Below are 40575 nucleotides of genomic sequence, written 5' to 3' on the forward strand. Positions count from 1 at the left end.
CTGACCACCAACCCGTTCGAGTCCATCGACCAAACCGGTGTGGGCAGGTTGATGAAGTTGGCCGTCCAGGAGGGCCGCGCCACTCGCGACGGTCTGAAGTGCGGCATCTGCGGTGAGCACGGCGGCGACCCTGAGTCGATCTACTTCTGCCACTCGATCGGCTTGGACTACGTGAGTTGCTCCCCGTTCCGCGTGCCCATCGCGCGGCTTTCGGCGGCGCAGGCGGCGATCCGCGAGCGGGTCAAGGTCAGCCTGGACAAGTAGTCGTCTCACGGTCGGACTTGACATAACGAGAACCGGCGCCCGTCGGCAAGACGGGGCGCCGGACTTTGTTTGGCCCGCCGGGCTACCGGCCGGTGGCGGACCCGGACGCCTTGTTCTCGGCCTTCGGCGTGCGCGGCGAGATGATCCAGGTCTTGCCGTCGCGGCGCAAGACGCCGTTGGCAGCCCTGACGATGAATGACAAGGCCTCCTCCGCCTTCAGCCCTCGGGAGAACAGGGTCACCCGTCGGTAGTCGCCAGGTTCGATCAAGACGGAGACGTCGGATTGGAGGACAAGGTCGTGGACAGCCTGGCTGATGGAGACTCCGTCAGCCATCAGAGTGATCCGTGGATCGCCTTCTTCGGCCTGCGTCGGGCTCCCGGCGACAGCCACATACCGGGCTTCGGGTGCCGGCGCGTAGGGGACACTTGCCGACGCCGCGACCGCGCTTGAAGTGTTGCTTGCTTTGGCGGCCCTCGCCCGGGGTGCCTTGGCGGGTCGTGCCTTTGCGGGGACGGCTTGGACTTCGGCAACCGGGGCGGTCGTTGCCGCTCCGGGCACCAGCACAAAGTTGGCCCGGGGCACGAAAATGTCGTCGGGAAGGGGAGCCGGAGTCCCCGGTACGACCCGGGCCGTCCGCTTTCCCTTCACGGTCGCCGCCCTTGTGGCCCGGGGTGCCAGGGGGGAGCCGTCGGGTACACCCTCAAATTGGACGGTGCCACCAGTGGGACTTGGTGAGAGTGAGGGACGAAGGATCAGAGTCGATCCGTCGGAGGAGAGCTCGACGGCGAAGTGCACGAGCGACCCTGCGTCCAACTCTTCTTTAGACTCCAATAGGGCGCCTGGAAGCGACAGAGAGTATGAGTCGCCGTGCGGATCGTTTGGTATGGCGGTCACGACAAGGGTCTTGTCGCCATCAGGACTGACCAGCCGTCCATCGAGGAAGACAATCGCTGACTTGCCGTCATCGCCTGAGACATATGACAGCTCAATGGCTTGGCCCTTGACCGTGCCTGGTTTGCGGACGACAAGGTCCGGAGACAGTGCGACCTTGACGACCGGAACGGGCTTTCCGGTGTAGTCTGACTCCTTTACCGTCCGGCCGATCGAGCCGATGTCGCCGACCGGGGCGGCGAGGGCGAAAAGGTCGCCCGGCACATCCTTGGTGACCTTGGTGTCTGGCCCGTGGTCGGTGGTCGTCCGATGGGTCTGGGGGTTGGCCAGGACAGTCGCGGCCAAAGCCATCATGGCGACGGTGACGACAAGGGCGGCCGGGCGGGCGGCGGGGGCCGGATCGGCCGGGGCGTTGATGTTGAGGATGCGTCGGATGCGTTTCATGAGGTGGCCTCCTGAGGCTGGGACGGCGAGCGCCATGACGCGGCGCTCTTCGAGCATGGTCAAGGCCCGGGCGTAGCTGGCGCTGTCGCCCGTGGCTCCAACGGCGATGTCGTCGCAGCAGTTCTCACGTTCGGCGCGGACCACGTGCGACACCCACCAGACGGCGGGATGGTAGAAGAGGACGGTCTCGACGACCGTCTGGACGATGTTGAGAAGGTAGTCGTGACGGCGGATGTGGGCCAGCTCGTGGAGGAGCAGGGCCTCGACCGCGTCCTCGGGCATCTTGGAAAGGAAGCTGCACGGCACGAGCACGACGGCCCTCCAGACGCCGACCGTGGCTGGTGCTTCAACGGCCTCCGAGGCGAGGATGCGGACAGGGCGGGTGATCCCCAACTCTTCGGCGAGGACAGCAAGTCGTTCTTGCCAATCAAAGGAGACTTCGCACGTCCGCCGGCGCGTGACTTGGCGGGCACGGAGCACCCCAGCGGCTAGCCGGAGCCCCAACACGACGACACCTGCCGCCCAAACGAAGGTCGCCGTGGTGGGCAAGTCGAAAGAGGCCGTCGTTGTCAGCGTCCCAGGTTGTCGGGTGAAAGCCAGTGCTTCTCGCTGGACCGCCGCCACTGCCCCCGTGAGCATGCCGCTTGGACGGACGGCCGCGCCCCGCATCCAGGCAAATGTCGCGACGGGGAGCAGACAGAGCATGGCCATGGCCCCCAGGGCCAAAGCATAGCGGACGTCCGCCCGGCGCACCGGCACGACGCACAGCACGGCCCACAGACAGACGGCGACTGCCGCCCCCTGCCACAGAAAGTGGAGCAGCGTCAAGCCAGTCTGGTGGAGTAATCCGGGGTTCATTTCCCCTCCTCCAGCGAACGGATAAGCGCCTTGATCTCGGCAAGTTCTTGGGTCGTGGCCCTTTGGCCGCCCAGGGCGTGCAGGACGAGGTCGGCAGCCGACCCGTCGAACACCCGTTCGATCACGTCGGCGAGGATCGCCGTTTTTGCGACTTTGGTCGACTCGGCGGGAGAGTAGACGTGGGCTTTGCCTGACTCGTCACGCCTCAGACTCTCCTTGTCGACCATGATCTGCATGACCTTGAGGGTCGTCGTGTATCCGACGTTGCGCGTCTTGGCGATCTCGTCGTTCACTTCCCGGACGGTCGACGGGCCGTGCTTCCACAAGACCTGGAGGACTTCCATCTCGGCGTTGGTGGGCCGGTGGCTCTTGTCCCTGGTGTCCATACAGGGAGTATATACGAAGAGTATCGTAGATTACGATCTTTTTCGTAGATTTCTTCTTGTACGGCGCTTCTTCAGCCGAGTCCTTGGAGGACAGACTCCAGTTGGATGTTGCTGGACCTCAGCCGGTCGCAAAGGGTCCGCCCCAGGTTCCTCAGGATGACGACGCCGATAGCGGGCCGGCTGTCCATGAGGGCGTTAAGCGACTTGGCGCTAATGCGGGCCAAGTGACCCTCGCCCCGGCCGATCACCTGGGCCGAACGCCGGCCTCCCTCAAAGAGGGCGATCTCGCCGAACAGTTCGCCGGTCTTCAGGCGGGCGATCAGTTCTCCCGTCATCGTCGTCACCTCGACGCGCCCGGACAGAAGGACGTACATCGACTCGGCCGAGTCGTCGTCCTCCAGAACCGTCTCCATGTCGGTGAAGGGGACGAGCTCGGCAAGGGACGCGACGGCCCCGACTTCTTCGTCCGAGAGACCGGCGGCAAAATAGCTGTCCCGAATACCGGCAAACACGTCCATGGCTTGTAGTCTACTTGTGGCCGGGATCAGGCCCGGTCATTTGACGAAGCTTCGGAGGATAAACAGGAGGTTGGCGGGCCGCTCGGCCAGGCGCCGGGTGAAGTAGGGGTACCACGCCGACCCGAACGGCACGTAGATCCGGACGTTATGGCCCATGTCGCGGAGCTTGGCCTGCAAGTCTCTTCGGATGCCATACAACATCTGCCACTCGAAACGGCCGGGATGGACACCGTTGTCAGCGGCAAAGGCAAGGAGTTCGTTGATGACCGCCTCGTCGTGGGTGGCGATGGCGGGGTAGCGTCCACGGAGCAAGAGCTTTTTGGCGCACTCCAGATAGTTGGCGTCGACGTCGGCTTTACTTTGGTAGGCGACTGATTCGGGCTCCAAATAAGCCCCTTTGACCAACCTGACCCGGCTGCCGAGGCGGACAAGCCGGTCAACATGCGAGCCACAACTGTAGAGGTAGCTCTGCAGGACCGTGCCGGTGTTGTCCAAGTCGGGGAAGACCCGCTCGATCATCTGTACGGTCCGCTCCGTGTATTCCGAGGCCTCCATGTCGGCCCGGACAAAGGTGTCGCTGGCCTGCGCGGCGGCGAGGAGCCGGCGGAAGTTCGCCTCGGCGACATCGTCGCCTTGGTCGAGCCCCAGGGCGGTCAGCTTGATCGAGATGTTGATCTGGGACCGGCGGCTTGATTGGGAGATCTGGTCGACAAGGCGGACATAGGACTCCAACTCCCGTGTCGCTGCTTCGACGTCGGCGACGTTTTCGCCGAGTTGGTCGAGGGTGACGAAGAACCCTTCGTCGGCCAATCGTTCGGCGACCTGAATAGCTTCCTCGACGGTGTCCCCGGCGATGAACCGGGTGACGACAGGGCGGAAGAGGGGGGTGTTCTTGACCGCCGCCTTCACCGGAGGCAGGGAAGCAGTGCGGAGGATTGTCGTCCGAAACATCGTCGTCGTCGGTAGCGGAGTCTAGCCCTATCAACCGTTTCGGCTAGGTATTGTGCTGTCCCGAGGGACGATGCGCATCATTTTGGTCGGACAAGGCAGTCTTCCGATCCCGCCAAAAGGATGGGGGGCGGTCGAGCATATCATCTGGGAATATGCCGTCCGGCTACGTGCCAAGGGACATGACGTCCAGATCGTCAACTCGAAGTGGAGGCTGGCCGCCCTGCGCTGTGCCGTCCTGGTCCGGCTCCGGCCCGTCGATGTGGTCCATGTCCACCAGGCCCGGGCCCTCCGCTGGGTGGTGCCCCTGGTCGGGAAGCGGAGCCAGGTGGTGGCCACATGCCATGAACCGGTGGACATTGAGCGCGACGCCCAGACCGAGGCCGACCTCGCCCGGGCGCGCCATCATCTGGTGCTCAACGACGGGGTAGGGCGGCTGGTCAAGTCGTTGCGTCCCGACGCGTCGGTCGCGGTCTTGCGAAATGGTACGGAAACCAATGAGTTCGGTGACCATAGAGACGGCGACGGCCGGGCGGTCTGTGTGGGCAAAGTGCAGCGCAGGAAGCGGCAGCGGGAACTCGCCCGAGTCTTGTGGGACGCCGGTGTCCCCTGCGATTTTGTCGGGCCGAGAGGCGACGACACCCTTGAGGAGGGGACGTACGAGCTCTGGACTGAGTTTGACCGCGAGACGCTGCGGCGAGAACTCGGGAGATGGTCGTGTCTCGTCCTTGTCAGCCACGCCGAGGGCCAGGCGCTCGTCGTCGCCGAGGGGTTGGCCGCGGGGCTGTGCGTCGTCGTCTCACCCGAGGCTAGCCAGAACCTGGACACGTCGCGACCGTTTGTTTTCGTGGTCGACAGGCCCGAGCAGTGGCCCGGTGCGGTGCGGCAGGCGATCGAGGCGAACCCAGGCCTCCGCGACCAAGCGCGGGCGTATGCGCGGGCCAACTTCGACATGGACGCGGTCGTCGACGGCTATGTGAGACAGTTGCAAGAATGGCGTGAAGCCCAAGCATAGAGCCGCCGGGGTTGTCAGGTCCGGCCTGCGTCAGCCTCCCGTAGGCCCGTCCTGAGGTCAGAGAAGCAGTGACCGACATAATACGTCGGTTGCGTGGGCGCCGTGTGCCGCGCAAACTCCAAGAAAGACGAGTCAAATATGCCCCGTTCTCACCCACTAGAGCTCATCCGCAACATCGGGATCGCCGCGCACATCGACGCGGGTAAGACGACGACGACCGAGCGCATCCTCTACTACACGGGCAAGACCCACAAGATCGGCGAGGTCCACGACGGGGCCGCGACGATGGACTGGATGGAGCAGGAGCAGGAGCGCGGCATCACCATCACCTCGGCCGCCACATCGGCATTTTGGCGCGGCACCTTGGGCGACAAGCCCGAGCACAAGATCAACATCATCGACACGCCCGGCCACGTGGACTTCACCGTCGAAGTCGAGCGTTCGCTGCGTGTCCTGGACGGCCTATGCGCCGTCTACTGTGCGGTGGGCGGTGTCCAGCCCCAGTCCGAGACGGTCTGGCGCCAGGCCAACAAATATAAAGTCCCGCGCATCGCCTACATCAACAAGATGGACCGGCTCGGGGCCGACTTTTTCACCGTCGTCCAGCGCATGCGCGACCGGTTGGGGGCCAACGCGGCTCCGATCAGCATTCCGATCGGTGCGGAGAGCAACTTCCAGGGTTACGTCGACCTTCTGAAGATGGAGGCCACCGTCTACACCAGTGACGACGGCAAAAAGTTTGAGTACCGGGCGATCCCGGACGACATGAAGGCCTTGGCCGACGAGTGGCGCGAAAAGCTGATCGAAGCGATCAGCGAGTGCGACGACTCGATCATGGAGCGGTTCTTGGAGGGTGAGGACATTCCCGTGGAAGACCTCAAGAAAGCCCTTCGGATCGGCACCATCTCCGGCAAAGTCGTCCCCGTCCTGTGCGGCAGTTCGTTCAAGAACAAGGGCGTCCAGTTCCTCTGCGACGCGGTCGTCGACTACCTCCCGTCGCCGCTCGACGTCGAGGCCGTGGCCGGGATCGACCCCGACGACGAATCGCCGATGACCCGGAAGCCCGACGACAAGGAGCCGTTCAGCTCTCTGGCGTTCAAAATCATGACCGACAAGTATGTCGGCCGCCTGACTTTCATGCGCGTATACAGCGGCGTCCTCAAGAAGGGCACGCCGATTTCGGTGACCTACCGCGACCCGCAGACCAACGAGATCCGCACGCGGAACGAGCGCATCGGGCGCATCCTGGAGATGCACGCCAACAACCGGCAGGACATTGACGAGGTGTACGCCGGCGAGATCGTCGGTGTCATCGGTCTCGGCGACGTCCGCACCGGATACACGATCTGCGACAACGACAAGCCGGTCGTCCTTGAGTCGATCAAGTTCCCCGAGCCGGTCATCCAGATCGCCATCGAACCCAAGAGCCGCGCCGACCAAGAGAAGCTGGGCACCAGTCTGCAGCGGTTGGCCGAGGAAGACCCCACGTTCCGCGTCCAGACCGACCCCGAGTCGGGCCAGACCATCATCAGCGGCATGGGTGAACTCCACCTGGAGATCATCGTCGACCGCCTGAACCGGGAGTTTGGCGTCCAGGCGAACCAGGGCAAGCCGCAGGTCGCCTACCGCGAGACGGTCAGCACCCAAGCGAAGGCGGAAGGAAAGTTCATCAAGCAGACGGGCGGCTCGGGCCAGTACGGCCACTGCATCCTCGAGATCGAACCGCTCGAAGCCGGCAAGGGCTTTGTGTTCGAGAACAAGGTCGTCGGCGGTTCGGTCCCGAAGGAGTACATCCCGCCGATCGAGAAGGGCGTCAAGGAAGCCCTGCTCAACGGCGTCATGGCCGGGTATCCGGTCGTCGACGTCAAGGTGACGGTGACGGGCGGCAGCTACCACGAGGTCGACTCGAACGAAAACGCGTTCAAGCAGGCCGGCATCATCGGGTTCCGCGAGGCGATGAAGAAGGCCAAGCCGATCCTCAAGGAGCCGATCATGCACGTCGAGATCACCACGCCGGAGCAGAACGTCGGCGACGTCGTTGGCGACCTCAACTCGCGCCGGGGCCGGATCGAGAACATGGACTCGGCGCCGGGCGGCGTCACCATCGTGAACAGCCACGTGCCGTTGGCCGAGATGTTCGGCTACGTCACCACGCTCCGGTCGCTGACCCAAGGCCGGGCTACTCCCAACGTGACGCCGAGTCACTACGAGGAAGTGCCCAACAACATCGCCAAGGAAATCATCGACAAGTCGGGCAACAGCTAGGTTCGTGGTGCGGCTCTTGAGGCCCGTGGGCCGTGGTTCAAGAGCCGTAGAATCTTGTCGATGAGCGTCGACTGGAAGGGCCTGGGCGCCGCGGCGGCATGGACGGCCGTCGCGTCGTTCGTCTCCGAGTTCTTCTATCGAAGAGTCGGACTCCCTGACGTCTCGATCCTCTATCTGCCAGGTATCGCCTACGTCTCCAGCCGGTTCAGCCGTTCGGCAGGGATTGTCTCCTCACTCCTGTCGGTGCTCGTAGTCGAGTACCTGTTCGAACTTCCGCGGTACTCGCTGGAGGTCAGCAGTGTCCAGGACGGCGTCTCCTTTTTCGTCTTTATCACCGTCAGTCTGCTCATCAACTCCCTTGCCGTCCAACTCAAGAAGAACGCCGAGGAAGCGAGCCGGGCCGCGGTGATGGTGGAACGGGAAAAGGCCCGGGGCGACCTCCTCAGCGCGGTCTCCCACGACCTGCGCACGCCTCTCGCCACGATCGAAGGCTCGGCGAGCGCCTTGGTCGGGCAAGAGGAGCTCTCAGACCAGAGCCGGCAACTGGCCGCCTCGATCCAAAACGACTCCCAACGCCTGGCCCGATTGGTCGGCAACCTGCTCGACATGACCCGGATGCAAGGCCAGATCGTCCTGGACCTGGACTGGTACGCCCTTGACGAACTGGTCGCCAACGCCGTGATGCGCACGGAGTTCTTGATGGACAAGCCGGTGCATATGGACGTCGACCCGGACGTGCCACTGGTCCGGTGCGACGGCGCGCTGGTGGAGCAAATCTTTGTCAATTTGCTGGAAAATGCGGCCCGGCACGCCGGAAAGTCAGCCCAAGTCGCGGTAGAAATCGGCCCAGGAGACGGCGTGGTTTGGGCCAACGTGGTGGACGACGGGCCGGGCATCCCGGCAGAGGCGCAGAGTCGCTTGTTCGACCGTTTTTGGGGGTCGCCGGGCAAGGGCGCCGGGCTTGGCTTGGCGATCTGCCGCTCCGCGATGCTCGCCCACAGCGGCACCGTCTCGGCTTCTAACCGGCCGTCTGGTGGCGCCTGTTTCCGTCTAGAGTTTCCTGTACCCAAGGAGTCTGATGCCTGACAAACTGACTGTCGTCGTGATCGAGGACGAGGCCCCGATCCGCCGCTTCCTCAAGGCCAGTGTCCCGGAAGGGAGCCACGATTGGCATGAGTGCGACACCGGGGCCGACGGCCTCAAGGCGGTGGCCAAGGCCCAGCCCGACCTCGTGTTGCTCGATTTAGGCTTGCCCGATATGAGCGGCCTGGACGTCCTGAAGTCTCTCCGCGAGTGGACGCAGGTGCCCGTGATCGTGCTGACCGCCCGGGGCCAAGAGCGGGACAAGGTCTCTTCATTGGACGGCGGCGCCGACGACTACATGACCAAGCCGTTCTCGGTGAACGAACTTTGGGCGCGGGTCCGCGTCGTCTTGCGCCGGGTGCGGCGGAGCCAGGTGCCCGAGCTGCCGGTGTACGAACGAAAAGGGCTCGTGCTGGACTTTGAGGCGCACCGCGTGACCTTGAACGGGGAAGAGGTCCGCCTCACACCGATCGAGTACAAGCTTCTTGGACTCCTCTGTCGCAACGCGGGCAAGGTGCTGACCCACAAGGTCATCCTCGCCGAAGTCTGGGGACAAGGGTACGAAGACTCGACCCACACCTTACGAGTGCACATGGGGGCCCTCCGCGCCAAGATCGAACGCGATCCTGGGCACCCGACGTTCATCCGCACCGAGACCGGCGTCGGCTACCGGTTCCTCGACGACTGAGGCGGAAGACCGGGTTTCGCGGCCGAGACGCCCAATCCGGTGGTGTGACCGGCCAGAACCGCCAAAAAGTCCCTGGGAGGTGGTGGGTTGGCCCTAGGCCGTCCCTGGCAAGACTGCCGCCGACATGGCATCATCTCCAAGCTCGCGCGTGGGCCTAGCGAACCCAATCTATGCGCGCGACGATCGTTCTCCGGCCTCGGGAAATGCCTGAGGTGGCTCTGCGAAGGCGGCTTGCTGTAGCGGTAAAAACCGGACGAGAAAGGAAACAAAAATGGCAAGAGCTAAATTTGAAAGGACGAAGCCGCACGTCAACATCGGCACCATCGGCCACGTCGACCACGGCAAGACGACCCTCACCGCGGCCATCACCGGCGTCCTCGCCGAGAAGGGCCTCGCCCAAAAGCGCGGTTATGACGAGATCGACTCGGCGCCCGAAGAGAAGGCCCGCGGCATCACGATCAACATCTCGCACCAGGAGTATGAGACGGACTCGCGGCACTATGCCCACGTCGACTGCCCTGGCCACGCCGACTTCATCAAGAACATGATCACGGGCGCCGCCCAGATGGACGGCGCGATCCTCGTGGTCGCCGGCACCGACGGCCCGATGCAGCAGACCCGCGAGCACATCCTGCTTGCCCGTCAGGTCGGCGTGCCGCACATCGTCGTCTACATCAACAAGGTCGACCAGGTCGACGACGAAGAGCTCATCGAGCTCGTCGAGATGGAAGTCCGCGAGTTGCTGACCAAGAACGGCTTTGATGGCGACAACGCCCCGATCATCAAGGGTTCGGCCCGCAAGGCCCTGGACCAGGTCGAGGCCGGCAAGGTTGATTTCGAGGACAGGCACGTCAAGTCGATCCTCGACCTGATGAACGCCGTCGACACCTACATCCCGACGCCCGAGCGCGACACGGACAAGCCGTTCCTCTGCGCCGTCGAAGACGTCTTCACGATCACCGGTCGCGGCACCGTCGCCACCGGCCGTGTCGAGCGCGGCACGCTGAACGTCAACACCGAGGTCGAGATCGTCGGCATCCACGAGGCCCGCAAGACGACCTGCACCGGTATCGAGATGTTCCGCAAGCTCCTGGACAGCTGCCAGGCCGGCGACAACGTCGGCTTGCTGCTCCGCGGCGTCGACCGCAACCAGATCGAGCGCGGCATGGTCATCTGCAAGCCGGGTTCGATCAAGCCGCACACGAAGTTCGACGCCCAGGTCTACGTCCTCTCCAAGGAAGAGGGTGGTCGCCACACGCCGTTCACGAACGGCTACCGGCCCCAGTTCTACTTCCGCACGACCGACGTCACCGGTACGCTGAACCTGCCGGAAGGCGTCGCCATGGTCATGCCTGGTGAGAACGTCGTCATGTCGGTCGAGCTGATCGCTCCGATCGCCATGGAAGAAGGCTCGAAGTTCGCCATCCGCGAAGGCGGTCGCACCGTCGGAGCCGGCAACATCGTCAAGGTCAAGGAGTAAGCTCTCCCTGGCAGGCGGCCCCGCGCTCCTCCGAGCGCGGGGCCGCTTTGTTTTTGACCATGCCCATGGTCCCGTAACATTGCGGTGTTTGCCGTTACGAGGTGTTACGGCCGGCGCATGTGGCGCGAATGGCAGATATATTGCATGTGGAGGGGGATGCCCCGCGAAGCCCGCTAGGGGAGGAAAGAAAATGAAGAAATGGATTCTGCCCGTGGCCGCCTTGGCCCTGTGCTCTCAATCGCTAGCCGTCAACTATTTCAACGACTTTGAGTCAGCCGTGGGAGCCGAATGGTCGAACACGACGACCTCGTCGTTCAACGGCACGACCATCTTGGGCCGGTTCAGCAACGACACCGTCACCCTCACCCTGAACGGCCTGACCGCCGGCGAGGTCGTCAATGTCGGGTTCCACGCCTACATCCTGGACAGTTGGGACGGCAACCAAAGCGGGGTCGGACCAGACCGGTACACGTTCAAGATCGACGGGGCGGACAAGTTGGACACCACGTTCTCCAATGTCAACGGGTACATGCAGTCCTACCCCGACCCATACTTGGGGGGGAGCCATGCGCGGTACACGGGGGCCGACGACACCGACCAGGGCACCCTGCCGGCCGGCTACTACGGTAACTCCCTCTACATCTTTGGCGGTGCCAACAACCCCTCGTTCACCGGGGTCGCCACGGGTAGCTCGATGACCTTCACTTGGGTCGGCAGCAACCTGCAAGGCGTCGGCGACGAGTCTTGGGGTCTTGACAACGTCTGGGTAAAGACCGAGTCGGTGCCTGAGCCGGCCACGATGACCGTGCTCGCCTTGGGTGGCCTCGCCGCCCTCCGACGCCGCAAGGCCTGACGTTAAGCAAATGACTGTGGCCCGTGCATCCGAATGGGTGCACGGGCCACGAAGCTTAGTTCGGCACCCAGACAAGGGTAAAGCCGTCGTACCCCTTCTTCCCGACCGTCTGGATCGATGTCGCGACCAGGTCGGTCCGGCTGGCGAGGTCGCGGTGAGCTTGACGTACTCCCTCGACGTCCGGTGAACCAGACTCTGCCTCGACCACTTGACCGCCTCTCACGACATTGTCGATGACGATGAGACCACCCGGTCGGGTGAGCTTGGCAGTAGCCTCAAGGTAGGTCGGGATGTTTCGTTTGTCCGCGTCGATGAACACAAGGTCGAAGGGTCCGGTCAAGGCAGGCAGGCTGTCCAGCGCGGCGCCCACCTTGATCGTGACCTTGTCGCCGACTCCCGCCGCGTCCAGATTGGCCCGGGCGACCTCGGCGTGGTGGGGATCGTGCTCCAGGGTGATGAGCTCGCCGTCCTCAGGAAGCGCCGAAGCCATCCATGTCGAGCTGTACCCGCCCAGAGTCCCGATCTCAAGGATCCTGCGGGCACCGACGAGCTTGGCGAAGATGTAGAGCTGTTTGCCCTGGCATGCCGAGACGGCGATCGGCGGGAGACCGCCGGCCTCGGTCGCGGCGTTGATGGCGTCGTACTTCCGATCCGCTTTCACGACCGTGCTCTCAAAGTATGCGTCGACGGCGTCCCAGGTCTGCTTGTCCATGTGCAGCAGATTCTATTCCAGCAGGAGAAGTCACCTGGACGCGGAATAGCAGACCAGGCCAGGAATGTCGAAAAACCGGTCGGTCACGCCTTCGTGACGCATCCCGATCTTCCCCATGATCCGAATCGAAGCTTCGTTCTGGGGGAAGGCGACCGCCACGACCCTTTCATGCCACTCCAAGCCGAGCCGGAGCATCGCCTCGCCGACCTCGGTCCCGTAGCCCTGGCCCCAGTGCGCCCGACCAAGGTGCCAGCCGATCTCATACTCCTCAGGCAGGGCCTCGTGCCCCGCCGAGTGCTTCGTCCTCAGGCAGAGTCCGGTGCCGATCGGGTCGGCAATACCCGGAGCCAGGACGGCCAGGTAGGCAAAGTGAGGTTCGGTCATCGATCGGGCCCCGATCCTTTCGATCCGCTCGCGCGTGGCCTCGATGGAGTTGTCCGCCGGCCCGCCGCCCAGGTACTTCGTCACCTCGGCGTCGCCATAGACCGTCCGGTACGCCTCGAGGTCGGCAAGCGTCCATTCCCTCAGCACGATCCGCTTGTGTTCGATTCTCATGTCACTTGGGAGTACATTTTTAAGAATCAGAAAGATTCCTCCGGCCGGGGCCTTCTTGACAACATTCGTACTGGCCTAAGACCCGGCGACCGACGACCGTCGGCCGCGAAGGTGGAACAATCATATCCGTGGCAGACCTTCAAGTCGGATTAGTCGGTTTGGGCAAGATGGGAGCGAACATGGCCCGACGTTGGGCGGGTGGCGGCGTGCGCGTCGTCGCGGGAGATCCCTCGGAAGCGGCCCGTCAGTCCGTCGCCGACGTGGCGGAAGTCCACGCGACTCTGCCCGAACTTGTCGCGTCAATGGCTCAGCCCCGCGTCCTTTGGTCAATGGTCCCCGCGGGCGACCCGACCCAGGCCGTGCTCGACCACTTGGCCGACCTCGCCGCGCCGGGTGACGTCCTTGTCGACGGGGGTAACAGCGACTTCCGCGACACGATGAAGCGGGCCTGGGTGTATGGCGAAAAGGGCCTTCCCCTGGTGGACGTCGGCGTCAGCGGTGGCGTCTGGGGGCTTGAGAACGGCTATTGCATGATGGCCGGGGGAACCGGTGAGGCGGTCGAGAAGGTCCGACCCCTGCTCGAAGTCCTCGCCCCGGCTCCCGACACCGGCTGGGGCCACGTCGGTCCCTCGGGGTCGGGCCACTTCAGCAAGATGGTGCACAACGGCGTCGAATACGGGATCATGCAGGCCCTTGGCGAAGGGTTCGCGATCCTCCAGGCCAAGAAGGAGTTCGGCTATGACCTCGCCCAAGTGGCCAAGGTCTGGCAGGTGGGTAGCGTCGTCCGGTCGTGGCTTCTCGATTTGACCGCCGAGGCCCTGGCCGAGGACCAAAAGCTGGACAACGTCGCCCCCGTCGTGGCCGACTCGGGAGAAGGGCGGTGGACGCTGCGCGAGGCGATCGACCTGGGTGTGCCCGCCCCGGTCGTCGCCGCCGCCCTGATGGTCCGCCAGGCCTCCCAGGGCCATGGCGACTACAGCAACAAACTCCTTGCCCAGATGCGCCACGCCTTCGGCGGCCATGCCGTCACCCACGAATGAGGGTCGTCGTCTGCGGAGTCTCGGGGGCGGGGAAGACGGTCGTCGGCAAGAAGTTGGCCGTCGCATTGGATTGCCCGTTTGTCGACGCGGACGACTACCACTCCGCGGCCAACAAGGCCAAGATGGCGGGCCACGTCCCCCTGACCGACGAGGACCGCTGGCCTTGGCTCGACGCCCTTAACCAGGTGCTGAGGGAACGTGCCGACGTCGTCCTTGCCTGCTCGGCGCTCAAGCAGGTGTACCGTGACCGCCTGGAGGCCGGGGTAGGCGACGTGCGCTGGGTCGCCCTGGTCGGGAGCCGTGAGGTGATCCAGCGACGGGTCGACGCCCGGGTCGGCCACTTCATGCCCGCCGACATGCTGGCGTCGCAGCTGGCGACGTGGGAGCCACTGACGAGTGGCGTGTCGGTGAACGTGGCGGGCACGGTCGACGAGACCGTCCAGAAGGCTCTCGCCGGACTCCGTCATTGAGGCTTTGAGGCGAAAAAATTCCGGCTGAGTGGAGAGGACAGACCTCAGCCGGCATCCGCTCGTTGCTCTCTTGCTTGCGCCCCGCGGAGCGGGGCTTGGCATGCCAGCCGCCTAGCGATTCCGGCGACTGGTCTCGGCTTCTGTGTCCGAAGCCGTCACCAGTTAAGATGATGTCAAGCCTTGAAACGTTCCCTATATGGGCATGTTGCCTGGTTTTTGACCTGGACTCTAGCCTGACAGGCTTGTACAATCTGGCGAATGGCCGTCGCCGCCCGCGGATGGAAGGCCCTCCAGGTCTACCTGGAGATGATCAAGTTCGAACACTCCGTGTTCGCGCTGCCCTTCGCCCTGACCGGCATGGTCTGGGGTTCGGTCGCCTCCGGGACGGGCGGTTGGCCGGGCTGGCGCGTCTTCCTGTGGATCGTCGTCGCGATGGTCAGTTGCCGTTCGGCGGCGATGGCCTACAACCGCATCGTCGACCGGGACGTTGACGCCCAGAACGCCCGCACCAAGTCGAGGGCGATCCCGGCGGGGCTTCTGACACTGCGTCAGTCGAGCCTCTTCTTCTACGGGTCGTGCGCGGTTTTCTTCCTGTCTGCCGCGATGCTCAACCCGCTGGCGCTCCTGCTGTCACCGGTCGCCCTTGGGGTCACCCTTTTCTATTCGGTGACCAAGCGGTTCACCCCGTTGTGCCACTTTGTCTTGGGCCTGTCGCTGGGGATCGCGCCTTCGGCGGCATGGATCGCCACGACGGGGTCGTTGGCTCTCGCTCCGTTCGTCCTCACCCTGGCCGTCCTGTTTTGGACGGCGGGCTTCGATATCATTTACGCCCTTCAGGACGACGACTTCGACCGCGACGCTGGCCTCCGTTCGTTGCCCCAGACGCTGGGCCGTCGGCGGGCCCTCGCGGTCAGCCGGACCTGCCATGTGCTGGCGGTCGGTCTGCTGGCGTGGGCTGCGTCCCTGGCCGGTGCGTCTTGGCCCTTGTGGGCCGGCGTCGCGTTTGCCGCGGCGCTCCTGGGTTACGAGCAGTCGCTGGTGAAGCCCACCGACCTCAGCCGGGTCAACATGGCCTTCTTCACGCTCAACGGTTTTGTGTCCATGGGCTTCTTCGGGTTCGTCTTGCTCGACCGGTGGGTCGGGCGTTGACGGCCGTCCTCGGGCGGACGAACTGGGTCGCGCCGCCCGTCTGGTTCGCCCCCGTGTGCGACCGGCTGGAGGATGCCGCCGTCCTGCTTGACGCGTTGCCGAAGGGAAGCGTCGTCGCCCTGAACGGGCCGGTGGTCGCCCATGCCTGCCGCGGCCGAGACATCGTGCGCCTTGTCGACTTGGGCTTTGCCTATGAGACGGCCGCCAACGCGAGCCACGCCGCCGACTTGGTGTCGGCCGACCTGTTGCGGGTGATGGCCTTGGCCGGGACGCCGACGGGCCTTCTGGTCACTTTGCCGGTCCGCACGCCCCTTTGGGGAGGTCAGGTGGAGGGGGCGTTGCGCGCCCTGGAGGGGGCCCGTGACGACGGCATCGTCAGACACCTCGGCGTCCGGGTCGCCGGACCGTGGGCGATGGTCGAGCCGACCTGGCGGCGGCACGACGGCTTTGAGTTCGCCGTCTGCCCACCGGAGACGGCAGAAGAAGTCCTCTCGTTCGCCTCCGGGCGGCGGGTCGGGGTGGTCGTCTCCGGGACTCGTCCGGGGGCATACCGACTCGTCAGAATATCCTCGTTGGCCGAGATGTCCCCATTTCTCGCCCCGGAGCAGGATGGTCCTTAACCCCTTCAACGCGATGGCGGCGGTGGCCGGACTGTTTCTGCTCCTGTGGGTTTATCGCCTGGTCAAGGAAGGGGCCAAGGCCCTGCCCATGACCGTCGCCTTCGTCGCCATGACCCTTCTGTTGCTGACTTTGGGCCAGGACGGTCCCGTCTGGGCGCGTTGGGCGCTTGGCGTGCCGCTCGTGCTCTGCCTGGGCTGGGACGCCGCTTCCCGGAGGAAGAAGCCGTGAGGGTCGCCGTGGTCGGGGCCGGGTTCGCGGGGCTCCGCGCCGCCATGTTGCTGGAGTCGACTGGCCACGAAGTCGTCGTGCTGGAGGCTCGGGGTCGTGTCGGGGGGCGGGCCAGCACGGTGCGCGTCGGCGGTGGGTTCTATGAGGCCGGTGGCGAATGGATCGACGCCGACCACCATCGGGTCGCCGGGTTGCTGGCGGAGTTTGGCCAGGAGCCGGAGCCCTGCGACCAGTGGCCGGGGCGGGTCGTGTACCAAGGCGAGGCGGCACCGGAGGACGCCCCGTGGTCCGACGCGGCGACTGATCTCGACGCCGTCGAGGAGGCGGCCGTCGCCCTGTGCCGGCGGATGCCCGCCGAACCCGCCGACGACCAGGCGTGGGCCCACGTCGACCAAAAGTCTCTTGGCGCCTGGCTCGACCAGCACTGTGCCAGCCGACGCGGCCGCTGGCTGGCCGAGGGCGTCTTTCGGAGCGACGAAGGGGAAGACACCGGGCGCGTCGGCTTGCTGGGCTGGTTGGAGGGCTACCGGCACTACCTCGACCGGGAGGAAGGGGTGATGAGCGCGTTCCGGTTTCCCGAGGGTGCGGAAGGGCTCTGCGAACGCATGGCGGCTAGCCTGGACCAACCCGTCTCGTTCGGCTGGCGTCTCCGTTCGGTCGAGCAGGGAGAAGACTGTGTCGCCCTTTGGTCGGACAACGAGGTCGTCGTGGCCGACCGTGCCGTCATCACCTTGCCGCCTTCCGTCCTACGGGACATCGATTTCGGCCCGGAACCGGTGCCCCAGCAGGAGGCCTGGGCCGCCGTCACAGGGGCCCGGACCGTCAAGGTCGCCCTGCGGTTTGAGCACCGGTTTTGGGAAGGGTCGCCGCGCACGTTGGCCGACCTGCCGTTCCAGCAGGTGTGGGACGGGGGCCGAGGCGACTTGCCTCTCCTGTGCACCTACATCTGCGGCGACGGGGCCGACGCGGTGCGCCGGGCCGACGACCCTGTCCAACACGTCCTCCGGTGGGTCGGCGAGGTGTTCCCCGGGGCGGCGGCTGCCTTCGTCGAGGGCTGGCTGCACGATTGGGTCGGAGACGACCACGCCCGCGGCGGTTACACGTGCCTGACCCCCGGGTCGTCGCGCCTCCGCCGGTGGTTGCGTGAACCGGTCGGCCGGGCCCACCTGGCCGGGGAAGGCACCTCCGACTGGATCGGCTTTTACGAAGGCGCGTTGGAAAGCGCGGAGCGGGTGACCCGCGAGGTACTGGATGCAAACTGACTACACACTCAACGACGGAAGGGCCGTCTTGGCCGTCCGCGACGGGATCTTCGTCACTCCCGGCGGCGGTCGGCCCGAACCGCTTCCCGGCGCCTATGTCGGCCCCGCGTTCGTCGACTGCCATTGCCATGTCCTTCCCGCCGGCCTGCACCTGCACAGCCTGGACTTGCGCGGCACGACCTCCCATGAGGAGGTGCTGGACCGGGTCGCCCAGAGACACCGCGACCAGCCGGACGGTTGGCTGCTCGCCGTCCAGTACGACCAGAACCGTTTTGCCGACGGGCGGCACCTGACCGCCGCCCAACTCGACGCGATCACCAAGGAGAGGCCGGTCGTCCTCCGCCACTTCAACGGTCACGCCGGTGTGGCGAACTCGGCCGCGCTGGCCGCTGCCGGAGTCGGGCCCGACACGCCAGACCCCAGCGGCGGGGTCTACCGTCGCGGCCCCGACGGCCGACCCGACGGCGTCCTGCTGGAGCACGCCCTCGACCACGTGATGGCGTCCAGCCCGGCCCCCGACCTGGAGCAAATGGTCGCCGCCATCCTCGCCGCCGGCGAGTCCATGGCCAGCATGGGCGTCGGCACGGCGACGGACATGATGACCGGGTACGTCGACCTTGAGACCGAACTGACCGCCTATCGCCTGGCCAGCGAACGGGGCTGCGCCGTCCGGCTACGGCTCTTCGTCCAGTGGCGTGACCTGTTCGGCCGTCGCGCCATGCCCCAGGAGCGCTTGCGCGAGCACCTCGCGGCGATGGACCCCGCCCGGTGCCGGGTGGAGGGGGCGAAGATCTTCTCCGACGGGGCGATCGCCTCGGGCACTGCGGCGATCCACGGCGAGTTCAAGACCGGCGGCAGCGGTCAGCTCATTTACTCGCCTGAGCGTCTCCACGAGATGGTACGCGTCGCCGACGAGGCCGGCTGGCGGATCGCGGTCCACTCCATTGGCGACCGGGCCACCGACCACGTGGCCGACGCGTTCAGCCAGACCCAAGACCCCACCCGCCACCGGATCGAGCACGCCATGATCCTCAGCGACGCCCAAATCGACCGCTTGGCCAAGCTCGGCGCCCATGTGGCGATGCAACCCGAGTTTCTCGTCCAGAACGGCGTGGCCTATCGCAAGCAGTTGGCCGACCACGTCTCCCCGCTCCTCAATCGGACGCGCAGCGTTCTCGACGCGGGTATCAGCCTGTCGCTCAGCTCCGACCGGCCTGTCGTGGCGGGCGACCCGCTTGTCGGCGTCCGGGCCGCGGTCGACCGGCCCGAAGGATTCGACCCGAGGGAGGACTTGACGTGGGACGAAGCCCTGTCCCTTTACACTGCTGGGGCGTCCGACGCGAACGGGGACACAGGGCAGGGACGGCTGGACGAAGGGTGCCGGGCCGACTTCGCCGTCTTCGACCGGGATGTCCGGGACGGCGGGACCTGCCAGGCCCTGTGGGTGGCAGGCAAGCCCGTATGGCGACGCCGGTTGGACTGATGGTCTATCCTGGTCCTACCCAGGGATTAGGACCACGGATACCCGAGGGCCCGCCGCGCGTTGGAATGGGTGACGCGCGATCCTCCTCCCACCGCGTCAGGGCAAGTATCCCAGGCTTGTCCCATCCAACCCAAGAGCCCCCGCCTCGTGCGGGGGTCTCTTTGTGTCTGGGACTAGGAGCGGGCCATGGTCCGCAAGCCGCCGAGCGGCTCGCTGAACCGGACACGGACGATCCGCCCGACCGCCGAGCCCCATGCGCCAGGAATAGACTCCAGAGCCCAGCCGTCGCAGACGCCCCGGCCGTCCGGCAGGACAAGCCGCACCGATTCACCGGCGGTGATGTCGCACTGGGTGACGAGTTTGGCCCCGTTGGCGGAGAGGTCGCACAGGACGGCAGGTTCGTCGTTGATCTGGGCCTCGATGCCGTCAAAGACGGTCTCGCGGAGTTCGGCACGGCGTTCCACCCGGCGCACGGCGGAGGGATGGGCCACCGTGAACTGGTGGGTCACTGGGTCGCGGGAGACGACCTCGGTGCGGAAGGTGAGGACGCCGTCTGTCGTGGGGACTTGGGCCATGTACGGCTCGCCGACCTGGACGGGGACGTAGTGGTCGCGCTGGAGAGGGGCGCTGAACACCAGGCCTTCACGCTCGGTGGCGACGTAGTAGCACCGGTACACCCCTTTAGGGCCGACAAGGCGGGCCTTCGTGTGGGGGGCCAGCTCCAGGACATGGTGCTTGCTTCTTCGGCGCATAGAGAAAATTGTGCCGATAACCGCGCCGATCACCAGAGCAATCGCGAACAGTCCGATAACTTCAAGTATTTCCCGCATCGGGTCCTCAGATCAAAGACAAGAGTGTTCAGTGATCGTGGTCTCGACGCTCTTCTTGGTACAACGCCCGGACGTAAGGCACAAGCTCAAGGACTTCGCTCAAGCTCATCGTCGCTTCGTCGGCCAGGTCGTCGTCGCCAGTCGTCGCCAGATCCAAGATCTCTTGACCACATTGGGCGAGCAACTTCTGTGCCAGATCACGCTCGGCTTGCGACTTTTTGTAACGTTGAGGTGTAGGCAACAACGCGACCAGGTTGGAGAGGGCGAGGGTCTGCCGCTGCAGCGCCATCGCGCGGGCGACGACCTCAGGAGTTTTGGGGGCGTGGCGCGCCACGGGGATCAGTTCGCGGCACGAGGAACCGACCACGTCGACAGCCTGGCTGACCAACTCGACGGCCCGGACGTAGGTTTGCTCCAGTGACGCGGGGCTGGCGTCGTTAACCGCCTTGAGATCGGCCTGACATCCTTCCACGTCGCCAAGAAGGCCGCGTGCCACCGCTCGGCCGACGACGGCCTCGGGGGTCGGGCCCGCCGTGATCGAGGCAGAGTAAGCGTTCATCGCGTCGACCAGGCGGTTTTGCACCAGCAAGATGTCGCCGAGCACCGCCATCGAGGCGACCGCTTTGGCGTTGTGGTGGGTGGCGACGTCCAAGTCGGCCTGCGCCTCCTTCGGTTTGCCGGCCGCCAACCAGTGCCGGGCCGATTTGAGCCAGGGGCCCGGGTCGCCCGTAGTCAGCCGGGCCGCCCGGCGGGCCTCCATGGCGGCCTCGAAGGCCATGCCCTGCGCCGAGAGCAGGTCGATGAGCCATTGGCGGGGCCCGATGTCGTAAGGGGCTTGGTCGACGGCCTCGCGGAGGGTGAGAATGGCCATCGCCGGCTTGCCTTCCGCGACAAGGGCGTCGACCTGCTTCTTGAGCGCCGCCCCGGCAGCGGGGTCGAGGGTGACGGCGACGGTGCCGCCGAGCTCCGTTTTCCGGTCGTGGGGGGTGGAAAGCCGGGGTCGCTTGGGCAGGTCATGGAAGGCGGTGTCGGCCAACAGTTCCGACCATGTCCGCGTCAAGGAGAGGGCGGTGCTGTCCCAGTCGGGCCTGCCGTCGACATAGGCCACCATAGACTCGAACATCTTGTCGATGTCGGTGAACTGGCCGACCGCCTTGCGAGACTTCTCGTCGACGAAGAGGCGGGGACGATAGCGGCTTTGCCGGTCGTACTCACCGAACCGCCATATCGGCCGGCTGTCGCGGCCCCGGTAGAGAAAGGCAAGGGGGCGGAGACCGTTGTTCTCCTTGAAGACGGTGACGAAGAGGACGTACGGGACACGCAGCTTCTCGGCGGCCTCGCGGATCTTTTGCTGGCTGGCCTGGGCGTCAAACTGGATCGTCCCCTCGTCGTTGGCGGCCCGGATGTAAGGGTCGGTCATCGACCAGAAGACGGGGACGACCTGGCCGATCTCGTCGAGGGCTTGGGCCATCCGAGAGCCGACGAGCAGGTTACGGTCGACGCCCTCGACAGGCGGGGCCATGAGTTGGGCGACCAAAACCGTGGGCGGGACGGAGCGCGCCGGGGCGGACACCGCGAGGGCAAGGAGCACGGCGGGGCCCGGCAACCTGGCTTAGCCTCCCAAGATGGACAACGCCTTCTTGCACGCGGCCAAGGCCCGCTCAGTGCGCTGGTCGGGTTCCTTCTTCAGTTGGGCTTCGAACGCTTCGATGGCGCGGCGATAGGCGGCCACGGCGTCCTCGTTCTTGCGCAGCTTCTCGTAGCACTGGGCCAGACGCTGGTTCGTGCTCCCTTTGTCCGCGCCCAGTTTCAGGGCCTTTTGATAGGCGTCGGCGGCACGGTCGAACTTCCCTTGGAGGTAGAGGTCACGGGCCACCCGGATCATATTGGTGACGGCGACTTCGGGGTTGACCTGGTTGGTCCCGCCCGGGCTGGCGGTGATCTCGACCACAGCCGGAGGGGCTTTCCGAGGAGGTTCGGCGGGCGGCTCGGGCGTCTTGGCGGATTCGGCCGGCGCGGTGGCGGGGGCCGAGGTGTTGGGGGGCGTCGTCGGGTTGATGGCGATCCGCGTCGGGTCAAATCCCGGGCCGGGATTGACCGACAGGGGAGGGACGTTGGGGAAACTCAGGGCGCGGGACCCGGCACCGACGCCCGACGGGGTCGGGGTGCCGACATTGTAGTTGGCCAGCGGCTGGTCTTCCGTCCGGGGTGCCTGGGTGTCGGCGGCTTTGCGCGCGTCGGGGCCGGGCGCGTCCGGGACCGGCGCTTGGGTCTCAAAGGCGTTGATCCCGCTGTCGGCGTTGGAGACAAGAAGCTGCTCCTGGTCGTCACCGGTTTTCGGCGGGTTGTTGGGCAGGGTCAGGGCGATCCCCACCGAGACGAGGACGAGGGCGACGGCCCCGCTCAGGTAGAGCACCTGCCGCTTGTTGCGCGGCTCGGCGACCTGGATCTCCTTCTGGAGGGCCAGCTTGCGCAAGTGGCCCAGGCGGATGCGGTCAAGCGGTGAGTCGGGCCGCAACTCCAGGATCCGCTCGTAGCTCTCGACCGCCTCCGAAAATCGCTCTTGCCGCTCGCGGCAGTCGCCATACAGGGCCAGGCCCTCGATCAAGTCGTGGTCGAACTCAAGGGCCGACTCGGCGATCATCAATGCTTCGGGGACCCGTCCGTCGGCAAGGAGGCGGCGTCCGTCGCCGACAAGCGCCAACATTTCCTCCCGGGCGGCGTCCACGGCACCTTCGGGCATGGGCTGGCCACACTGGCGGCAGAACTTGCTGTCCAGGGTGTTCGTGGTCTTGCAAGCCTCACATTCGATCGTGGGCATAGGACGTCCTTGCGCGGTCATTGTACCAAGAGCCCTCGGGTTCTGGACGCTTTGAATCACCGGGTTCGTTCAACGTCCCATCGGAATCCCTCGGGTCGTCTCTTCTTCGTACACCGAGGGCAGCCCTCGGAACGGGTAGTCGACCCACGCCTTGGCCAGCTTCTTCGCGCCCTGGAAGAAGACTCGGGCGGCCCCCTGTTTCGTGGTGCCGAACCGGTCGCCGATCTGCTCGAACGTGTGCCCCTCCAGACGAAGGGTGACCACCTCCAGCTGGCGTTTGGTCAGGGACGACCGTTCAGTGATCTCGGCCCATTCCTGTCGGTAGAGGTAGAGCGCGCCGGGCCGCACCCGGGGTAGGGCCATCTGGGCTTCGCGTCGGCCCGCCTCCTCTAGCTTCCGGCGGAACGAGTCTTCCGCATAGTGCGGGGCTTCGGGGTCGCGCGGCACGGCGCGCAGGAGGTCGTCGGCGATCTGGGACAAGGGTGGCTTGTACATCTCAGGCCAAAGCCAGAAATAGTATAATAATGTCTACTAGTCATTTCGCGGGCCCGCCGTCAACCAGCACCTGTGGGCAACCTGGTGAAAGGTCCCGGTAAGGTCCCGGGCGACCGGGCACAGATATACTCGCCGCCATGTCATCCCAGGTCACGCCGCTTCATGCCGCCCACGTGGCGACGGGGGCCCGCATGGTCGAGTTCGCCGGCTACGACATGCCGGTCCAGTACACGTCGGTCATCGCGGAGGCGAAGGCGGTGCGCGACAGCGCCGGCATGTTCGACGTCAGCCATATGGCGCGGCTGAGCTTCCGCGGGGCGGGCACCCTGGAGTTCCTGGAGCACATCACGACCAACGACGTCGCCAAGCTGGCCGACGGCCACGGTCAGTATTCGATCCTGCCCAACGCGCAGGGTGGGGCGGTGGACGACATCATCGTCTATCGGGACGGGCCGGAGGCGTTCCGCATGGTCGTCAACGCCAGCAACCACGAGAAGGACGTGGACCACATGCGTCAGTTGCTGCCTGCCGGTGTCGAAATGGCCGACCACACGGGCGAAACGGCGATGATCGCCGTCCAGGGCCCGACGGCGACCGCGAAACTGGCCGCGCTCTCCAACGACCCCGACGGCCTGACCGGTAAACCGTTCTTCGGCACCATGGACGTGTCCGTCGCCGGAGTCCACTGCTTCGCCGCCCGGAGCGGCTACACCGGCGAAGACGGCTATGAGTTGGTCTGCTCGGCGGCCCTTGCCGAGAAGCTGTGGTACGAGCTGGCCGGGGCCGGCGTCATGCCGTGCGGGCTCGGTGCGCGAGACGTTCTGCGGGTCGAGGCCGGTCTGCCCCTCTATGGCCACGAGTTGGGCGACGATATGTCGCCCTTGTGGGCCGGGCTTGGTTGGGTGGTCAGCAAGGACAAAGGGTTTGTCGGCTCCGCGCACTACGCCGCCGAACGGGAGCGTGGCCCCGCCAAAAAGCTCCTCGGGATCAAAATGGACGGGAAGCGCATTCCCCCTGCAGGCGCGGATGTGACCGTGGACGGCCAGGTGGCCGGGGTGGTGACCAGCGGGGTCTTCTCCCCCATGCTGAACTGTGGGATCGGTTTCGCCTTGGTCGGCCCAGGGTTCAAGGTCGGTGACGCTTGCTCGGTAGACGTGCGGGGTCAAGCCGAAACGGCACAATTTGCGAACAAACGGTTCTTCAAACGCGCCTAACAAATGACCATGGCGAATCGGGCGGGAAGTCATTCACTTTTCAGTCCGGATAGCCGAAATAAATGGTGTCGCTGATGAACCAACTACTGGACTGTCCGGTACTGGGGCTCGAAGATACGTTTCCTGAGACGCTCTTCGTCCTCAAGCATCCGCCGACAGGAAAATACGGTTGCTACTGCCACGACGGGGTCCACGGCCTCGCGTGCTTTTCAACCATGGCTCTCGCCCTGTCATTCGCCCGGGAGATCGACCTGAGCGGGATGTCGTGCGAAGAAGTCGCCTTCGACGAAGCGAGGCAGATCGCCAAGGACCGGCCCATGCCGGTCGTGTCGCTCATGCTCCTCGACGACCTGAACGAGCCTGTCATCCACTTCGTGCGCTGACAGCCACTCCCCGACCGCCACAAGCAATCCATAACACGCGGGGCCGTCTCACCACTACGGGGACGGCCCCATTCTTTTGCCCCGCCCGCCGTCCAGCAGGCACAATAGGCTATGGCCTACTGGCTGATGAAGTCTGAGCCCGACTGCTACAGCATCGACGACCTCAGGGCCAAAGGTGGCCCCGACGTGTGGGAGGGTTGCCGCAACTACACGGTGCGCAACTTCTTCCGCGACGCGATGAGCGACGGCGACCTCGCGTTCTTCTATCACTCTGTCGCCGACCCGACCGGCGTCGTCGGGACCATGCGCGTCGTCGGGGACGCCTACCCCGACCCCACCCAGTTCGACCCCCAGAGCGAGTACTACGACCCTAAGGCCCCCGCCGACGGGACGCGGTGGGTCACCCGTGACGTGGTGTTCGTCGAGAAGTTTCCGCGCTGCGTGACCTTGGCCGAGATGAGGACGGTGTCCGGGCTCGAAGAGATGCTCGTGCTGCGTAAGGGCCAGCGCCTGAGCGTCATGCCCGTCACCGAGGCCGAGTGGAACATCGTCTGTGACCTGGCCCGCAGAACACCGTGAGGACTATTCCGTACTTGGGGCCGCGGTAGGCCCCCGCCGCCGGCCATGGGTCAGGTCCCCTTGGGGCGATAGACAAATCAGCCAGATATTTGGTGTACGATAAGTAACTGACTAGATCAAATGTTTGGTCATCGGGCCGCAGGTGTCAGTTTGGGGTTCTTCCGGCTTTTCAAGCGGCTCCGGTACGGGAACAATGATCTGTTCAGGTTCATCAACGCGAGTGATAGGCATCAGATTCTGGTGACGCCTCGCCATTGAGGAGTGCAAGCTCAAACGATATCACATGATGATATGGCGCTAGTCCCATAGTCGGTTTCCATGGCGGACCAGTGCCCGGAAACGCTTCTGGTAATGAAAGGACATCGGTTGATTGGCGAACCTGGAAGCCGGTGTTTGAATGCTCTAAGCGGGACGATTCCGAACAAATGCGGTACAACCCAGACTAGCGGCCCGGCCAGGCGGAGTCGGGTTGTAAATCCGTGCCCTTCTCGTGCGCCATCACCCAGTCCCTCAACGTACGGACAGGGTGCGCTTGTCTAGCCACCTCGTCAAGGTCGGCCCGTACCCAGTCGGCCGGGCAGACGCCAAGACAAAAACGCCGGGTCTCAAAGGGTCGCCGGAACATCCCGTCGGGGTCAGGAGCGCTGATGAAACGGACACGGCCTTCGAGAAGGTGGGCGAAGGGTGAAGTCAGGCCGACACCCCACCAGGCGTGACCGGTGCCGTGGATCAGGGCTTCGGCTTCGTCCATGGCCTCTGGCCATGCCGACGGCGGACCTGTGTGGAGCCAGTCGAGGTCGTGGCCGTCGCCCAGGACCGCGTCCACCAGGCCCGGCGACGCGCGCAGGGCCCGCGACGACGCGAAGACGTGGAACTTGATCCCCGTCCTGCGGGCGTCGTCAAAAAGGGCGACCAGCCGGGACTGCTCGACCCCGTAGCCCGACGAGTGGTCCCACGGGGTCGAGTCCAAGTCGAGGCGGAAGCAGACCGGCGTCACTTGTCCTGAAGGGCGGCGATCCCCGGCAGCTCGATGCCCTCCAGGAACTCCAGGCTCGCACCGCCCCCGGTGCTGACATGGCTCATCTTGTCCGCCAGACCGAACTTCTCGACGGCGGCCGCGCTGTCACCGCCACCGACGATCGTGGTGGCCGACGACGCGGCGAGGGCCTCCGCGACCGCCTTCGTGCCCCCGGAGAAAGCGTCGAACTCGAAGACCCCCATCGGCCCGTTCCAAATCACGGTGCCGGCACCCTTGACCGCGTCGGCGAAGAGGGCCCTCGTCTTCGGGCCGATGTCCAGGCCCTGTTGGTCGGACGGCATCTTGTCAGCGTCCACCACTGTCGGCGTGGCGTCGGCGGCAAAGGCCGCGGCGACCACCGTGTCGACGGGCAACAGCAGCTTGTCGCCCTGGGTGTCCATGAGGCCCTTGACAAAGTCGATGCTCTCGCTGTCCAGCTTGGACGTGCCGATCTCCCATCCCTTTGCCTTGAAAAACGTGTAGCTCATCGCCCCGCCGATGATGAGCTTGTCCACCTTGGGCAAAAGGTTGTTGATGACCGGGATCTTGTCCGCCACCTTGACGCCACCCATGATGCCGACAAACGGCCGCTTGGGATTCTCGACCGCCTTGCCCAGGTAGTCGATCTCCTTCTCGATCAGGAAACCGGCGACGCCCGGGACGATGTGGGCGACGCCTTCGGTGCTCGCATGGGCACGGTGGGCGGTGCCGAAGGCGTCGTTGACGTAGAGGTCGGCCAGGGACGCCAACTGGGCGGCGAATGCAGGGTCGTTCTTCTCCTCCTCCGGATGGAAGCGGACGTTCTCCAAGAGGATGGCCTCGCCGTCGCCCAAACGGGACACCAAGCCTTCGACCTCCGGGCCGACGCAGTCCGGCGCGAGGCGGACAGGCTGGCCAAGCAGCTCGCTCAGCCGCGCTGCGACCGGGGCCAAGGTGAACTCGGGCGTCACCCCCTTGGGCCGGCCCAAGTGACTGCACAAGACGACGCGGCCGCCTTCGGCCAACAGGTGTTTGATCGTGGGCAGGGAAGCGGTGATCCGGTTGTCGTCGGTGATCTTGCCGTCTTGGAGCGGCACATTGAAGTCGCAGCGGACAAGCACGCGCTTGCCCTTCACGGCGATGTCACGGACAGTCTTCTTAGCGAGGGCCATGGTACGGCCCGAGTCTACCGGTAGGTTTGGAGGCGGTACGCCAATGGCCGGTCGTCTGGTCTCAGACCGGCCGGGCGCCGGTGAAGAACCACGTGACCCAGACGACCATATAGACGCACGAGCCGGCCAGGGCGGTGGCCCGGACAAACTTGAGGTTGACCTTGGCGTGGCGTGCCATCACGAACCAGGCTCCGAACAAGGTCAGGGCCTTGACCAGGGCGAACAGCCATTCGCTCCGCTCGATTAGAGGACGCATCAGGGGGTTGAGCTCGACGATCATGCCGTTGGCATGAAGGACGGCGGTGGCGGTCAGGTCGAGGAATCCGATGCCGAGCAGGAGGGCCAGCGCCCGGGTGGGGAACAGGTTCCCGACGATCTGTTTCGCGGCGAGGGTCATTTTTTCGTCCTGGCAAGAAGCAGAGCGGTGACGATCTTGTCTTGGGCCGCACGGACCTTGGCGGGGGACGCCACCGTGTGGTTGCACACGATGGAGAACGTCCAAGGCTCGTCGGAGTCTGTGCCCAGGTAGCCGGAAAGAGATATCACCCCGTCAAGGGAACCGGTTTTGGCGGCGACCGGTTGCCCCTTGAGTCTGTTGGACAGTGTTCCTTCTCCTGCTTTGGGCAAAGCGTCCAAGAAGACCTTCGCGTACTTCTTGCTTCGGACTTGTTGCAAGACGCGTGCCAAGAACCGGGGCGTCACGAGATTGTGGCGGCTGAGGCCGCTACCGTCGACCATGTGGAGGTCGTCGCTGGTCGCGCCGGCGTAACCGGCAAAGAAGGTCGCCGCCAGTTCGTCGGCCGGTCCGTACCCGAACTGGCCGTTGCGGGGCCCGGGGTTGGTCGCCCACATGTGGCCGGTCGCCGACAACATGAGATGCTCGGCTATGTGGTTGTCGCTTGGCTTGAGGCAAGACGGCAAAACCTGGCCCAGCGGCTTGCTTTCCAGGGTCACGTCGGGGGCGCGGTCGGGCACATTGTCGGTGCGGCCGGCATAGACGCCGCCGATCATCGCGCAGGCCGACCCGATCGGGTCCGGTTGGGCCAAGGTGTCGAGGCTTGTCCGTTTGTCGGGCAACGTCCCCACGACGGTGGCCTGGCGTCGGCACAGGTCAAGCCTGACCTGCGGTGAACCGGAGCCCTTTCGGTACCGTACGAGGACCCCAAGCGGCTCGGCGAGAGGGACCAGTTTGCCTTTTTCGGCAAAGATCTCAAACCCGGCGCGGTCGTAGCAGAACCCGGCCGGGCGGGCCGAGTAGCGGTTGGGCAAGTCGTCGGTCTCCCAGCCCTCCGGATAGTCTTGTCCGAAGGTGGCACGGACGACCACGGGCGTCCCGGGCGGAAGCTTGAGCTCTTTGGCGACCTTGGCGAGGTCGGCGGCGACAAGGGTCGGGTCGCCCTCCGCGTCCACCACACAACGGCCGTCTTCTTTCCAAAATCTTGTCTTCCACGTGAATTCTGGGCCTAGCGTCTCCAACGCCATCGCCGCGCTGAGGATCTTCTGGTTGCTGGCCGGCACCAACCGCATGTCGGCCCCGTGCTCATAGACCGTCTTGCCCTGGGAATCCATCACGTAGACGCCGACGAGGGCACCTTTCAAGTCAGGGGTCTTGAGCAGCGCGTCCAACTGCGCCTGCAGACCAATGGCCAGAGCCAGCACGAACATGGCCCTTATTCTATCGCCCTTGGCCCGGTCGCTTCTTGTTCGGCCGTCTTGTCGGGCGGAGACACTGGTCGGCGGAGGGTGACCAGGTCAAACGGGCGGGTCGCATCCCACTTGCCCTGGGGCCAGGTCTCGCGTCGGACCTCTTCAAAGCCGTTGCGCCGGTAGAAGTCGACCAGCCGCCCCTCGTCGACCGCCTCGAGTCCGAGCCAGAGGAGCCCCTCTTGTTGCGCGACGCGGGCGGCAAAGTCGAGCATCCTCGCGCCGAGGCCAGCGCCGGTGTGCCCGGGGACGACCGCCACAAGGGTGACCCACAGGGAAGTCCCCTTGACGGACAGCGTCGCTGTCCCGACCAGGGTGCCGTCTGCGGTGACGCACCGCACCACACGGTCGGCGTGGTGGTCTTCTTCGAGGTCGCCGGGCCCGAGCCGGTCGCCGGGAAAGAGGTCTTGACGGACGCGGTTCGCCACATTGACGACCCGCTCGATGTCAGCGGCCTCTCGCCCGGAGAGGCTGGCGACGTCGCTGAGAAGGAGCCTTGTGTCCACCGAGGTCAGTCTTCTTCGGGGAAGACCGGCTCCAGCACGTGGTCGGTGGCGTAGTTGGCGATGTCGTCGGCCATGTACGAGGCAAACGTCCGCAGGAGGGGTTCGTCGTCTTGGGACGCCATCACCCTCAAGCGCCGCACGACCTCGTCCCGTGTCGACGGGCACCACTCGACCAGGTGGAACACGGCGTGCGCCGCGCTTCGCCGGCCGTACTTGCTCGACGCCTCCAAGCAGTCCATCAAGGCCCGGCCCGCCTCCTCGGTGCAGATGTGCCCGCCCAGCACGACGCCTGCCTTGTAGGCACACCGGGCGTAATCGTCTGGGGCGTCAAAGAGGAAGTCGCGGATCGCGGCGGTGGCCTGCGATTGGCAGACCTCCGTCGGGCAGAAGGCCGGCAAGTCCTCGAACATGTCCAAGACGCACCACTGGGCGACGCGGCGGTCGGGGTGGCGGTCGTCGCGCAGTATCTGCACCAGGGCCGGGCCGAAGAGCCCGCTGCTGGCATGGGTCTCGATCTCGATCTTCGCCTCGTTGGCGACGTCCCGGTCGGGGCAGAACAGGAGGCAGACCCACTCGACCGGCCCCAAGTCGCGCACCGAGCCATGGAACCGGTCGGCGGCCATGAGCGTGCCGGTGATCGCGTCCATCCGTTCAAAGTAGGGGACGCAACCCTCTCGCAGGGCGTCGAGCATTTCGGCGGTCGTCTCGCCCCTTGCCTCGTTCCACAGCTTGCGTGACCGGCCGAACACGCCGGCGTCGGTCACGGCGACGTCCACGTCCAGTTCTTCGCCAAAAGCCCGCAGGCTTTCCCGGCTGGTCCATGCGTCGGCAGGGACGCAGTAATCGACGCTGGCCGCGTGGGGCGGCCAGTGAAAGGGGACGCGATGGCCAGGTGGGTTGACGTCGGTGGTGCCCAGTCGCTCGACCGACCGGGTCAAGAATGTTTCAAGCCGGCCAAGGACTTCGTCGGCGGTCAGGGTCGTTCCCTGCGCCATAGGCTTAGCCCGTCGGTTTCGCGGTCTGGTCGTCGTGGGCCGTCTCGGTGCCTGTCTCGACCTTGGCCTCGACCGGCTTGGGACTGTGGTCGTCCATCGGCCGCGACGAGTAGTCGTGGCGGTCGCTGTTCATCGCGCTGTTCAGGGCGTCCTTGCCTTCTTCAAGTCCGGCCTTGAACTCGCCCATGCCTCGGCCCAGGCCGCGCATCAATTGTGGGATCTTGGCGCCGCCGAACAGCACCAAGATCAGCACGCCCACGATCATCAGGTCTTGGCCTGACAGGAACGCGAGAAAATCTGTGGGTCGCATATTGTCCTTTTACCTTTCCAACGATTCGTCCATGGCCCGCTTGCCTTCTTCGATGCCGGCCTTGAACTCACCCATCCCCCGGCCTAGCCCGCGCATGAGTTGAGGGATCTTGGCACCGCCAAAGAGGACCAGCACCAAAACACCGACGACCATGAGCTCTTGGCCAGAAAGGAAACCGAGGAAGTCCGTGGGGTTCATAGAGGTCAACATCATTATACGCCGGAGGGGCGGGGCGGCGGGCCCGAGAGCCGGACCGCCCGCCGTCCCAAGCGCCTAGACGCCTTCGGCTTTCGCCGGTTCATTGGACGAGCCTTCTTTGCCCGCCTTCGGCTTGATGCCCAACTCTTCGTCCGACAACTCCAAGTCCTCGTCGCTGATCGAGTAGTTCGTGTCACCACCGCGCGACTGGAAGGTGTTCTTGCGTCCCGCGACGGAAAGGGTCAGCCAACTCCGCTTGGACCCGAACATCTTGGGGGCGTCGCCGGTCAGGGGCTTGTACGGCGCGTTGTTGTTCTGGGTGGCGGTGGTGGTCTCAAAGATCACGACCGTCGCCTCTTTGTCCTTGATGTCGTCCATGGTCTTGCCCGCGAGGTCGGCGTTGTAGGCCAGGCCCGACTTCGCGTCGCCCATCGTGCACTCCATGACCTGGCCGGGCTTGACGTCGAGCATCTCGCTGATGATCTGGTTTTGCTTGAACTTGGGCGCGATCTTGTTGTAGATCATCGCGTAGTACTTTTCCGTGTCCGTCTGCCAGGTGTCGGCGGGAGGGAACTTGCCATTGACGCGGACATAGGCGTCGATGCTGTTCCGGGCCATGGTCATCGTGATGACGCAGCCACCGCCCCTCATGACCGTCTTGAACCCGGAAAAGGCCACGGCGGCGAAGGCGATCAGGGCCACGCAGCAAAAGCCCACAAGGGCGACGGCGACCCACATCATCGGGTTTGTCGCCTTTTTGGGCCGAGGAGACGGGGCCGTCTCGAATGGTGGGGGCGTTTGCGCCATGATCCGACTATACCGGCGGTCGAAGTCCGTCGTTGCGAACGAACTAGGGTCAAAGAAACCCATGACGCCCAGAGAACCGACCCAAGACGAACGCACCGCCCTGTTGCGTCGGCTGCACGGCCAACTGCCGCCGGAGGCGAGGCGCCGTGTCGGACGTGTCGCCGTCTCCGCCGTCTCCGCCGGCGAGCGGCTGGGGCTGTCCGACGAGGCCCTGATGGCCGTCCGGGAAGCGGCCGAACTTTGGCCCCACCCGGTCGCCGCCCGACAAGAGGCCCTGCGGCAGGCCCCGTGGCTCGGCGCCGCGGTCGTGGTCTTGTCGCTTGTCGTCCTCAAGGACCATGGCGTCGAAGACGAAGTGGTCGCCTTGGCGTGGGCCCTTGACCTTGTCCGGCACCCGGGAGAGATGGAAGTGCCTCCTTCGCTCAAGCGTTCGGCGTGGATGCCGGAAGTCGTGGCCGCCTTCGAGGCGGTGGACCCATTGGTCCAGCCTCTTGAAACAAACGAAGACAAGTAGCCTCGTCACCGCCCCCGGGCGAACATGCCGGGCGTGTCTTGTTATCAATACAAATTAAATTAGATGAGTTGTGTTGATGCGACCTATTGATTTCAAAAGTATCCCACATGATGCTGGAACATCAGTCGATTGTTCGTCGTATGATCCAAACAAGAGGACGCAATGCCTGCCGAGACCACGAACCCGACGATCAACAAGAGCTTCGAGACCTTGGCCCTTCACGGGGGCCAGGCCGTCGACCCGACGACCAAGAGCCGGGCGGTGCCCATCTACCAGACCACGAGCTATGTCTTTGACGACACCGCCCATGCCGCGCGGCTGTTCGGCCTTCAGGAGTTCGGGAACATCTACACCCGTCTGATGAACCCGACGACCGACGTGCTGGAGCAGCGGGTGGCCGCCTTGGAGGGCGGCACCGCCGCGGTGGCCACGGCGAGCGGACAGGCGGCCACCACCCTGGCGATCACGAGCATCGTCGAGCACGGCGGCGAGATCGTGAGCAGCAGCAGCCTCTACGGCGGCACCTACAACCTGCTTCACTACACCCTGCCCAAGTGGGGGATCACAGTCAAGTTCGTCGACCCGAGCGACCCGGAGAACTTCCGCCGTGCCGTCACCGACAAGACCAAGCTCTTCTTTGGCGAGACGGTGGGCAACCCCAAGAGCGACACGCTGGACATCGAGGCGGTCGCCAAGATCGGGCGGGAGAACGGCGTCCCTCTCGTCGTGGACAACACCATCCCGACCCCCTACCTTGTCCGGCCCCTCGACTACGGTGCCGCCGCGGTCGTCCATTCCCTGACCAAGTTCCTGGGCGGGCATGGGACGTCGATCGGCGGGATCGTCGTGGACGGCGGCAACTTCGACTGGTCGTCGGGCCGGTTCCCGAACTTCACCGAACCTGACCCCAGCTACCACGGCCTGAAGTTCTGGGAAGTCTTCGGGGCGTTCCCCGGCCTTGGTAACGTCGCCCTCGGGATCAAGGCAAGGGTGCAGGGCCTGCGAGACACCGGCGCGGCGATCTCGCCGTTCAATTCGTGGGCGATCCTCCAGGGGATCGAGACCCTCCACGTCCGCGTCGAAAGGCACAGCGACAACGCGCTCAAAGTGGCCCAGTTCCTGTCGGCCCATCCTGAGGTCGCTTGGGTCAACTATCCCGGACTGACCAGCCATAAGGACCACGCGCGCGCCGCCAAGTACCACTACCGAGGCAAATTCGGGGCGATCATCGGCTTCGGGATCAAAGGAGGCTATGACGCGGCGCTGAAGTTCATCGACCGGCTCCAAATCTTCTCGTTGCTCGCCAACATCGGCGACGCCAAGAGCCTGGTGATCCACCCCGCCAGCACGACGCACCAACAGCTGAACCCCGACGAGCAGTTGGCCACCGGCGTGACCCCCGACTTCATCCGCTTGTCAGTCGGCCTTGAGAACGTCGAAGACCTCGTCAAGGACCTGGACCAGGCCTTGTCTTCCAGTCGGCCTTGACCCACCGCCGACCGCCGGGCCTGGAGAGGGGCCCGGCGCCGGCACCTTCTTGCCACGAACGATGAGTGTCTCGTCCGTCTCGCTAGCGGACGCTTGCTGTGGCCGACCGACCTTCGGTCGGCCCTTTCTTCGTCGGGTCGGGCCCGTCACGAAACTTTTGGTATTCTCATTTCGTGAGTGGGTTCGACCGCAGTCGTTACTTTGACCACGCGGCGACGACGCCGCTGGACCCCCGGGTCAAGGAGGCGATGGCCCCTTGGCTCGACGAAGGCTTCGGCAACGCCAACTCCATCCATGCTTGGGGGCGGGCCGCCCGACAGGCGGTCGAGAGGGCCCGGGAGCAGGTCGCGGGACTGATCGGCGCCTCGGACCCCAGCCAGGTCGTCTTTACGAGCGGGGCGACCGAGAGCAACAACTGGGTGCTGTGTGGGGCGGTGCTCGACTGCGCCAAGGTCAGCCCGTTCGAGCACATCAGTGTCCGCGACACCGTCGAGGCCTGGTGCAAGGACCCCCACCTGGACAACGACGGGTGGACGGTCCTCCCGCGCAAGACGAAGCTGGCCAGCGTCATGGCGGTCTGCAACGAGACCGGTGCGGTGCTGACCCACCCCATGTGCGGAGGCATGAACCACTCCGACGCCACCCAAGCCCTGGGCAAAGTGCCTTGGTCGGTCGGCTCGCTCGATTTTGCTTCGTTCAGCTCGCACAAGCTGTACGGCCCCAAGGGGGTCGGCGGCCTCTACCTGCGCGACCCTGACTCCATCAAGCCGTTTCTGCGGGGCGGCGGTCAGGAACTCCACCTGCGGGGCGGCACCCTCAACGTCGCCGGCATCGTCGGGTTCGGCGAGGCCGCGGCGATCGCCCGCGAAGAGATGGACGCCGACCGGGCCCATGCCCAAGAGTTGCGGCGGGCCGTCATCGACGAGAACCCGGACGCCAAGGTCAACGACGCCCCCGAGCAGAGCCCCTTTGTCCTCAGCATGACGTTTTCGGGCCTGACCGGCGAGTCCTTGGTCGTCGAGGCCGACGCGAACGGCTTCGCCCTGAGCGCCGGCCCGGCGTGCAGCAGCGGCAAGACCAAGCCCAGCCCGGTGCTCATTGCCGCGGGCCTGACACCCGATGAGGCGATGTCCACTGTGCGCGTCTCGTTCGGGCGGACCAACACGCTGGAGTCCGCCCGCCAGTTGGGAGAAGTCCTCCGCCTTTCGGCCCAGAGTCTGGCCCTCTTGCGTTAGCCTGGGCCTAGTGGCGGAAACCGCCTGGGAATCGGCGGCGTCGAACCCAGTTGGCACGGTCTGTGAAGGCACAGCCGTACCCTTTCTTCCATCGTCAACAAGTTTTGAGAAAAACTGCTTGACGTTGAAGGGTTCCTTTGATACCCTGGTTGAGCACCCGGTTGGAAGACAGGGATGAGAACGATATGGCACCGGCTCGGAGACGCAACGACGCGCAATGACCAGGGCCGGTCAAAAAACGAGCAGGCTTTTGGTTGGGACTCTGCACACAACTGCGCCCGCCCGTAGTCTGTAAATGTGAGAACTTGAATCATGCCAGTTGAGAATGGAATGCCTCCACAAGTCCGGCGCGGAAAGGCCATCACCGTCCGCACCCACGCCCGCCACGCTTTTGTCGACGCGAGCAAGCACATGCTGCCCGACGAGGCGGAGCCGGCCGCAGAAGACTTGATGGAACTCGAGGAAGTCGAGGAAGAAGAAGAAGCCCCCGCGCCTCAGCACGACGACAGCGAAGAGCTTGAGATGTGGATGCGCCAGACCCGGCGCGCCCACCTGCTCACCCCCGGACAAGAAGAAGACCTGGCCAAGAAGGTCCAGGCCAAGGACTTGGCGGAGCAAGGGAAGTGGAGCAAGGTCGCCGAGCTGATGAACCTGCCGAAGGACTATGAGTTCTGCGACTTCGACCGCAAGGACGTCATGAAGGTCGGCACCCTCGCCAAACAGCAGCTGATCGAGAGCAACCTGCGCCTCGTCGTCAGCATCGCCAAGAAGTACAACGCCCGCGGTATCCCCCTCGCCGACCTGATCCAGGAAGGCAACTTGGGCCTCATCCGCGCCGTGGAGAAGTTCGACTGGCGCAAAGGCTTCCGCTTCAGCACCTATGCCACGTGGTGGATCCGCCGGGCCATCGCCCGCGCGATCATCAACCAAGGGCGCACGATCCGCATCCCGGTCTATGTCGCCGAACTCATCAACAAGGTGATGAAGACGGCGAACCAACTCCAACAGGAGCTTCACCGCGAACCGACGCCCGAAGAGGTCGCCGAGCGGGTGGGGATGTCGGCTGAGCGCGTGCAAGAGATGCTTCGCGTCGCCGTCGAGCCGCTGTCGCTGGAGACTCCGGTCGGCGAAAAGGACAACTCGTCCATCGGCGACTTCATCCCCAGCACCGGGATGCCGACACCCTCGGACGTCACCTGGAGCCTCATCCGGCGCGAGGAGATCGACGGTATTTTGGGCCGTCTCACCTCGCGCGAGCGTGACGTCGTCCGTCTCCGGTTCGGACTCGACGACGGTCGGTCACGGACTCTGGAGGAGGTCGGTTCGGCCCTGAACGTGACGCGCGAACGCGTCCGTCAGATCGAGCTGCGGGCGATGAAGAAGCTCCGCCACATCGGGCAGGAACTCAGCGCCCAGGGGTTCACGATCACCCCGACGCCAAACTAAGCGTCACTCGCCCCAATATCCGACCATGCCCGGGAGGTAACAGACCTCCCGGGCATGGTCGGTCATGTCTCTCTTGCCCTGCGGCGCAGTGCAGTGTCGCCCTGTCAACTATTGTGTGTATACTGGCAAGCAGAATTTCCACCAGATCTTTCTTGGTGGGTTCTGCTGAGAGGACATACATGAAACTGCAACTCGTCGCGCTAGCGTGTGTCGTCGCTCCGTTGGCGTCCGCCTCCCTGACCAACGCTTCCTTTGAGGAGCCCCCCCAGTCCTTGGGAGCCTACTCTAGTGACGGTATTGACGGCTGGACAAAGAGCAGCAGCGGTTCGGCAGGCGTGTGGCATCTTCCTGCGGGCTCCTTCTTTGAAACTGACGCTCCGGACGGAGTCCAGATCGGCTACTCCAACGCCCTTTTCATTGCCCAACAGGCTTCGGACGTCCTTGGGCTTGGCACGACGAACTTGAGCGTCATGGGGGGCCGGAGGACCGACGGATTTGCCGGGTCGTTCATGCTCCGCCTGTGGGCGGGTGGCACTGTCGCGGACGGCGTGGTGACCGACGGCACCCTTCTTGGTGAGACCCTCTACGACCATACCGCCCACGACCCGACGTCGTTCAGCCTGGTCAAGATTGAATATGAGGCCTTGGCCGGCGACGCCAGCCTGGGCAAACTCCTCACCGTGCAGTTCGAAAGGACCGCCGGCTCGCAGATGGACTTTGACGACGTGCGACTCAGTGCCGAAAGCGTCCCCGAGCCCGCGACTCTGCTGGCTTTGGGTGCCGGCGTCCTCTCGTTGGCTCGTCGTCGCCGCCCCTGAGCCGGGGCCAAACACCCTGCCGACAGACAGGCCAGGCGGTTCCGCCTGGCCTGTCTTGCCGATGCGGGCACAATATGAGTCGATGCCTGGCCCGTGTCCGCTTGCCCTGGCCTATGCGCGGGTCCCCTCACGGCGGTTCGTGACTCGGGCCGAGCTCATGGCCAGGATGGACCTTGTCCGGGCTTCGCTGGAACGTGCGCTAGCCGCCGTCCCCCTGGCGGAGTCGGCCCGCGTCGCCGGGCTGTCCCCCTGTCACTTCCAGCGGCTCTTCTCGGCGACCTATGGGTCGTCGCCGCGACAGTACCAAGACCGGCACCGGTTTGCCTGGGCCAGGGCTCAACTCAGTACGGGACGGCCGGTGAACGAGGTCGCCTCGCAAATGGGTTACAGCGAGACCTCCGCGTTCACCCGGGCGTTCAAGGCGGCGACCGGTGTGTCGCCCCGACGGTGGACAAGACATTCACAAGAAATGTCAACTTGACCCACGCCAGCGTGGGCTAGATTGTGTCCATGAACACTGTTTGCCACATCGAGTTCGACGTCACCGACGTCGCCCGGGCCCAAGCATTCTACAAGGGACTGTTCGGCTGGACCTTTCGCGCCTTCACCGACTCCATGGTCGTCTTCGGCGTTGGTGACCAGCACATCGGCGGCCTGCAACGTGTCGAGGCGGTCGAGCCGGGGGCCAGCCCCAGTGTCTGGTTCCAGGTGGAGGACCTTGACTCGGCCCTCGGCCGGGCGGCGGCCCTGGGAGGGGCTGTCGTCAGCCCACGGCAGGACGTCCCCAACGTCGGCTGGTCCGCCCAGGTCGCCGACCCCGACGGTAACCGGGTCGGCCTCGTCCAGTACGCGTAGCGGGTGGGTGCCCCGTCGCCAAAGCTTCTGGTGGTGGAGTACCATCAGCCCGTACCCAAGAGTCGCTCCGGCGGCCACCAAGCGGGATCGAACGATCATGAATCAGTGAGCACAACCTCGTCGCTCGCCGAACACGGCGTCAGCGAACTCACCGGCTTTCTTCCCGAGAAAGCCCCCCTCCTGTCCCTACCATCCGCGTTTGCCGCGTGGGAATCTCTTGCCAGCAAACTGCCCAAGTACCTGATGTCCGACGGGTTCCGAGGGTTCGTCGAGGGCCTCCCCGAGTTTCCCCTGGACCAACTCCGGACTCCCGAGGAATATGAGCGCGCCATGGTGCTGCTCAGCTACCTCGGCCATGCGTACGTGTGGTGCGGGCCCAAGGCGGCGGAGCGGATACCTGCCGTGCTCGCCGTGCCCTGGCATGCCGTGGCAAAGCGACTGGGGCGGCCCCCGGTGCTGAGCTATGCCAGCTACTGCCTCCACAACTACCACCGCCTCGACCCGGCCAGAGACCTAGAAGCCGGCAACCTCGCTTTGGGGCAGAGCTTCCTCGGCGGGGCCGACGAGGAGTGGTTCGTCATCGTCCACATCGACATCGAAAAGCGGGCCGCGCCCGGCCTGAGGGAACTCCTTCCCGGGCAGGAGGCGGTCGCGGCCGGTGACGTCGCCCGCGTGCAGACGGCGCTCGAGAACATCGCGGCCAGCCTCGACGGCATCAACGCCACCTTGGAACGGATGCCTGAACTCTGCGACCCCTACATCTACTACCACCGTGTCCGGCCCTATATCCACGGGTGGCACAGTCATCCGGACCTGCCGGACGGCGTGGTTTATGAGGGCGTGGCCGAGTACGAAGGGAAGCCCCAGCGGTTCCGGGGCGAGACCGGGGCCCAGAGCGGCATCGTCCCGGCCCTCGACGCCTTTCTGGCCGTCGAGCACAAGCAAGACCTGCTCCGCGATTATCTGATGGAGATGCGGCAGTACATGCCGCCCGACCACCGTGGGTTTGTCGAGCGGCTCGAGTCTGGGCCGTCCGTGCGGGAGTTCGTCCAGCGGCATCCCGAGCTCGCTCCGGCTTACGACCGGTGCGTGGCGGGAATCCACCGGTTCCGGGCCAAGCACCTGGAATACGCGGCGACTTACATCTTCAAACAGGCACAGACCGACAGCAAGAACCCTCACGCGGTGGGCACCGGCGGCACACCGTTCATGCCGTACCTGAAGAAGCACCGGGACGAGACGGGGGAACACCTGGTCTCCAAAGCCTGAACCGCCACCATCGCCCTCGGCCCCGACGGGGACCGAGGGCTGATGCCTCGGTGTCGCCGTGCCATAATCTGCCTTACCGCAAGGTTAGGGCCCTCGGGCTCAGAATTTGCGGTCGCCGGCCCGGCCGGTGAGGTCTAAGAACCATGTCAGCAGTACCAACCGTCCGTATCCGCCTGCGCGCCTACGACCACCGCATCCTCGACACCTCGGCTGAGAAGATCACCGAGACGGCCAAGCGGACTGGCGCGCGCATCGCCGGGCCCGTGCCCCTGCCTACCCGCATCCGCAAGTTCTGCGTCATCCGCGGCCCGCACATCGACAAGGAGTCCATGGAGCACTTCGAGCTCCGCACCCACAACCGGTTGATCGACATCCACGAGCCGACCAACAAGACGATCGACGCGCTCATGCGTCTCGACCTCCCCAGCGGCGTGGACATCGAGATCAAGACGGTCTGACCGGTCGACTCGACAAGTCTCAGGGGCCCGGCACCGCCACGGTGTCGGGCCTTTCTCGTCAGGAAAGGCCCTCGGTTTCGCGGATGCGGCTCCGAAGGAAGGCCAGGCTGGACGACAGGCTGTCGAAGGGGTCGCGCGGGCACTCGTCGAGTTCGACCAGGAGCCACTCCGTCCCCGCCGCCACGAGGGCGGGAAGGATGGTGTCCCAGTCCAGGTTGCCCTCGCCCACCGGCGCGTAAGTGACCTTCCAGCCGAAGGGGGCCATGT

46 protein-coding genes (1 of these 46 running past the window's edge) are annotated in these 40575 nt (G+C 65.1%); 26 read left to right on the top strand and 20 right to left on the bottom strand.

Annotation, left to right across the window (positions count from 1 at the left end; translation table 11 throughout):
* Positions 1-264 carry the 3' portion of a pyruvate, phosphate dikinase gene (gene ppdK, locus KF857_10300; GenBank protein MBX3112387.1) on the top strand. 2442 nt of this gene lie to the left of the window's left edge, so the window shows 264 of its 2706 coding nt (coding positions 2443-2706); its start codon lies beyond the left edge, outside the window; the stop codon is at positions 262-264.
* 82 nt (positions 265-346) lie between these two features.
* On the opposite strand, the gene KF857_10305 is transcribed toward ppdK, so the two are convergent.
* From KF857_10305 to KF857_10320, 4 genes are all read right to left on the bottom strand, one after another.
* A complete protein-coding gene (locus KF857_10305) occupies positions 347-2458 on the bottom strand; it encodes a M56 family metallopeptidase (GenBank protein ID MBX3112388.1) in 2112 nt (703 codons plus the stop codon).
* A complete protein-coding gene (locus tag KF857_10310; GenBank protein ID MBX3112389.1) occupies positions 2455-2844 on the bottom strand; it encodes a BlaI/MecI/CopY family transcriptional regulator in 390 nt (129 codons plus the stop codon). The genes KF857_10305 and KF857_10310 overlap by 4 nt, the downstream gene beginning before the upstream one ends.
* A 71-nt stretch (positions 2845-2915) precedes the next feature.
* On the bottom strand, positions 2916-3362 hold the full coding sequence (locus KF857_10315; GenBank protein ID MBX3112390.1) for a cyclic nucleotide-binding domain-containing protein: 447 nt from the start codon (positions 3360-3362) through the stop codon (positions 2916-2918).
* A 36-nt stretch (positions 3363-3398) separates the two neighbouring features.
* The gene (locus KF857_10320; GenBank protein ID MBX3112391.1) at positions 3399-4313 is read right to left on the bottom strand and encodes a proline dehydrogenase family protein; all 915 of its coding nucleotides are present in this window, start codon (positions 4311-4313) and stop codon (positions 3399-3401) included.
* A gap of 70 nt (positions 4314-4383) precedes the next feature.
* Between KF857_10320 and KF857_10325 the strand changes: the two genes are divergently transcribed.
* The 6 genes from KF857_10325 (at position 4384) to KF857_10350 (ending at position 11694) form a co-directional block, all read left to right on the top strand.
* On the top strand, positions 4384-5325 hold the full coding sequence (locus KF857_10325; protein MBX3112392.1) for a glycosyltransferase family 4 protein: 942 nt from the start codon (positions 4384-4386) through the stop codon (positions 5323-5325).
* A gap of 138 nt (positions 5326-5463) precedes the next feature.
* The gene (fusA, locus tag KF857_10330; protein ID MBX3112393.1) at positions 5464-7590 is read left to right on the top strand and encodes an elongation factor G; all 2127 of its coding nucleotides are present in this window, start codon (positions 5464-5466) and stop codon (positions 7588-7590) included.
* A gap of 60 nt (positions 7591-7650) precedes the next feature.
* Positions 7651-8676, top strand: a complete 1026-nt coding sequence (locus tag KF857_10335) for a PAS domain-containing sensor histidine kinase (protein MBX3112394.1) — start codon at positions 7651-7653, stop codon at positions 8674-8676.
* Complete coding sequence (locus KF857_10340; protein ID MBX3112395.1) at positions 8669-9361, top strand: winged helix-turn-helix domain-containing protein; 693 nt, start codon at positions 8669-8671, stop codon at positions 9359-9361. The genes KF857_10335 and KF857_10340 overlap by 8 nt, the downstream gene beginning before the upstream one ends.
* A gap of 271 nt (positions 9362-9632) precedes the next feature.
* Positions 9633-10841 (top strand): elongation factor Tu, encoded by a 1209-nt coding sequence (gene tuf / locus KF857_10345; GenBank protein MBX3112396.1) that lies wholly within the window; start codon positions 9633-9635, stop codon positions 10839-10841.
* Positions 10842-11031: 190 nt separating this feature from the next.
* Positions 11032-11694, top strand: coding sequence for a PEP-CTERM sorting domain-containing protein (locus KF857_10350; GenBank protein MBX3112397.1), 663 nt, complete (start codon positions 11032-11034; stop codon positions 11692-11694).
* Positions 11695-11749: 55 nt separating this feature from the next.
* Here the strand turns inward: KF857_10350 and KF857_10355 are convergent, their stop codons facing one another.
* Positions 11750-12406, bottom strand: coding sequence for an O-methyltransferase (locus tag KF857_10355; GenBank protein MBX3112398.1), 657 nt, complete (start codon positions 12404-12406; stop codon positions 11750-11752).
* 30 nt (positions 12407-12436) lie between these two features.
* On the bottom strand, positions 12437-12961 hold the full coding sequence (locus KF857_10360) for a GNAT family N-acetyltransferase (protein MBX3112399.1): 525 nt from the start codon (positions 12959-12961) through the stop codon (positions 12437-12439).
* Positions 12962-13089: 128 nt separating this feature from the next.
* On the opposite strand from KF857_10360, the gene gnd reads away from it, so the two are divergent.
* The 7 genes from gnd (at position 13090) to KF857_10395 (ending at position 19214) form a co-directional block, all read left to right on the top strand.
* Positions 13090-14001 (top strand): decarboxylating 6-phosphogluconate dehydrogenase, encoded by a 912-nt coding sequence (gnd, locus tag KF857_10365; GenBank protein MBX3112400.1) that lies wholly within the window; start codon positions 13090-13092, stop codon positions 13999-14001.
* Entirely contained in the window at positions 13998-14471 is a 474-nt protein-coding gene (locus tag KF857_10370; protein ID MBX3112401.1) for a gluconokinase, read from the top strand. Before gnd ends, KF857_10370 begins: the two co-directional genes overlap by 4 nt.
* A gap of 258 nt (positions 14472-14729) precedes the next feature.
* Complete coding sequence (gene ubiA / locus KF857_10375) at positions 14730-15620, top strand: putative 4-hydroxybenzoate polyprenyltransferase (protein ID MBX3112402.1); 891 nt, start codon at positions 14730-14732, stop codon at positions 15618-15620.
* A complete protein-coding gene (locus KF857_10380; GenBank protein ID MBX3112403.1) occupies positions 15617-16240 on the top strand; it encodes a hypothetical protein in 624 nt (207 codons plus the stop codon). Before ubiA ends, KF857_10380 begins: the two co-directional genes overlap by 4 nt.
* Positions 16230-16469 carry a hypothetical protein gene (locus KF857_10385; protein MBX3112404.1) on the top strand — a complete coding sequence of 80 codons (240 nt, stop codon included), beginning with the start codon at positions 16230-16232 and terminating at the stop codon, positions 16467-16469. The genes KF857_10380 and KF857_10385 overlap by 11 nt, the downstream gene beginning before the upstream one ends.
* Positions 16466-17731 (top strand): FAD-dependent oxidoreductase, encoded by a 1266-nt coding sequence (locus tag KF857_10390; protein ID MBX3112405.1) that lies wholly within the window; start codon positions 16466-16468, stop codon positions 17729-17731. Before KF857_10385 ends, KF857_10390 begins: the two co-directional genes overlap by 4 nt.
* Positions 17721-19214 carry an amidohydrolase gene (locus KF857_10395; protein ID MBX3112406.1) on the top strand — a complete coding sequence of 498 codons (1494 nt, stop codon included), beginning with the start codon at positions 17721-17723 and terminating at the stop codon, positions 19212-19214. The genes KF857_10390 and KF857_10395 overlap by 11 nt, the downstream gene beginning before the upstream one ends.
* Before the next feature lie 173 nt (positions 19215-19387).
* Here KF857_10395 and KF857_10400 read toward each other — a convergent pair whose 3' ends face one another.
* The 4 genes from KF857_10400 to KF857_10415 all read right to left on the bottom strand — a co-directional run bounded on the left by KF857_10400 (position 19388) and on the right by KF857_10415 (position 23345).
* Entirely contained in the window at positions 19388-19966 is a 579-nt protein-coding gene (locus tag KF857_10400; GenBank protein ID MBX3112407.1) for a flagellar brake domain-containing protein, read from the bottom strand.
* 106 nt (positions 19967-20072) lie between these two features.
* Positions 20073-21650, bottom strand: coding sequence for a hypothetical protein (locus KF857_10405; GenBank protein ID MBX3112408.1), 1578 nt, complete (start codon positions 21648-21650; stop codon positions 20073-20075).
* Positions 21651-21656: 6 nt separating this feature from the next.
* On the bottom strand, positions 21657-22865 hold the full coding sequence (locus KF857_10410; GenBank protein ID MBX3112409.1) for a tetratricopeptide repeat protein: 1209 nt from the start codon (positions 22863-22865) through the stop codon (positions 21657-21659).
* A gap of 69 nt (positions 22866-22934) precedes the next feature.
* Entirely contained in the window at positions 22935-23345 is a 411-nt protein-coding gene (locus KF857_10415) for a hypothetical protein (protein ID MBX3112410.1), read from the bottom strand.
* Positions 23346-23497: 152 nt separating this feature from the next.
* Between KF857_10415 and gcvT the strand changes: the two genes are divergently transcribed.
* From gcvT to KF857_10430, 3 genes are all read left to right on the top strand, one after another.
* Positions 23498-24574, top strand: a complete 1077-nt coding sequence (gene gcvT, locus KF857_10420) for a glycine cleavage system aminomethyltransferase GcvT (GenBank protein ID MBX3112411.1) — start codon at positions 23498-23500, stop codon at positions 24572-24574.
* 74 nt (positions 24575-24648) lie between these two features.
* A complete protein-coding gene (locus KF857_10425; protein MBX3112412.1) occupies positions 24649-24957 on the top strand; it encodes a hypothetical protein in 309 nt (102 codons plus the stop codon).
* Between the two features lie 111 nt (positions 24958-25068).
* Positions 25069-25536 carry an EVE domain-containing protein gene (locus KF857_10430; protein ID MBX3112413.1) on the top strand — a complete coding sequence of 156 codons (468 nt, stop codon included), beginning with the start codon at positions 25069-25071 and terminating at the stop codon, positions 25534-25536.
* A gap of 442 nt (positions 25537-25978) precedes the next feature.
* On the opposite strand, the gene KF857_10435 is transcribed toward KF857_10430, so the two are convergent.
* The 9 genes from KF857_10435 to KF857_10475 all read right to left on the bottom strand — a co-directional run bounded on the left by KF857_10435 (position 25979) and on the right by KF857_10475 (position 32225).
* Positions 25979-26533, bottom strand: coding sequence for a hypothetical protein (locus tag KF857_10435; GenBank protein MBX3112414.1), 555 nt, complete (start codon positions 26531-26533; stop codon positions 25979-25981).
* Complete coding sequence (locus KF857_10440; protein MBX3112415.1) at positions 26530-27705, bottom strand: phosphoglycerate kinase; 1176 nt, start codon at positions 27703-27705, stop codon at positions 26530-26532. The genes KF857_10435 and KF857_10440 overlap by 4 nt, the downstream gene beginning before the upstream one ends.
* A gap of 61 nt (positions 27706-27766) precedes the next feature.
* On the bottom strand, positions 27767-28102 hold the full coding sequence (locus KF857_10445; GenBank protein MBX3112416.1) for a hypothetical protein: 336 nt from the start codon (positions 28100-28102) through the stop codon (positions 27767-27769).
* Positions 28099-29370 (bottom strand): D-alanyl-D-alanine carboxypeptidase, encoded by a 1272-nt coding sequence (locus tag KF857_10450; GenBank protein MBX3112417.1) that lies wholly within the window; start codon positions 29368-29370, stop codon positions 28099-28101. Before KF857_10450 ends, KF857_10445 begins: the two co-directional genes overlap by 4 nt.
* A 5-nt stretch (positions 29371-29375) precedes the next feature.
* Entirely contained in the window at positions 29376-29915 is a 540-nt protein-coding gene (locus KF857_10455) for a GNAT family N-acetyltransferase (GenBank protein ID MBX3112418.1), read from the bottom strand.
* A 5-nt stretch (positions 29916-29920) separates the two neighbouring features.
* Positions 29921-30910, bottom strand: a complete 990-nt coding sequence (locus KF857_10460) for a hypothetical protein (GenBank protein ID MBX3112419.1) — start codon at positions 30908-30910, stop codon at positions 29921-29923.
* A 4-nt stretch (positions 30911-30914) separates the two neighbouring features.
* Positions 30915-31220 (bottom strand): twin-arginine translocase TatA/TatE family subunit, encoded by a 306-nt coding sequence (locus KF857_10465; protein MBX3112420.1) that lies wholly within the window; start codon positions 31218-31220, stop codon positions 30915-30917.
* Between the two features lie 9 nt (positions 31221-31229).
* Positions 31230-31418, bottom strand: coding sequence for a twin-arginine translocase TatA/TatE family subunit (locus KF857_10470; GenBank protein MBX3112421.1), 189 nt, complete (start codon positions 31416-31418; stop codon positions 31230-31232).
* Positions 31419-31493: 75 nt separating this feature from the next.
* Positions 31494-32225 carry a hypothetical protein gene (locus tag KF857_10475; protein MBX3112422.1) on the bottom strand — a complete coding sequence of 244 codons (732 nt, stop codon included), beginning with the start codon at positions 32223-32225 and terminating at the stop codon, positions 31494-31496.
* A gap of 61 nt (positions 32226-32286) precedes the next feature.
* On the opposite strand from KF857_10475, the gene KF857_10480 reads away from it, so the two are divergent.
* The 9 genes from KF857_10480 (at position 32287) to rpsJ (ending at position 40308) form a co-directional block, all read left to right on the top strand.
* Entirely contained in the window at positions 32287-32739 is a 453-nt protein-coding gene (locus KF857_10480; protein ID MBX3112423.1) for a hypothetical protein, read from the top strand.
* Positions 32740-32901: 162 nt separating this feature from the next.
* Positions 32902-34227, top strand: a complete 1326-nt coding sequence (locus tag KF857_10485; GenBank protein MBX3112424.1) for an O-acetylhomoserine aminocarboxypropyltransferase/cysteine synthase — start codon at positions 32902-32904, stop codon at positions 34225-34227.
* A gap of 173 nt (positions 34228-34400) precedes the next feature.
* The gene (locus KF857_10490; protein ID MBX3112425.1) at positions 34401-35462 is read left to right on the top strand and encodes a cysteine desulfurase; all 1062 of its coding nucleotides are present in this window, start codon (positions 34401-34403) and stop codon (positions 35460-35462) included.
* A 330-nt stretch (positions 35463-35792) separates the two neighbouring features.
* Entirely contained in the window at positions 35793-36908 is a 1116-nt protein-coding gene (locus KF857_10495; GenBank protein ID MBX3112426.1) for a sigma-70 family RNA polymerase sigma factor, read from the top strand.
* 179 nt (positions 36909-37087) lie between these two features.
* The gene (locus KF857_10500; GenBank protein MBX3112427.1) at positions 37088-37726 is read left to right on the top strand and encodes a PEP-CTERM sorting domain-containing protein; all 639 of its coding nucleotides are present in this window, start codon (positions 37088-37090) and stop codon (positions 37724-37726) included.
* 82 nt (positions 37727-37808) lie between these two features.
* Complete coding sequence (locus KF857_10505; protein ID MBX3112428.1) at positions 37809-38207, top strand: helix-turn-helix transcriptional regulator; 399 nt, start codon at positions 37809-37811, stop codon at positions 38205-38207.
* A gap of 29 nt (positions 38208-38236) precedes the next feature.
* Positions 38237-38581, top strand: coding sequence for a VOC family protein (locus KF857_10510; protein ID MBX3112429.1), 345 nt, complete (start codon positions 38237-38239; stop codon positions 38579-38581).
* A gap of 105 nt (positions 38582-38686) precedes the next feature.
* Complete coding sequence (locus KF857_10515) at positions 38687-39850, top strand: hypothetical protein (GenBank protein ID MBX3112430.1); 1164 nt, start codon at positions 38687-38689, stop codon at positions 39848-39850.
* 143 nt (positions 39851-39993) lie between these two features.
* Positions 39994-40308 carry a 30S ribosomal protein S10 gene (gene rpsJ, locus KF857_10520; GenBank protein ID MBX3112431.1) on the top strand — a complete coding sequence of 105 codons (315 nt, stop codon included), beginning with the start codon at positions 39994-39996 and terminating at the stop codon, positions 40306-40308.
* Positions 40309-40366: 58 nt separating this feature from the next.
* On the opposite strand, the gene KF857_10525 is transcribed toward rpsJ, so the two are convergent.
* The coding region (locus KF857_10525; protein MBX3112432.1) for a hypothetical protein at positions 40367-40575 on the bottom strand (209 nt) is incomplete at its 5' end.

Source organism: Fimbriimonadaceae bacterium, from assembly GCA_019638795.1.
Classification (GTDB): Bacteria; Armatimonadota; Fimbriimonadia; order Fimbriimonadales; family Fimbriimonadaceae; genus JAHBTB01.

Excerpts from the sequence above, each read along its gene's own strand:
- KF857_10395 (MBX3112406.1), top strand. The coding sequence starts at position 17,721 with ATGCAAACTGACTACACACTCAACGACGGAAGGGCCGTCTTGGCCGTC.
- KF857_10310 (MBX3112389.1), bottom strand. The coding sequence starts at position 2,844 with ATGGACACCAGGGACAAGAGCCACCGGCCCACCAACGCCGAGATGGAA.
- KF857_10385 (MBX3112404.1), top strand. The coding sequence starts at position 16,230 with ATGGTCCTTAACCCCTTCAACGCGATGGCGGCGGTGGCCGGACTGTTT.
- KF857_10470 (MBX3112421.1), bottom strand. The coding sequence starts at position 31,418 with ATGAACCCCACGGACTTCCTCGGTTTCCTTTCTGGCCAAGAGCTCATG.
- KF857_10450 (MBX3112417.1), bottom strand. The coding sequence starts at position 29,370 with ATGTTCGTGCTGGCTCTGGCCATTGGTCTGCAGGCGCAGTTGGACGCG.
- tuf (MBX3112396.1), top strand. The coding sequence starts at position 9,633 with ATGGCAAGAGCTAAATTTGAAAGGACGAAGCCGCACGTCAACATCGGC.
- ubiA (MBX3112402.1), top strand. The coding sequence starts at position 14,730 with ATGGCCGTCGCCGCCCGCGGATGGAAGGCCCTCCAGGTCTACCTGGAG.
- KF857_10500 (MBX3112427.1), top strand. The coding sequence starts at position 37,088 with ATGAAACTGCAACTCGTCGCGCTAGCGTGTGTCGTCGCTCCGTTGGCG.
- KF857_10425 (MBX3112412.1), top strand. The coding sequence starts at position 24,649 with ATGAACCAACTACTGGACTGTCCGGTACTGGGGCTCGAAGATACGTTT.
- KF857_10400 (MBX3112407.1), bottom strand. The coding sequence starts at position 19,966 with ATGCGCCGAAGAAGCAAGCACCATGTCCTGGAGCTGGCCCCCCACACG.
- KF857_10370 (MBX3112401.1), top strand. The coding sequence starts at position 13,998 with ATGAGGGTCGTCGTCTGCGGAGTCTCGGGGGCGGGGAAGACGGTCGTC.
- KF857_10350 (MBX3112397.1), top strand. The coding sequence starts at position 11,032 with ATGAAGAAATGGATTCTGCCCGTGGCCGCCTTGGCCCTGTGCTCTCAA.
- KF857_10315 (MBX3112390.1), bottom strand. The coding sequence starts at position 3,362 with ATGGACGTGTTTGCCGGTATTCGGGACAGCTATTTTGCCGCCGGTCTC.
- KF857_10355 (MBX3112398.1), bottom strand. The coding sequence starts at position 12,406 with ATGGACAAGCAGACCTGGGACGCCGTCGACGCATACTTTGAGAGCACG.
- KF857_10460 (MBX3112419.1), bottom strand. The coding sequence starts at position 30,910 with ATGGCGCAGGGAACGACCCTGACCGCCGACGAAGTCCTTGGCCGGCTT.
- KF857_10475 (MBX3112422.1), bottom strand. The coding sequence starts at position 32,225 with ATGGCGCAAACGCCCCCACCATTCGAGACGGCCCCGTCTCCTCGGCCC.
- KF857_10485 (MBX3112424.1), top strand. The coding sequence starts at position 32,902 with ATGCCTGCCGAGACCACGAACCCGACGATCAACAAGAGCTTCGAGACC.
- KF857_10505 (MBX3112428.1), top strand. The coding sequence starts at position 37,809 with ATGCCTGGCCCGTGTCCGCTTGCCCTGGCCTATGCGCGGGTCCCCTCA.
- KF857_10430 (MBX3112413.1), top strand. The coding sequence starts at position 25,069 with ATGGCCTACTGGCTGATGAAGTCTGAGCCCGACTGCTACAGCATCGAC.
- KF857_10320 (MBX3112391.1), bottom strand. The coding sequence starts at position 4,313 with ATGTTTCGGACGACAATCCTCCGCACTGCTTCCCTGCCTCCGGTGAAG.
- KF857_10410 (MBX3112409.1), bottom strand. The coding sequence starts at position 22,865 with ATGCCCACGATCGAATGTGAGGCTTGCAAGACCACGAACACCCTGGAC.
- KF857_10360 (MBX3112399.1), bottom strand. The coding sequence starts at position 12,961 with ATGAGAATCGAACACAAGCGGATCGTGCTGAGGGAATGGACGCTTGCC.
- KF857_10495 (MBX3112426.1), top strand. The coding sequence starts at position 35,793 with ATGCCTCCACAAGTCCGGCGCGGAAAGGCCATCACCGTCCGCACCCAC.
- fusA (MBX3112393.1), top strand. The coding sequence starts at position 5,464 with ATGCCCCGTTCTCACCCACTAGAGCTCATCCGCAACATCGGGATCGCC.
- gcvT (MBX3112411.1), top strand. The coding sequence starts at position 23,498 with ATGTCATCCCAGGTCACGCCGCTTCATGCCGCCCACGTGGCGACGGGG.
- KF857_10440 (MBX3112415.1), bottom strand. The coding sequence starts at position 27,705 with ATGGCCCTCGCTAAGAAGACTGTCCGTGACATCGCCGTGAAGGGCAAG.
- KF857_10465 (MBX3112420.1), bottom strand. The coding sequence starts at position 31,220 with ATGCGACCCACAGATTTTCTCGCGTTCCTGTCAGGCCAAGACCTGATG.
- KF857_10510 (MBX3112429.1), top strand. The coding sequence starts at position 38,237 with ATGAACACTGTTTGCCACATCGAGTTCGACGTCACCGACGTCGCCCGG.
- KF857_10335 (MBX3112394.1), top strand. The coding sequence starts at position 7,651 with ATGAGCGTCGACTGGAAGGGCCTGGGCGCCGCGGCGGCATGGACGGCC.
- KF857_10325 (MBX3112392.1), top strand. The coding sequence starts at position 4,384 with ATGCGCATCATTTTGGTCGGACAAGGCAGTCTTCCGATCCCGCCAAAA.
- KF857_10340 (MBX3112395.1), top strand. The coding sequence starts at position 8,669 with ATGCCTGACAAACTGACTGTCGTCGTGATCGAGGACGAGGCCCCGATC.
- KF857_10305 (MBX3112388.1), bottom strand. The coding sequence starts at position 2,458 with ATGAACCCCGGATTACTCCACCAGACTGGCTTGACGCTGCTCCACTTT.
- KF857_10480 (MBX3112423.1), top strand. The coding sequence starts at position 32,287 with ATGACGCCCAGAGAACCGACCCAAGACGAACGCACCGCCCTGTTGCGT.
- rpsJ (MBX3112431.1), top strand. The coding sequence starts at position 39,994 with ATGTCAGCAGTACCAACCGTCCGTATCCGCCTGCGCGCCTACGACCAC.
- KF857_10445 (MBX3112416.1), bottom strand. The coding sequence starts at position 28,102 with ATGACCCTCGCCGCGAAACAGATCGTCGGGAACCTGTTCCCCACCCGG.